The organism is Streptomyces sp. RKAG337 (assembly GCF_023701715.1).
Taxonomy (GTDB): Bacteria; Actinomycetota; Actinomycetes; order Streptomycetales; family Streptomycetaceae; genus Actinacidiphila.
Window position 1 is genome coordinate 3,614,524 of the sequence record NZ_JAJOZA010000001.1, and the last position, 54,784, is coordinate 3,669,307.

The 54,784-nt window shown below is 70.4% G+C and carries 67 protein-coding genes (1 of these 67 cut by a window edge); 52 read left to right on the forward strand and 15 right to left on the reverse strand.

Annotated features, from left to right (window positions below; translation table 11 throughout):
- Window positions 1–95: 95 nt before the first annotated feature.
- The 6 genes from LNW73_RS15935 to pknB all read left to right on the forward strand — a co-directional run bounded on the left by LNW73_RS15935 (window position 96) and on the right by pknB (window position 8,065).
- Window positions 96–956 (forward strand): FhaA domain-containing protein, encoded by an 861-nt coding sequence (locus tag LNW73_RS15935; protein ID WP_250976794.1) that lies wholly within the window; start codon window positions 96–98, stop codon window positions 954–956.
- Window positions 957–966: 10 nt separating this feature from the next.
- Window positions 967–1,482, forward strand: a complete 516-nt coding sequence (locus LNW73_RS15940) for an FHA domain-containing protein FhaB/FipA (protein ID WP_250976793.1) — start codon at window positions 967–969, stop codon at window positions 1,480–1,482.
- Between the two features lie 87 nt (window positions 1,483–1,569).
- Window positions 1,570–3,039 (forward strand): PP2C family protein-serine/threonine phosphatase, encoded by a 1,470-nt coding sequence (locus LNW73_RS15945; protein ID WP_250976792.1) that lies wholly within the window; start codon window positions 1,570–1,572, stop codon window positions 3,037–3,039.
- A 22-nt stretch (window positions 3,040–3,061) separates the two neighbouring features.
- A complete protein-coding gene (locus LNW73_RS15950) occupies window positions 3,062–4,444 on the forward strand; it encodes an FtsW/RodA/SpoVE family cell cycle protein (RefSeq protein ID WP_138351201.1) in 1,383 nt (460 codons plus the stop codon).
- Window positions 4,441–5,913: a peptidoglycan D,D-transpeptidase FtsI family protein gene (locus tag LNW73_RS15955; RefSeq protein WP_250976791.1), complete on the forward strand. Its 1,473-nt coding sequence runs from the start codon at window positions 4,441–4,443 to the stop codon at window positions 5,911–5,913. The genes LNW73_RS15950 and LNW73_RS15955 overlap by 4 nt, the downstream gene beginning before the upstream one ends.
- Before the next feature lie 178 nt (window positions 5,914–6,091).
- A complete protein-coding gene (gene pknB, locus LNW73_RS15960) occupies window positions 6,092–8,065 on the forward strand; it encodes a Stk1 family PASTA domain-containing Ser/Thr kinase (protein WP_250990351.1) in 1,974 nt (657 codons plus the stop codon).
- Window positions 8,066–8,244: 179 nt separating this feature from the next.
- On the opposite strand, the gene LNW73_RS15965 is transcribed toward pknB, so the two are convergent.
- The 7 genes from LNW73_RS15965 to LNW73_RS15995 form a co-directional block, all read right to left on the reverse strand.
- Window positions 8,245–9,201 (reverse strand): BRO-N domain-containing protein, encoded by a 957-nt coding sequence (locus LNW73_RS15965; protein WP_250990352.1) that lies wholly within the window; start codon window positions 9,199–9,201, stop codon window positions 8,245–8,247.
- 85 nt (window positions 9,202–9,286) lie between these two features.
- A complete protein-coding gene (locus tag LNW73_RS15970; RefSeq protein WP_250990353.1) occupies window positions 9,287–9,979 on the reverse strand; it encodes a class E sortase in 693 nt (230 codons plus the stop codon).
- Between the two features lie 44 nt (window positions 9,980–10,023).
- The gene (locus LNW73_RS15975) at window positions 10,024–11,556 is read right to left on the reverse strand and encodes a class E sortase (protein ID WP_250990354.1); all 1,533 of its coding nucleotides are present in this window, start codon (window positions 11,554–11,556) and stop codon (window positions 10,024–10,026) included.
- Window positions 11,553–12,191: an aminodeoxychorismate/anthranilate synthase component II gene (locus LNW73_RS15980; protein WP_250976787.1), complete on the reverse strand. Its 639-nt coding sequence runs from the start codon at window positions 12,189–12,191 to the stop codon at window positions 11,553–11,555. Before LNW73_RS15980 ends, LNW73_RS15975 begins: the two co-directional genes overlap by 4 nt.
- Entirely contained in the window at window positions 12,188–12,400 is a 213-nt protein-coding gene (locus tag LNW73_RS15985; protein ID WP_250976786.1) for a hypothetical protein, read from the reverse strand. Before LNW73_RS15985 ends, LNW73_RS15980 begins: the two co-directional genes overlap by 4 nt.
- A 61-nt stretch (window positions 12,401–12,461) precedes the next feature.
- Window positions 12,462–13,178, reverse strand: a complete 717-nt coding sequence (locus LNW73_RS15990) for a class E sortase (protein WP_250990355.1) — start codon at window positions 13,176–13,178, stop codon at window positions 12,462–12,464.
- A gap of 42 nt (window positions 13,179–13,220) precedes the next feature.
- Window positions 13,221–14,003, reverse strand: coding sequence for a DUF881 domain-containing protein (locus tag LNW73_RS15995; RefSeq protein ID WP_250976784.1), 783 nt, complete (start codon window positions 14,001–14,003; stop codon window positions 13,221–13,223).
- Window positions 14,004–14,143: 140 nt separating this feature from the next.
- On the opposite strand from LNW73_RS15995, the gene crgA reads away from it, so the two are divergent.
- Window positions 14,144–14,398, forward strand: coding sequence for a cell division protein CrgA (crgA, locus tag LNW73_RS16000; protein WP_250976783.1), 255 nt, complete (start codon window positions 14,144–14,146; stop codon window positions 14,396–14,398).
- Between the two features lie 265 nt (window positions 14,399–14,663).
- Here the strand turns inward: crgA and LNW73_RS16005 are convergent, their stop codons facing one another.
- Together LNW73_RS16005 and LNW73_RS16010 are read right to left on the reverse strand one after the other, a co-directional pair.
- Window positions 14,664–15,512, reverse strand: a complete 849-nt coding sequence (locus LNW73_RS16005; RefSeq protein WP_138351192.1) for a rhomboid family intramembrane serine protease — start codon at window positions 15,510–15,512, stop codon at window positions 14,664–14,666.
- Between the two features lie 84 nt (window positions 15,513–15,596).
- Window positions 15,597–16,130 carry a peptidylprolyl isomerase gene (locus LNW73_RS16010; protein WP_250990356.1) on the reverse strand — a complete coding sequence of 178 codons (534 nt, stop codon included), beginning with the start codon at window positions 16,128–16,130 and terminating at the stop codon, window positions 15,597–15,599.
- Between the two features lie 262 nt (window positions 16,131–16,392).
- On the opposite strand from LNW73_RS16010, the gene LNW73_RS16015 reads away from it, so the two are divergent.
- Window positions 16,393–17,127 (forward strand): DUF5324 family protein, encoded by a 735-nt coding sequence (locus LNW73_RS16015; RefSeq protein WP_250976780.1) that lies wholly within the window; start codon window positions 16,393–16,395, stop codon window positions 17,125–17,127.
- 130 nt (window positions 17,128–17,257) lie between these two features.
- On the opposite strand, the gene LNW73_RS16020 is transcribed toward LNW73_RS16015, so the two are convergent.
- The 4 genes from LNW73_RS16020 to LNW73_RS16035 all read right to left on the reverse strand — a co-directional run bounded on the left by LNW73_RS16020 (window position 17,258) and on the right by LNW73_RS16035 (window position 24,675).
- Window positions 17,258–18,874: an MFS transporter gene (locus LNW73_RS16020; RefSeq protein ID WP_250990357.1), complete on the reverse strand. Its 1,617-nt coding sequence runs from the start codon at window positions 18,872–18,874 to the stop codon at window positions 17,258–17,260.
- 46 nt (window positions 18,875–18,920) lie between these two features.
- Entirely contained in the window at window positions 18,921–22,307 is a 3,387-nt protein-coding gene (locus LNW73_RS16025; RefSeq protein WP_441349481.1) for a BTAD domain-containing putative transcriptional regulator, read from the reverse strand.
- A gap of 183 nt (window positions 22,308–22,490) precedes the next feature.
- Window positions 22,491–23,858 carry a tyrosine-type recombinase/integrase gene (locus tag LNW73_RS16030; RefSeq protein ID WP_250990359.1) on the reverse strand — a complete coding sequence of 456 codons (1,368 nt, stop codon included), beginning with the start codon at window positions 23,856–23,858 and terminating at the stop codon, window positions 22,491–22,493.
- 442 nt (window positions 23,859–24,300) lie between these two features.
- On the reverse strand, window positions 24,301–24,675 hold the full coding sequence (locus LNW73_RS16035) for an XRE family transcriptional regulator (RefSeq protein ID WP_250990360.1): 375 nt from the start codon (window positions 24,673–24,675) through the stop codon (window positions 24,301–24,303).
- Between the two features lie 269 nt (window positions 24,676–24,944).
- On the opposite strand from LNW73_RS16035, the gene LNW73_RS16040 reads away from it, so the two are divergent.
- The 23 genes from LNW73_RS16040 to LNW73_RS16145 all read left to right on the forward strand — a co-directional run bounded on the left by LNW73_RS16040 (window position 24,945) and on the right by LNW73_RS16145 (window position 35,807).
- Window positions 24,945–25,250, forward strand: a complete 306-nt coding sequence (locus tag LNW73_RS16040; protein WP_250990361.1) for an XRE family transcriptional regulator — start codon at window positions 24,945–24,947, stop codon at window positions 25,248–25,250.
- Complete coding sequence (locus LNW73_RS16045) at window positions 25,240–25,464, forward strand: terminase small subunit (RefSeq protein ID WP_250990362.1); 225 nt, start codon at window positions 25,240–25,242, stop codon at window positions 25,462–25,464. The genes LNW73_RS16040 and LNW73_RS16045 overlap by 11 nt, the downstream gene beginning before the upstream one ends.
- 92 nt (window positions 25,465–25,556) lie before the next feature.
- Entirely contained in the window at window positions 25,557–25,919 is a 363-nt protein-coding gene (locus LNW73_RS16050) for a hypothetical protein (RefSeq protein ID WP_250990363.1), read from the forward strand.
- Window positions 25,916–26,320, forward strand: coding sequence for a hypothetical protein (locus LNW73_RS16055; RefSeq protein WP_250990364.1), 405 nt, complete (start codon window positions 25,916–25,918; stop codon window positions 26,318–26,320). Before LNW73_RS16050 ends, LNW73_RS16055 begins: the two co-directional genes overlap by 4 nt.
- Entirely contained in the window at window positions 26,314–26,448 is a 135-nt protein-coding gene (locus tag LNW73_RS35990) for a hypothetical protein (protein ID WP_285391147.1), read from the forward strand. Before LNW73_RS16055 ends, LNW73_RS35990 begins: the two co-directional genes overlap by 7 nt.
- A complete protein-coding gene (locus tag LNW73_RS16060; RefSeq protein ID WP_250990365.1) occupies window positions 26,445–26,915 on the forward strand; it encodes a hypothetical protein in 471 nt (156 codons plus the stop codon). The genes LNW73_RS35990 and LNW73_RS16060 overlap by 4 nt, the downstream gene beginning before the upstream one ends.
- Entirely contained in the window at window positions 26,912–27,076 is a 165-nt protein-coding gene (locus LNW73_RS16065) for a hypothetical protein (RefSeq protein WP_250990366.1), read from the forward strand. Before LNW73_RS16060 ends, LNW73_RS16065 begins: the two co-directional genes overlap by 4 nt.
- Window positions 27,073–27,588, forward strand: a complete 516-nt coding sequence (locus LNW73_RS16070) for a hypothetical protein (RefSeq protein WP_250990367.1) — start codon at window positions 27,073–27,075, stop codon at window positions 27,586–27,588. Before LNW73_RS16065 ends, LNW73_RS16070 begins: the two co-directional genes overlap by 4 nt.
- Complete coding sequence (locus LNW73_RS16075) at window positions 27,588–27,818, forward strand: hypothetical protein (protein WP_250990368.1); 231 nt, start codon at window positions 27,588–27,590, stop codon at window positions 27,816–27,818. The genes LNW73_RS16070 and LNW73_RS16075 overlap by 1 nt, the downstream gene beginning before the upstream one ends.
- Entirely contained in the window at window positions 27,811–28,695 is an 885-nt protein-coding gene (locus tag LNW73_RS16080; protein WP_250990369.1) for a Rad52/Rad22 family DNA repair protein, read from the forward strand. The genes LNW73_RS16075 and LNW73_RS16080 overlap by 8 nt, the downstream gene beginning before the upstream one ends.
- Entirely contained in the window at window positions 28,692–29,237 is a 546-nt protein-coding gene (locus tag LNW73_RS16085; RefSeq protein WP_250990370.1) for a hypothetical protein, read from the forward strand. Before LNW73_RS16080 ends, LNW73_RS16085 begins: the two co-directional genes overlap by 4 nt.
- Window positions 29,234–29,506 carry a hypothetical protein gene (locus LNW73_RS16090; RefSeq protein WP_250990371.1) on the forward strand — a complete coding sequence of 91 codons (273 nt, stop codon included), beginning with the start codon at window positions 29,234–29,236 and terminating at the stop codon, window positions 29,504–29,506. Before LNW73_RS16085 ends, LNW73_RS16090 begins: the two co-directional genes overlap by 4 nt.
- Window positions 29,503–30,093, forward strand: coding sequence for a hypothetical protein (locus LNW73_RS16095; RefSeq protein WP_250990372.1), 591 nt, complete (start codon window positions 29,503–29,505; stop codon window positions 30,091–30,093). The genes LNW73_RS16090 and LNW73_RS16095 overlap by 4 nt, the downstream gene beginning before the upstream one ends.
- Complete coding sequence (locus LNW73_RS36375; RefSeq protein WP_250990373.1) at window positions 30,090–31,565, forward strand: DNA cytosine methyltransferase; 1,476 nt, start codon at window positions 30,090–30,092, stop codon at window positions 31,563–31,565. The genes LNW73_RS16095 and LNW73_RS36375 overlap by 4 nt, the downstream gene beginning before the upstream one ends.
- On the forward strand, window positions 31,562–31,777 hold the full coding sequence (locus LNW73_RS16105) for a hypothetical protein (RefSeq protein ID WP_250990374.1): 216 nt from the start codon (window positions 31,562–31,564) through the stop codon (window positions 31,775–31,777). The genes LNW73_RS36375 and LNW73_RS16105 overlap by 4 nt, the downstream gene beginning before the upstream one ends.
- Window positions 31,777–32,226, forward strand: coding sequence for a hypothetical protein (locus LNW73_RS16110; RefSeq protein ID WP_250990375.1), 450 nt, complete (start codon window positions 31,777–31,779; stop codon window positions 32,224–32,226). Before LNW73_RS16105 ends, LNW73_RS16110 begins: the two co-directional genes overlap by 1 nt.
- Window positions 32,227–32,298: 72 nt before the next feature.
- Window positions 32,299–33,150 (forward strand): hypothetical protein, encoded by an 852-nt coding sequence (locus tag LNW73_RS16115; RefSeq protein ID WP_250990376.1) that lies wholly within the window; start codon window positions 32,299–32,301, stop codon window positions 33,148–33,150.
- Window positions 33,147–33,473 (forward strand): hypothetical protein, encoded by a 327-nt coding sequence (locus tag LNW73_RS16120; RefSeq protein WP_250990377.1) that lies wholly within the window; start codon window positions 33,147–33,149, stop codon window positions 33,471–33,473. The genes LNW73_RS16115 and LNW73_RS16120 overlap by 4 nt, the downstream gene beginning before the upstream one ends.
- A gap of 53 nt (window positions 33,474–33,526) precedes the next feature.
- On the forward strand, window positions 33,527–34,111 hold the full coding sequence (locus tag LNW73_RS16125; protein ID WP_250990378.1) for a WhiB family transcriptional regulator: 585 nt from the start codon (window positions 33,527–33,529) through the stop codon (window positions 34,109–34,111).
- A 209-nt stretch (window positions 34,112–34,320) separates the two neighbouring features.
- Window positions 34,321–35,100: a hypothetical protein gene (locus tag LNW73_RS16130; RefSeq protein WP_250990379.1), complete on the forward strand. Its 780-nt coding sequence runs from the start codon at window positions 34,321–34,323 to the stop codon at window positions 35,098–35,100.
- Between the two features lie 2 nt (window positions 35,101–35,102).
- Window positions 35,103–35,246, forward strand: a complete 144-nt coding sequence (locus LNW73_RS16135) for a hypothetical protein (RefSeq protein ID WP_250990380.1) — start codon at window positions 35,103–35,105, stop codon at window positions 35,244–35,246.
- 103 nt (window positions 35,247–35,349) lie between these two features.
- On the forward strand, window positions 35,350–35,553 hold the full coding sequence (locus LNW73_RS16140) for a hypothetical protein (protein ID WP_250990381.1): 204 nt from the start codon (window positions 35,350–35,352) through the stop codon (window positions 35,551–35,553).
- 83 nt (window positions 35,554–35,636) lie between these two features.
- Window positions 35,637–35,807: a hypothetical protein gene (locus LNW73_RS16145; protein ID WP_250990382.1), complete on the forward strand. Its 171-nt coding sequence runs from the start codon at window positions 35,637–35,639 to the stop codon at window positions 35,805–35,807.
- A gap of 52 nt (window positions 35,808–35,859) precedes the next feature.
- Here the strand turns inward: LNW73_RS16145 and LNW73_RS16150 are convergent, their stop codons facing one another.
- Together LNW73_RS16150 and LNW73_RS16155 are read right to left on the reverse strand one after the other, a co-directional pair.
- On the reverse strand, window positions 35,860–36,072 hold the full coding sequence (locus LNW73_RS16150) for a hypothetical protein (protein ID WP_250990383.1): 213 nt from the start codon (window positions 36,070–36,072) through the stop codon (window positions 35,860–35,862).
- Window positions 36,073–36,119: 47 nt separating this feature from the next.
- Window positions 36,120–36,365, reverse strand: a complete 246-nt coding sequence (locus LNW73_RS16155) for a hypothetical protein (RefSeq protein WP_250990384.1) — start codon at window positions 36,363–36,365, stop codon at window positions 36,120–36,122.
- 187 nt (window positions 36,366–36,552) lie between these two features.
- Here LNW73_RS16155 and LNW73_RS16160 point away from each other — a divergent pair, with 187 nt between their 5' ends.
- The 21 genes from LNW73_RS16160 to LNW73_RS16260 form a co-directional block, all read left to right on the forward strand.
- Window positions 36,553–37,335: a DUF2637 domain-containing protein gene (locus tag LNW73_RS16160; RefSeq protein ID WP_250990385.1), complete on the forward strand. Its 783-nt coding sequence runs from the start codon at window positions 36,553–36,555 to the stop codon at window positions 37,333–37,335.
- 9 nt (window positions 37,336–37,344) lie between these two features.
- Window positions 37,345–37,500 (forward strand): hypothetical protein, encoded by a 156-nt coding sequence (locus LNW73_RS16165; protein WP_250990386.1) that lies wholly within the window; start codon window positions 37,345–37,347, stop codon window positions 37,498–37,500.
- 8 nt (window positions 37,501–37,508) lie between these two features.
- Window positions 37,509–37,997: a hypothetical protein gene (locus LNW73_RS16170; RefSeq protein WP_250990387.1), complete on the forward strand. Its 489-nt coding sequence runs from the start codon at window positions 37,509–37,511 to the stop codon at window positions 37,995–37,997.
- Window positions 37,994–38,692: a hypothetical protein gene (locus LNW73_RS16175; RefSeq protein ID WP_250990388.1), complete on the forward strand. Its 699-nt coding sequence runs from the start codon at window positions 37,994–37,996 to the stop codon at window positions 38,690–38,692. Before LNW73_RS16170 ends, LNW73_RS16175 begins: the two co-directional genes overlap by 4 nt.
- A gap of 236 nt (window positions 38,693–38,928) precedes the next feature.
- Window positions 38,929–39,342: a hypothetical protein gene (locus LNW73_RS16180; protein ID WP_250990389.1), complete on the forward strand. Its 414-nt coding sequence runs from the start codon at window positions 38,929–38,931 to the stop codon at window positions 39,340–39,342.
- Window positions 39,342–40,691: a phage terminase large subunit family protein gene (locus LNW73_RS16185; RefSeq protein WP_250990390.1), complete on the forward strand. Its 1,350-nt coding sequence runs from the start codon at window positions 39,342–39,344 to the stop codon at window positions 40,689–40,691. Before LNW73_RS16180 ends, LNW73_RS16185 begins: the two co-directional genes overlap by 1 nt.
- Window positions 40,692–40,703: 12 nt before the next feature.
- Complete coding sequence (locus LNW73_RS16190) at window positions 40,704–43,010, forward strand: phage portal protein (protein WP_250990391.1); 2,307 nt, start codon at window positions 40,704–40,706, stop codon at window positions 43,008–43,010.
- A 44-nt stretch (window positions 43,011–43,054) separates the two neighbouring features.
- Complete coding sequence (locus LNW73_RS16195) at window positions 43,055–43,411, forward strand: hypothetical protein (RefSeq protein ID WP_250990392.1); 357 nt, start codon at window positions 43,055–43,057, stop codon at window positions 43,409–43,411.
- A gap of 178 nt (window positions 43,412–43,589) precedes the next feature.
- Window positions 43,590–44,228 carry an HK97 family phage prohead protease gene (locus tag LNW73_RS16200; RefSeq protein ID WP_250990393.1) on the forward strand — a complete coding sequence of 213 codons (639 nt, stop codon included), beginning with the start codon at window positions 43,590–43,592 and terminating at the stop codon, window positions 44,226–44,228.
- Between the two features lie 166 nt (window positions 44,229–44,394).
- Window positions 44,395–45,705: a phage major capsid protein gene (locus LNW73_RS16205; RefSeq protein ID WP_250990394.1), complete on the forward strand. Its 1,311-nt coding sequence runs from the start codon at window positions 44,395–44,397 to the stop codon at window positions 45,703–45,705.
- Between the two features lie 8 nt (window positions 45,706–45,713).
- Entirely contained in the window at window positions 45,714–45,935 is a 222-nt protein-coding gene (locus LNW73_RS16210) for a hypothetical protein (protein WP_250990395.1), read from the forward strand.
- Window position 45,936: 1 nt separating this feature from the next.
- Window positions 45,937–46,209, forward strand: a complete 273-nt coding sequence (locus LNW73_RS16215) for a hypothetical protein (RefSeq protein WP_250990396.1) — start codon at window positions 45,937–45,939, stop codon at window positions 46,207–46,209.
- Between the two features lie 3 nt (window positions 46,210–46,212).
- Window positions 46,213–46,884 (forward strand): hypothetical protein, encoded by a 672-nt coding sequence (locus LNW73_RS16220; protein WP_250990397.1) that lies wholly within the window; start codon window positions 46,213–46,215, stop codon window positions 46,882–46,884.
- Window positions 46,884–47,345, forward strand: coding sequence for an HK97-gp10 family putative phage morphogenesis protein (locus LNW73_RS16225; RefSeq protein WP_250990398.1), 462 nt, complete (start codon window positions 46,884–46,886; stop codon window positions 47,343–47,345). Before LNW73_RS16220 ends, LNW73_RS16225 begins: the two co-directional genes overlap by 1 nt.
- On the forward strand, window positions 47,345–47,797 hold the full coding sequence (locus LNW73_RS16230; protein ID WP_250990399.1) for a hypothetical protein: 453 nt from the start codon (window positions 47,345–47,347) through the stop codon (window positions 47,795–47,797). Before LNW73_RS16225 ends, LNW73_RS16230 begins: the two co-directional genes overlap by 1 nt.
- Window positions 47,798–48,138: 341 nt before the next feature.
- Window positions 48,139–48,702, forward strand: a complete 564-nt coding sequence (locus LNW73_RS16235) for a phage tail protein (protein WP_250990400.1) — start codon at window positions 48,139–48,141, stop codon at window positions 48,700–48,702.
- 94 nt (window positions 48,703–48,796) lie between these two features.
- Window positions 48,797–49,315, forward strand: a complete 519-nt coding sequence (locus LNW73_RS16240) for a hypothetical protein (RefSeq protein WP_250990401.1) — start codon at window positions 48,797–48,799, stop codon at window positions 49,313–49,315.
- Window positions 49,312–49,455, forward strand: coding sequence for a hypothetical protein (locus LNW73_RS16245; protein ID WP_250990402.1), 144 nt, complete (start codon window positions 49,312–49,314; stop codon window positions 49,453–49,455). The genes LNW73_RS16240 and LNW73_RS16245 overlap by 4 nt, the downstream gene beginning before the upstream one ends.
- A 20-nt stretch (window positions 49,456–49,475) precedes the next feature.
- Window positions 49,476–52,901, forward strand: coding sequence for a hypothetical protein (locus LNW73_RS16250; protein ID WP_250990403.1), 3,426 nt, complete (start codon window positions 49,476–49,478; stop codon window positions 52,899–52,901).
- Window positions 52,902–52,904: 3 nt separating this feature from the next.
- Complete coding sequence (locus LNW73_RS16255) at window positions 52,905–53,759, forward strand: phage distal tail protein (RefSeq protein WP_250990404.1); 855 nt, start codon at window positions 52,905–52,907, stop codon at window positions 53,757–53,759.
- Window positions 53,760–53,773: 14 nt separating this feature from the next.
- Window positions 53,774–54,784: the 5' portion of a hypothetical protein gene (locus tag LNW73_RS16260; RefSeq protein WP_250990405.1), read on the forward strand. It continues 135 nt past the right edge of the window; 1,011 of the gene's 1,146 nt are visible here — the first part of the coding sequence; it begins with the start codon at window positions 53,774–53,776; its stop codon lies off the right edge, out of view.

Consider the following 54,784-nt stretch of genomic DNA (forward strand, 5'->3'; position numbering starts at 1 on the left):
GCCCCGTCCCACGGGATCGGGGAACCAGCCGTTTTCCCGGCGCGTGGATACGATCAGTAAGCAGTATCGGAAGAGCCCGAGGAGGGAGGTGCCCCATGGGAGTAATGAAGCGCTTCGAGCAGCGTCTCGAGGGCTTTGTGAACGGCACCTTCGCCAAGGTGTTCAAGAGCGAGGTCCAGCCGGTCGAGATCGCGGGCGCGCTCCAGCGTGAGTGCGACAACAACGCCACGATCTGGAACCGCGACCGCACTGTGGTGCCCAACGACTTCATCGTCGAGCTGAGCACGCCCGACTTCGAACGGCTCAGTCCGTACTCCGTGCAGCTCGGCGAGGAACTCGCCGGCATGGTGAAGGACTACGCCAAGCAGCAGCGCTACACCTTCATGGGCGGCATCAAGGTCCACCTGGAGAAGGCCGACGACCTCGACACCGGCCTGTACCGGGTGCGCAGCCGCACGCTCGCGTCCAGCGAGTCCCAGCAACCGCAGCCCCACCAGCAACAGCCGCCGCAGCCGATGCAGCGGCACGAGCCGCCGCGCGCCGCGGCGCCGTATCGTCCCTCGGGACCGCCCCCGATGCCGGCGGGACCGCCTCCGGGCGGACGTGCCGGCGGACCGGCGCCCGTGACGCGGCTGCCCGGCGCCGGATCGCCGCAGGGCGGTCCCGGCGGCGGCGCGGTGCGGCGCTGGATCGAGATCAACGGCAACCGGCACCAGATTTCCCGGCCGACGCTCGTTCTCGGCCGCAGCACCGAGGCGGATGTCAGGGTCGACGACCCCGGCGTCTCGCGCCGGCACTGCGAAATCAGGGTCGGATCGCCTTCCGTGGTCCAAGACCTCGGATCAACAAACGGCATTGTGGTGGACGGGCAGCACACCTTGCGCGCTACGCTCCGCGACGGCTCTCGCATCGTCGTCGGGAGCACCACCATCGTGTACCGGCAAGCCGAAGGGTGAAGCGGGGGCAATGTCAGAGCTGACCCTGACGGTCATGCGGTTGGGTTTCCTCGCCGTACTGTGGCTGTTCGTCATCGTCGCGGTACAGGTCATCAGAAGTGACCTGTTCGGGACCCGGGTGACCCAGCGCGCGGCACGGCGCGGGGCCGACCCGTCCCGCCCGCCGCAGCAGCGCCAACAACAGGCGCAGAACCAGCGGCAACAGCCGCAGAACAACCGACAGCGCCGTGGCGCCCCGACCAAGCTGGTCGTCGCCGAGGGCTCGCTGACGGGTACCACGGTCGCGTTGCAGGGCCAGACCATCACGCTCGGCCGGGCGCACGACTCAACAATCGTGCTCGACGACGACTACGCGTCCAGTCGGCATGCCAGGATCTACCCGGACCGGGACGGCCAGTGGATCGTCGAGGACCTCGGATCCACCAACGGCACTTATCTGGACCGGAATCGGCTGACCACGCCGACCCCGGTGCCGATCGGCGCGCCGATCCGCATCGGGAAGACCGTCATCGAGCTGCGGAAGTAGTCGCACAATGGGCGAGCGGAGCCAGCGAGCGCGAGCGAGAGGGTGGGCAGCGTGCGGATGTACCCGGAGCCGACGGGCGAGGTGCGCATGACTCTGAGCCTGCGTTTCGCCGCCGGTTCGCACAAGGGCATGATCCGGGAGGGCAACGAGGACTCCGGCTATGCCGGTCCGCGCCTGCTCGCGATCGCCGACGGCATGGGCGGCCAGGCGGCCGGTGAGGTCGCCTCGTCCGAGGTGATCTCCACCATCGTCACGCTCGACGACGACATTCCCGGTTCCGACATCCTGACGTCGCTCGGCACCGCCGTGCGGCGCGCCAACGACCAGCTGCGCGTCATGGTCGAGGAGGACCCGCAGCTGGAGGGCATGGGCACCACGCTCACCGCTCTGCTGTGGACCGGACAGCGGCTCGGTCTCGTCCACGTCGGCGACTCCCGCGCGTACCTGCTCCGCGACGGTCTGCTCACGCAGATCACGCAGGACCACACCTGGGTGCAGCGGCTCGTCGACGAGGGCCGGATCACCGAGGAGGAGGCCACCACCCACCCGCAGCGCTCCCTGCTGATGCGCGCGCTGGGCAGTGGCGAGCACGTGGAGCCGGACCTGTCGATCCGCGAGGTGCGGGTCGGCGACCGGTATCTGATCTGCTCCGACGGGCTGTCGGGCGTCGTCAGCCACCAGACCCTCGAGGACACCCTCGCGGGGTACCAGGCACCCAACGAGACCGTGCAGGAGCTGATCCAGCTCGCGCTGCGCGGTGGCGGCCCCGACAACATCACCTGCATCGTCGCCGACGTCCTGGACGTGGACGACAGCGACACGCTGGCCGGACAGCTGAACGACACCCCGGTGGTGGTGGGCGCCGTCGCCGACAGCCAGCTGCCGCTCTCCGACCCGCGGCACCTGCAGACCCCGGCCGGCCGCGCCTCGGAGCTGGGCCGGACGCCCCCGCCGCAGCAGACGGGCCCCGCGGGCTCCTTCGGCCCGCCCGGCAGCGGCGATCTGACGATGGCCGGCGCGGCCCCGATGGGCTCCTTCGGCGCGTTCGACGACGCGGAGCTCGACAAGCCGGTCAAGAAGCGCAAGTGGCTCAAGCGCTCGGTGATCCTGGTCGTCATCCTCGGCGTCCTCGGCGGCGGTCTGTACGCCGGCTACCGCTGGACGCAGACCCAGTACTACGTGGGCGCCAAGGACCAGCACGTCGCCGTCTACCAGGGCATCGACCAGAAGCTGGCGTGGATCAGCCTGTCGAAGGTCCATCAGGACCGCCCCGAGATCGAACTCAAGTACCTGCCGGCCTACCAGCGCGACCAGGTCGAGGCCACGATCGCGCTGAGCAGCCTCGGCCAGGCCACCGACAAGGCCGACGAGCTGGCCAAGCAGGCCGACGTCTGCAAGAAGGTCGAAGCGGGCAAGACCAACGCCGCGAAGGCCAAGGCCGCCGCGAAGGCGGCCCAGGACAAGCTGAACAAGCCGACCGGCGCGGTCCCGACCCCTGGCCCCACCCTCTCGCCCGACGAACAGAAGCTGGCTCCGCAGTGCGGCACCCAGCAGTAGTACGAGGAGGGGGCAGCTCTTCATGAGTGCCAGCAACACCAGCACCATCTCTTCCGTCGGCGCACCCAGCCGGCGCAACACCGAGCTCGCGCTGCTCGTCTTCGCCGTGCTGATCCCGGTCTTCGCGTACGCCAACGTCGGCCTGGCCAAGGACGGCTCGCTGCCCGCCGGCCTGCTCGCCTACGGCCTCGGCCTCGGCCTGCTCGCGGGCATCGCGCACCTCATCGTGCGGAAGTTCGCGCCGTACGCGGACCCGCTGATGCTGCCGATCGCGACGCTGCTCAACGGCATGGGCCTGGTGTTCATCTGGCGGCTTGACCTGGAGCCCTCGCTGGGCAAGGCGATGGCGCCGACCCAGCTGATGTGGTCCACGCTCGGCGTCGCGCTCTTCGTCGCCGTGCTGGTCGTGCTCAAGGACCACCGGATCCTGCAGCGCTACACCTACATCTCCATGGTGGTGGCGCTGGTCCTGCTGATCATGCCGGTGTTCTTCCCCGGCATCAACGGCGCCAAGATCTGGGTCACCATCCCGGGTGTGGGTTCGCTGCAGCCCGGCGAGTTCGCGAAGATCATCATCACCGTCTTCTTCGCCGGCTACCTGATGGTCAAGCGGGACGCGCTCGCGCTCGCCAGCCGCCGCTTCATGGGCCTGTACCTGCCGCGCGGCCGCGACCTCGGACCGATCCTGGTGCTGTGGGTGCTCAGCCTGCTGATCCTGGTCTTCGAGACCGACCTCGGCACCTCACTGCTCTTCTTCGGCCTGTTCGTGATCATGCTGTACGTCGCCACCGAGCGCACCAGTTGGATCGTCTTCGGCCTGGTGCTGTCGGCCGCCGGCGCGGTCTTCGTCTCCACCTTCGAGCACCACGTCAAGGACCGCGTCGACAACTGGCTGAACCCGCTCGCGCTGGTCAACGGCGGGGTCACCGAGACCGCCCAGACCATGTACGCGTTCGGCTCCGGCGGCATGTTCGGCTCCGGCCTGGGCCAGGGGTACTCCCGGCTCATCGGCGGCATCGCCCCGAAGAGCGACTACATCCTCGCCACCGTCGGCGAGGAGCTCGGCCTGGCCGGCCTGATGGGCGTCCTGCTGCTCTACGGGCTGCTCATCGAGCGCGGTGTCCGCACCGCCCTCGCGGCCCGCGACCCGTTCGGCAAGCTGCTCGCGATCGGCCTGTCGGGCGCCTTCGCGCTGCAGGTCTTCGTGGTCGCCGGCGGCGTCACCGGCCTCATCCCGCTCACCGGTATGACCATGCCGTTCCTCGCCCAGGGCGGTTCTTCCGTCATCGCGAACTGGGCGCTGGTCGCGATCCTGCTGCGCATCAGCGACACCGCGCGCCGCCCGGCACCCAGCCCCGCCCCGTCAACCGATGCCGAACCGACCCAGGTGGTGCGCACCCAGTGAACAAGCCCCTGCGACGGGTCGCGGTCTTCTGCGGCCTGCTCGTCCTCGCCCTGCTGATCCGCGTCAACTATGTGCAGTTCGTCACGGGTGACGAGCTGGCGAACGACAAGCACAACCGGCGGGTGAGCATCAACCAGTTCGCCCAGCCGCGGGGCGACATCATCGTCGACGGCAAGTCGCTCACCGGCAGCGTCGAGACGCCCGGCAGCGACTTCAAGTACAAGGCCACCTTCAAGGACGGCCCCATGTGGGCCCCCGTCACCGGCTACGCCTCGCAGGCGTACCAGACGACGTTCCTCGAAGGCGTCTACGACAAGTTCCTCACCGGCAACGACGACCGGCTCTTCTTCAACCGCACCATCGACATGCTGACCGGCAAGGAGAAGCAGGGCGGCAAGGTCATCACGACCCTGAACGCCAAGGCCCAGCTCGCCGCGTTCACCGGCCTCGGCAACAAGAAGGGCGCGGTCGCCGCGCTCGACCCCCGTACCGGCGCGATCCTGGCGCTGGCCAGCACGCCCTCGTACGACCCGTCGACCTTCGCCGGCTCCTCCACGAAGACCGACCAGAAGAACTGGCTCGCCCTGCAGAAGGCCAACAACCCCGACGACCCGATGCTCAACCGGGCGCTGCGCCAGGTCTACCCGCCCGGCTCGACGTTCAAGGTCGTCACGGCCGCCGCGGCGCTGGAGAACGGCGACATCAGCAAGATCACGGACATCGACGCGCCGACCGACTCGCCGCTGCCCTACAAGCTGCCGCAGAGCTCCAGGAACCTGGAGAACGAGGGCGACCTGCCCTGCAAGAACGCCTCGCTGCGGGTGGCTCTGAAGGTGTCCTGCAACACCGTCTTCGGTCACATCGGTGACGTGCTCAAGAAGGACAAGATGCGCGAGCAGGCCGAGAAGTTCGGCTTCAACCAGGAGATCATGACGCCGGTCCGCGCGGACGCCAGCGTCTACTCCAAGGAGATGGACGCGCCGTCCAACGTGCTCTCCGCGATCGGCCAGTACAACACCGCGGCCACCCCGCTGCAGATGGCCATGGTCGCCGCCGCCATCGCCAACGACGGCAAGCTCATGCAGCCGTACATGGTGGACAAGCTGCAGGCGCCGAACCTGAACGTGATCGAGCAGACGAAGCCCCACGAGTTCTCGCAGCCGGTGTCGGCCGCCAACGCCCAGAAGCTCCAGCAGATGATGGAGACCGTGGTCAAGGAGGGCACCGGCACGAACGCCCAGATCGACGGCGTCACCGTCGGCGGCAAGACCGGCACCGCGCAGAACGGTGTCGGCAACAGCAAGAACCCGTACGCCTGGTTCATCTCCTACGCCAAGACCGCCGACGGCTCCCCGGTCGCCGTCGCCGTCGTCGTGGAGGACTCCGACGCCTCCCGTGGCGACATCTCCGGTGGTGGCCTGGCCGCGCCGATCGCCAAGAAGGTCATGGAGGCCGTACTGAACAAGTGACACGGGACGCGTGACGCACGTCACCCACCGGGCAGTTTCCTCCCCATAACCACCCCATCGCCGCTCGTGGCGATACCGGTCGGATATCGGGACCCGGTCAGGTCCCGGATCCATCGAGCGTGCCGGGTACCGTATGCCCGAGCATCCACAGGGCACGGTTAAGGGAAGGGCAAGAGCTATGGAAGAGCCGCGTCGCCTCGGCGGCCGGTACGAGCTGGGTTCGGTGCTCGGCCGCGGTGGCATGGCCGAGGTGTACCTCGCCCACGACACCCGGCTCGGCCGCTCCGTCGCTGTGAAGACGCTCCGGGTGGATCTCGCCCGCGACCCGTCCTTCCAGGCCCGGTTCCGCCGTGAGGCCCAGTCGGCCGCCTCCCTGAACCATCCGTCGATCGTCGCCGTGTACGACACCGGCGAGGACTACGTCGACGGTATCTCCATCCCGTACATCGTCATGGAGTACGTCGACGGCTCCACCCTCCGCGAACTGCTGCACTCCGGTCGCAAGCTGCTGCCCGAGCGCTCGCTGGAGATGACCGTCGGCATCCTGCAGGCCCTGGAGTACTCGCACCGCGCCGGCATCGTGCACCGCGACATCAAGCCCGCGAACGTGATGCTCACGCGCAACGGCCAGGTCAAGGTCATGGACTTCGGCATCGCCCGTGCCATGGGCGACTCCGGCATGACGATGACGCAGACCTCCGCGGTCATCGGCACGGCCCAGTACCTCTCCCCCGAGCAGGCCAAGGGCGAGCAGGTCGACGCCCGCTCCGACCTGTACTCGGCCGGCTGCCTGCTGTACGAGCTGCTGACCGTGCGGCCGCCGTTCGTCGGCGACTCCCCGGTGGCCGTGGCGTACCAGCATGTGCGCGAGGAGCCGCAGCCCCCGTCGAACTTCGATCCCGAGATCACGCCCGAGATGGACGCCATCGTCCTCAAGGCGCTGGCCAAGGACCCGGACTACCGGTACCAGTCCGCCGACGAGATGCGCGCGGACATCGAGTCGTACCTCGACGGCCAGCCCGTGGGCGCGACCGCCGCCATGGGATCCGTCGGCTACGGCGGGTACGGCGGCGGCTACGGTGACGGCGCGGCGACCACGGCGCTGCCCCCGCAGAACCCCGCGACCTCCATGCTTCCCCCGGTCCGCGACGACGACGGGGGCTACGGCTACGACGACCGCCCCGACCGCCGCCGGCAGAAGAAGAACCACACCTCGACGGTGCTGCTGGTACTGGCCGGCATCCTCGTCCTGGTCGGCGCGATCTTCCTCGGCCGGGCGCTGTTCAGCGACAAGGGCGCGCCGGATTCCCTCACGGCCCCGAACCTCGTGGGGAAGTCCTTCGCCGACGCCCAGAACGCGGCCGCCAACGTCGACCCGTCCATCAAGGTCGTCAAGGGCGACACCAAGTTCTGCGAGGCGCAGCCGGCGAACGCGATCTGCGACCAGCTGCCGAAGGCCAACGACGCGCTCGCGGCCGACAAGACGATCACGGTCTCCATCTCCAAGGGCGTGGCCCCGATCCCCGTCCCGGACGTCGTCAACGACAAGTTCGAGGACGCCAAGAAGTCCCTTGAGGACAAGGGATTCCAGGTCAAGGAGGTGACCGAGACGTCGAACACCAAGGACGACGGCACGGTCACCAAGCAGGACCCCGCGGGCGGCACCCTCAAGCCGAAGGACACGGTCGTCACGCTGACCGTGGCCAAGAAGCCCGAGGAGATCACGGTCAAGGACGTCACGCAGATGCCCCTCGCCCAGGCGAAGCAGACGCTCATCGACCAGGGTCTGAAGGTACGGACCCAGGACGAGGAGTCGGCCGACAAGCCGGTGGGCTCCATCCTCCGGCAGGACCCGGCGGGCGGCAGCACGGCCCAACCGGACCAGACGGTCACCCTGTTCATCGCCAAGGCGCCGCAGCAGCAGAACCTCACCGTCCCCGGCGACCTGGTCGGCAAGACGCTGAAGGACGCCAAGGACCAGCTGGCGGGCATGGGCCTGAAGGTCCAGGTCCTCGGCCCGAAGAAGGACGACGCCGTCGTCGCCCAGTCCTTCCCGCAGCCGAACCAGCCCGTCCAGCAGGGCGGCACGGTCCAGCTCTTCACCACCGGCGGAACCGGCAACGACAACAACGGCGGCCTGTTCGGCAACTGACGGCCCGCCGGGTGGAACCGGAAGCACGAGCACGACGAAGGGGCCACGGACATCCCGTCCGTGGCCCCTTCGTGTGACACAGCGCCGGAATATCCGCGAACTGCCGATGAGGGTCGGTAGTCTGCCTGCCGGGGGCCGCCGCAACTTCGGTTTGCGACGGCCCCCACCTTCGTTCCCGGCTACTGCCGGTTCAGCGCATAGACCGGCGCCCCCTCGTGCGTCCCCCCGAGCGAGCGGATGCAGGCGTGCTTGCGCATGAACCGCAGACACTCGTTGACCCGATGGACCGTCAGACCGGTCCGCGCCGCGATGGTCTCCAGCGACTGCCGGATCTCCCCGTGCTCAGCCAGCACGGGAGCGATGGCGATGGCCACCGCCCAGACGTCCTCCGTCACGGACAGCCGCGACTTCCAGTCCGCCAGCACGGATTCCGCCGTGAGCCGGGGCGGCTCCGGCACCGAGGCCGGAGCCGGCTGCACCTGCCGGGCGAGCATGGCGTCCAGCGTGTCACCGATCCGGTCCATGGCACGGACCAACCGGTCCTGCGACCGCGCCATGTCCCGGCGCGTCTCCTGCGCCTCGCGCTGTGTGGTGAGCAGCGCCTCGTCCAGCCGGAGGTTGTGCTCCTCCAGCCGGACGATCGCGTCGGCGACGTCCCCCGGCATCGCATAGGCGGTCGGGGCGCCGGACGCGGACGGCTGGACCTCGGCCTTCTCCAGGGAGTAGGAACCGTCCCGCTGGACGGTGACGACGACCTCCGCCACCCACTGCTTGAACGGCTCGGACTCCGGCTTCGTGCAGGCGTTGACGAGCCGGACCAGACCCTGGAGATTCACCAACTTCATGTGACTCTTGAGCCCGTGAGCTGCGAACTTGCGTGAACCGTCTGCTCCAGAGACGGTTCGTGCAAGTTCCGCCACCGTGGTCGCGCATGTTGCGGGGACGTGCATGCCGAGCGCCTGCCGCGTATTGGTGTAGCCCAGATTCACCGCGACATCGACCGCCGGGAACCAGTGGGTTCCGTCCGGCATGGTCAGCCGGCGGACTCGCGACCCCGTCGCCGCGTAGACGAAGTCGTTGACATCGATGGCGTCCTGCTGAGCCGCCGTGGCCGGCAGCTTGATGTGTTCGCTCATACGAACCACCTCCTGGGCGGAACGTAGAACGGTGCAAATCGAAAATTCCAGCCTATTGTTGGATGTTCATTAATCCGGGTGACGATCAGCCCAGTTCGGCCGGCGGGGTGCGGTTCGCGTCGACCTTGTCGGTGCGGGCCAGTTCCGCCCAGACCACGTAGCGGTTCCGGGAGGTGTAGACGGGGGTGCAGGTGGTGAGGGTGATGTAGCGGCCCGGCTTCTTCTTGCCGGACTCCGTCGGGATCTGGTTGATGACGCCGACGTTGTACTTGGAGGTCTCGTCGAGGACCGAGTAGACCTTGTAGACGTACCAGGTGTCCTTGTCCTCGAAGACGACGGGATCGCCGTTCTTGAGCTTGTCGATGTTGTGGAACTTGGCGCCGTGGCCGTCGCGGTGGGCGGCGAGCGTGAAGTTGCCCTGCTTGTCCCACGGCATGGCCGACTTGACGGGCTGGTCGTAGTAGCCGGCGACGCCCTCGTTCAGGATGTCGGTGTCGGTGCCCTTCTTGACCAGGACCTCGAAGTTCCTGCCCATCGCGGGGACATGGAGGAAGCCGATGCCGTCCTTGGTGTCGAGGCCGCGGGGGCCGGGGGCGGACCAGTCCTGCCGGACCTTGTCGCCGTCCCGCTTCGCGTGGCGATCGGCTATCACGTTCGTCCACCACAGCGAGTAGACGACGAACAGGGCGAGCACCAGCCCCGTGGTGATCAGCACTTCACCGATCACACTGATGATGGCCGCGACCGGGCCCCGCCCGCCGCGATTGGTCGTCGTCACCGCTGTTCCGTTCTGTGGCAGTCCGTGGTCCGGCCCGGGGCCGGTCAGTCGGGCAGCGCGGCAGGTTTGCCCTGACTGCGCGGCCGTTCCTCGACCATCTTGCCCCAGACGATCATCCGGTAAGTGCTGGTGAACTCCGGGGTGCACGTGGTCAGGGTGATGTAGCGGCCCGGCTTGGTGAATCCGGAGCCCTGCGGGACCGGCTGGATGACCTTGACGTTCGAGGGAGACGTGCTCGGCAGCACGCTCGTCATCTCGTACGTGTAGTACGTGCTCTCGGTCTCGACCACGATCTTGTCGCCCGGCACCAGCTTGTTGATGTAGCGGAACGGTTCTCCATGGGTGTTGCGGTGGGCCGCGAGCGCGAAGTTGCCCTGCTTGTCCCACGGCATCGCCGTCTTCAGCGCACCCGTGTAGTGGCCGATCATGCCCTTGTCCAGGACGCTGTGCTTGGAGACGCCCTCGGCGATCGGCGCCTTCACATCCAGCTTGGGTATGTACATGATCGCGAAGCCCTGGCCGGGGGAGAAGGCGTCGGCCTTGCGGTCGTCGTTCTTCTTCGCGCTCGTGTCGTTGTTCCACTGGTTCTGCAGCGCGCTGGTCGCGCCGCTGGCCTGCTGATGGGCGCGGATGTTGGTCCACCAGAGCTGGTACGTCACGAAGAGCAGCATCAGCACACCGACCGAGATGAACACCTCGCCGATCACCCGGCTGAGGATCACCGCGGCGCTGTCCTTGGCCGCCCGCTCCGCGCGTCTGGCCTCCAGACGGGTCATGGGGACCGCCGGAGCCGCCGGAGCCGTCTGGGCGGGCTCGGAGGCCGTGGTGGCCCCGGCGACCGCCCGGCCCCTGGCACGGTGCCCAGCGCCCTGCTTGGCCGCTTTACGGCGCTCGGCACGGCCGCCGGGCGCCGGCGCACTCGTCGCGGGGGCGCCCGCCGCCGTGGCCGCGGTCTCGTCCGCGGCGCCGGTAGCGCCGGTCGCACCGGGCTCTTCCGTCCCGGCGGACTCGTCCGGCGTTCCGTCCGGGCGCACGGCCGGGAACTGCGCCGTCTCGCCGGGCACGCCCCTGCGCCGGACCCTGGGCGGCGTCGGCGTCGGCGTCGGCACGGGGGTGGGGGTGGACGTGGGTACCGGCGCGGGCGCGGACACGGCCGTCCCCGCGTCGTAACCGCTGTCGTACCCGCCCTCGTACGTCGTGCCGTATCCCTCGTCGTACGCGGCGGGCGCCGTGTCGTACGCGGGCGGCGGCGCGCTCGCCTGGTGCTCCGGCGCTACGGGCGTCTGCTGAGGCACCTGCTGGGACGCCGGCTGCGGCATCTCGTGCGGGCGGAACCAGGGGGAGCCGATGACCTCCTGGCCGGCGTCGGAGGCGCCGGAAACGTCGGCAGATGCCGGTGGTGCGGGTGTTGACGGTGATGCGGGTGTGGGAGGGGGTTCCGCCGCTTCGGGCGCCGGCCGAAGCGGCCCGCGACCCGGAAGGGGGTCGCTGAGCGGGTCCGCGAGCTGTCCGACCGCCACCGCGAACTGCCCCGTGTCCTCGTAGGACGGGGGCTCGTCCGGGCGGGTCCCGGTCACGCCCCGGCCCTGCCGACCACGGGCGCCAGTCCCGTCGAACGGTCGGGGGCGCCTTCGTCTCCGCACGCCACCAGCCAGTTGGCGAGCATCAGATGGCCCCATTCGGTGAGGACCGACTCGGGGTGGAACTGAACGCCCTCGACGGCCGCGTCCCGGTGCCGCAGCCCCATGATGATGCCGCTGTCCGTCCAGGCCGTGACCTCGAACTCCGGTGGCACGGTGTCCCGTTCGACCGCCAGCGAGTGGTAACGCGTCGCGGTGAAGGGCGACGGCAGCCCGGCGAACACCCCGGTGCCGGTGTGCGTCACGGCCGAGGTCTTGCCGTGCAGCAGCTCGGGCGCCCGGCCGACCACGCCGCCGTAGGCGACGGCCATGGACTGCAGGCCCAGGCAGACGCCGAAGACCGGCACCCCGGTCTCCGCGCAGTGCCGGACCATGTCGATACAGACCCCGGCCTGCTCCGGCGCGCCGGGCCCGGGGGAGAGCAGCACCCCGTCGAAGCCGTCCTGCGCGTGCGCGAGCTCGACCTCGTCGTTGCGCAGCACCTCGCACTCGGCGCCGAGCTGGTAGAGGTACTGGACCAGGTTGAAGACGAAGCTGTCGTAGTTGTCCACCACGAGGATGCGAGCGGTCATCGGACGGCGGCCATCCCGTTCGTCGCGTTCATACCGCTCGTCGCGTTCATACCGTTGTCCACGGTCACGTCGTTGAACGGCAGCAGCGGTTCGGCCCACGGGAAGACGTACTGGAACAGGACGTACACGACAGCCAGTGCGAGCACGAGCGAGATCAGCGCTCTGAGCCACACGTTGCCCGGCAGATGCCGCCAGATCCAGCCGTACATGCGGTGCCTTCCTTCCCGGTTCCCCGGAACAGAGTAAGGGGAGATCGGCGGGACCGGTGGCCTACCCGGACAAACCCTTCGGCTCGCCCTGCCCGGCCGGGCTCACCGTCTCCAGGTGCGCCCAGGCGATCAGCCGGTGGCTGTGGCCCCACTCGGGGTCGCAGGTCGTCAGCGTCAGATAGCGGCCCGGCGCGGTCCAGCCGGACTCCCTCGGCACCGGGTCGATGACGCCGACGTCGGTGGGGACGGTACGGAAGGGGTCGCGGTCCAGGACGTACGTGTACCAGGACGTGCCGTCGAAGAGGTAGACGCGGTCGCCCTTGCGCAGCTTGGGGAAGTCCTTGAAGGGGTCGCCGTAGGTGCGCCGGTGGCCGGCCACCGAGAAGTTGCCGGTCTCCCCGAGCCGCGCGGTGCCCGTGTAGTGCCCCAGCCCCTTCTTCAGCACGCCGGTGCCGGTGCCCTGCAGGACGGGCTTGTGCCAGCCGGAGCCGAGCCGTGGGATGTACATGACGGCGAACGACGTGCCGTTCCGGTACGGCGCCGGGGCGGGCGGGGCGGCGGACGGCGTGCCGCTGGTCGCGGTCGGGGCGGGGGTGGGTTCCGCGGGGGCCAGGGAGCCGGTGGCCCAGGTGTTCTGCAGCCGGTCGAGCTCGCCGTTCATCGCGCTGTCCGCGCGCACACCGGTCCAGAACAGGAGGTAGACGACGAAGAGCACGATCAACGCACCCGCGGTGACGCACAGTTCGCTCAGCGTCCGCACCACCAGCCGGATCGTCATCGGCGCCCCCGCCCCCTCGCCCGCCGCCGGTCGCGAATCCGGTCAGGAGACGGGCTTCGCGTAGTGGAGATCCACTGTGCCGGAGTAGCCGGGAAGAGTCACCCGGTTGTCCGCCTCCACTTTCCAGCCGAGCCCGTAGGCGTTGACGTACTGGAGGTAGTTCTGGATGGTCGCGTTCCGGTCGATGGCGGCGCGCAGCTTCTTCTGGTCACCCACAGCGGTGATTCTGTACGGCGGGGAGTAGACGCGGCCCTGCAGGATCAGGGTGTTGCCGACGCAGCGGACCGCGCTGGTGGAGATCAGCCGCTGGTCCATGACCCGGATGCCCTCGGCCCCGCCCTCCCACAGCGCGTTGACCACGGCCTGCAGGTCCTGCTGGTGGATGACCAGGTCGTTGGGCGCCGGGTCGGGCACGCCGGGGACGAGCGCGGTGGCGTTCGGCGGGGCGTCGTTGAGGGTGACGTTCAGCGCCGGTCCGGTCAGCGCCTTCGTGCCGGCTTCCTCTTCGAGCAGATCGAGCTGCTTGCGGTTCGCGTCGGTGGCGCCGACGCCCTGCCGGGTGAGGGTGTCGACATCGTTCCGGACCGCGGTGAGCTGCTTCTCCAGCTCCTGGTTCCGGCTGCTCTGCTTGCGCACGTTGTCCGAGAGCTTGGGCAGCGGGTCGTCGCTGCGGATGTTGACGCCCTTGGCCGTGTCGAAGCTCATCCAGAAGATCAGTCCGGCCAGCGCGAAGACTCCCGCACTGAGCGTCCGCAGTACTACGGTGCGGGTGGAAGGACGAGCGGGAGAAGGACGGGAGGGGGGCGCGTCGCCGGAATCGGTCACCGTACCCTTGTCTCCTTCACACCCGAGGAAGCACTACGCTAACGGACGCCCGTCCGCGGTGGTGCCCCCACCCGCCCGGCCAGCCTCACATCCCCGACATCCCCGCGCGGTTACGCAGCGCATCGACAGGAGAGTTCCTCGTGCCGAAGTCACGGATCCGCAAGAAGGCCGACTTCACTCCGCCGCCGGAGAAGACGCAGTCGATAAAGCTCAAGTCCGGCTTCAACTGGGTCGCGCCTCTGATGCTGGCGTTCTTCGTCATCGGTCTGGCCTGGATCGTCCTCTTCTACGTCACGCAGGGCAGCCTGCCGATCGACGCGCTGGGGAACTGGAACATCGTGGTGGGCTTCGGCTTCATCGCGGGCGGATTCGTGGTCTCCACGCAGTGGAAGTAGCCGGCTCCCGAGCTGGCCCGGACGGTTCTCCCCAGAGTTGTCCACACGGTTATCCACAGTGGGGAAAAGGTCGGAAGATCTGTGGATAACCTCTACGAGGTTGACGCCGGTGTGACCGGTGGCCGATGTGTCGGCCACCGGTCTTTCGTTGATCTTGCAGGGAAAACACGATGCGGTGGCCGCACGCACACACGTTCCCCACAGGGTGCACAGGATCGGGTACTCGTTGTGGATAACGTCTGATCAACGCCAGTGGTAACGCCCTTCAGGCGGTGATCTGAGCCACGGCGATCCAGCTGGCCACGAGGGTGGCCGCCAGCACCGCCGCACAGGTCCCCCACTGCACCAGATCGCGCCGCTCGCGTGGTGCGTACGCCATCCCGATCGCGATCACCGTGCCGGCCGCGAGGCCGCCGAGGTGGCCCTGCCAGCTGACGTTCGACCAGGTGAAACTGAAGAACAGGTTCAGCCCGAGCAGGATCAGGATCGGCCGCATGTCCATCCGGCTGCGCCGCATGAAGACGGCGGTGGCCCCGAAGAGGCCGAAGATCGCCCCGGAGGCCCCCAGCGCGCCCGGGTACGGGGCGAGCAGCAGCACCAGAGCACTGCCGCCGAGCCCCGAGATCAGATACAGCGCCAGATAGCGGGCCCGGCCGAGCGTGGCCTCCAGCGGTGCGCCGATCCACCACAGCGTCAGCATGTTGAAGCCGATGTGCCAGTACTCCTGGTGCGCGAAGACCGAGCTGATCAGCCGGTACCACTGGTCGGGGCCCTCGGAGACGCCGATGCAGTACTGCCGCACGACGGGGTCGCAGTACGCGTACAGCGACAGGTCGCCGGCGAGCCGGTCGCCGAGCGCCTGCACCAGCACGAAGACCGCCAGGTTCAGCCCGATGAGGATCTTCGTGACCAGGTGCGGGTCGGCGGCCACCGTGCCGCCCACGACCGTACGCGGCGCGGGCGTCGTCCGCCGGGCCTCGCCCAGGCACTCCGGGCACTGGAAGCCCACCGAGGCGCTGACCATGCATTCCGGGCAGATCGGCCGTTCGCAACGGGTGCAGCGGATGCCGGTCTCGCGATCGGGGTGCCGGTAGCAGCAGACCGCCTGGTCCATGAGGTCCTCTTCCTGGGGACGCGCGTCGCCCTGCCCCTCCATACGGACGGGCAGGGCGCAGTGTTCCCGAAGAGTACGGCGCGATCAGCCCTCGCGGGTCTCGATCGCGACCGACTCGATGACGACGTCCTGCACCGGGCGGTCGGTGCGCGGGTTGGTCGGGGTGGCGATGATCGCGTCCACGACCTTCTGGCTGGCCACATCGGTGACCTCGCCGAAGATGCTGTGCTTGCGGGTCAGCCACGTGGTCGGGGAGACGGTGATGAAGAACTGCGAGCCGTTGGTGCCCGGGCCCGCGTTGGCCATCGCCAGCAGGTAGGGCTTGTCGAACCCGAGGTCGGGGTGGAACTCGTCCGCGAACTCGTAGCCGGGACCGCCGGTGCCGTTGCCCAGCGGGTCGCCGCCCTGGATCATGAAGCCGGTGATCACACGGTGGAAGACCGTGCCGTCGTACAGCTTCGCGTTGGTCGGCTTGCCGGTCTTCGGGTCGGTCCACTCACGCGTGCCCTCGGCGAGCTCGACGAAGTTCTTCACGGTCTTCGGTGCGTGGTTCGGCAGGAGCCGGACCTCGATGTCCCCGTGGTTGGTCTTCAGGGTCGCATAGAGCTGCTCGGCCACGATCTACCTTCCATAGTCTTCGCTGACAGGGACAAATCCTTGCACGGACGAGGAGTGGCCGTCGGCTTCCCCGGCTCTGTCGCGTACCGGCGCGCATCTCTATCGCGTACCGGCGCGCATCGTGGCATCGTCGGTGGAAGCTCTCCGTGTGTCCCGCCTTGACCCATATGCCCGGTCGCACATGCCGGACCGGCCGTAAACAGGCATGATTTCAAATCGGGTGGATAGGCGAAAACCGTACGCCACCGAGGAGGAGGTTCCTGTGACCCGCATCGACAGCGTGCGCAACGCAGCCGGGCAGACCAAGGACAGCATGCAGCACGCCGCTGAGGTGGTCGCTCCATACGCCGTCACCGCCAAGGACAGCGCCGCGCACTACGCGGACGAGGCAAAGATCTGGCTGACGCCCCGAGTGGCGACCGCCGCGCAGAAGGCACATGCCGCACTACCGCCCAAGGTCGCTTCGGCCGTGGACACCGCGGCCGTCAAGGCCGCGCTGACCGCGCGCCAGGCCAACGAGTACGCGGCCCCCCGGGTCGGACACGCGGTGGAGGTCACCCGTGCCGCCGCGGGCCCCGCCCGTGACGAGGCCGTGGCACGTGGCGCGGCCGCCCTGGCCGCACTGCAGGGCAGGGTGTCCATCGCCGAGATCGACAAGCTGGGCCGGCAGCACCGGCGCCGGGCCAAGGCGGGCAAGGCGTTCAAGCGCCTTGTGGTGCTCGGCGTGATCAGCGGGGCCGGTTTCGCCGCGTGGAAGTGGTGGAGCAAGCAGACCAACCCGGACTGGCTGGTCGAGCCCGCTCCGCCGACCGAGGTCGCGGACCGTGCCACGCTCAACGGCAGCGGCCCGACCCTCGTCGGCATGGACCGTACGGACAAGGCCGACCCGCTCGACAAGGTCGACGGCTCGCCCGTCGAGCCCCTGGACCCCGAGGTGCAGGCGAAGCAGGCCGAGGCGGACCGGATCGAACGCCCGGACCACGGCGACGAATCCTGACCTTGCCCCACCCCTGATCCCGGGCCACCGGGGTCCTGGACCTCCTATCGATACAGCGCGTACGCACCTCATGGCGGAGGGCGGGAGACCGGTAGGGTCTCCCGCCCTCCGCCATGTGCGGGGATCCGGGTCAGCTGCCGACCAGTTCCCTGGCGCCGTCCGTCCCGTCGGCCGTCGCGCCGTCCTTCTCGTCGGCAGGTTCGTCGATCACCGCCGGGACGCCCCGCAGGGTGCAGAACGCGATGACGGCCGCGACGGCGATCAGGCCGGCGCCCGCCAGGGTCGTGACGTGCATGCTGTGGGTGAAGGCCTGGCTCGCCGTCTCGGCGACCTGCCGCCCCATCGGGCCGGACAGCTGCGCGCCGGGCCCGACCGCTCCGCCGACCGATTCCCTGGCGGCCTGGGCCGCACCGGCCGGAATGCCCGCCGGCAGGTCGAGACCGCCGCGGTAGACACCGGTCAGTACCGAGCCGAGGACCGCGATGCCCAGCGCCCCGCCGAGCTCCATCGCCGTCTCGGAGATCGCCGCCGCGGCGCCCGACCGCTCCTTCGGCACGCTCGCCATCGCCGTGTCGAAGGTGACGGTGAACGTCAGCGTGATGCCCGCACCGTTGACGATCAGGGCGGGCAGCAGCAGCCAGTAGCTGGAGTCCGGGGTGACCAGGCCGAGACCGACCATGCTGACCGACATCAGGACCAGGCCCAGCGCCACCACCTTGGCCCGGCCGATCCGCGGTACCAGGGCGGAGGACAGCGGCGCGGCGAAGGCGGCGGACAGCGGGCCGGGGAGCAGCGCCAGGCCCGCCATCAGCGGGGACCAGCCGCGGACGGCCTGGAAGTAGAGCGAGAAGGCCAGCGAGAGCGAGGCCGAGGCGAAGATCGCGACCAGGTTGGCGCTGACGGAGCCGGTGAAGGCCGGGTTGCGGAAGAGCCTGATGTCCAGCAGCGGTGAGGCGATACGGGTCTGACGCCGGAGGAAGACGATCAGGCAGCCGGCCCCGATCGCGGCGGCGATCCACACCGACGGCTCGTGCACACCGTCACGGGCGGCCGTCTTGATGGCGAAGATGACACCCAGCAGCCCGGCGATCGAGAGCGGGACGCTGATCCAGTCCAGCCGTCCCGGGTCGGGGTTGCGGGACTCGGGGAGCACGATCGCACCGGCGATCACGACCGCCAGCAGGACCGGGACGTTGATCAGGAAGACCGAACCCCACCAGAAGTGGTCCAGCAGCGCGCCGCCGACGACCGGGCCGAGCGCGAAGCTGCCCGCCCCGACGCCGCCGGAGATGCCCACGGCCGTGGTGCGCTCGCGGGGGTCGGTGAACACGTTGCGGACGATCGACAGCGTCGACGGCATGATCGTCGCGCCGGCCACCCCCAGCAGCGCACGGGCGCCGATGAGCATCTCCGGGCTGGTGGCGTACGCGGTGAGGACCGAGGCCACCCCGAAGGCGCCGGCGCCCAGCAGCAGCAGCTTCTTACGGCCTATCCGGTCACCGAGGTTCCCCATCACCACCAGCAGGCCGCCGAGGGCGAACCCGTAGATGTCCGCTATCCACAGGATCTCGGTGCCCGACGGCTTCAGGTCGGTGACGAGCGAGGGGATCGCGTAGTTGAGCACGCTGGTGTCGATACCGAGCAGCGCCGCGGCCACACAGCAGATCGCCAGTACCGCCCAACGCCGGGGGTCCGAGGGAGTCGTGGAGCTCTGCGCACGCTGCGCCGTCTGCTGATTCTTCGTCATGCCGGTGACTGTGTCAGAGCGTTCTGACCGGTCACTGACCGTTCGCTTACCGCGCAGCGTCGAAGTCGGTCAGCGCCTCGACCGTCTGTTCACGGGAGAGCGCGACACCGCGGGCGTGCGCCGCGGCGAAGGCCGTTTCGCCGAGCGCGGCGCGGGCGGCGGCGCCGGCCCGGGCGGTGTCCCGGTCGGGCGGTACCTCGGCGCCGCGCAGCGTCCGGGCGACGCCCAGCAGCAGCGCGGCCCGCTCCGGTCCGCCGTCCAGCAGCGCCAGGCCGGCCAGCGCCTCGGCGAAGCTCGCCGCGACCGGGCCGTTGCGGCTCACCAACTCGCCCACGGGGACCTGGCGGTAGTAGCCGCGGGCCCGTTCCGGGTCCTCCTCGGCCTCGGCGATCCTGGCCAGCCCGATCAGGATCAGCGAACGGTTCATGTCGAGACCGGCCCACCCGGTGCCGCTCTCGCCGAGGGCCAGCTCGCACAGCGCGCGGGCCTCGGCCAGCTCACCGCGCGCCCGGGCGACCTCGCCCAGGCCCAGGTGGGCCAGCGCCGTGCAGTCGGGCGCACCGGCCCGGCCGGACAGCTCGACCACCCGCTCGTAGTCGGCGCGGGCCGCCTCGGTGTCTCCGTCGCGGGCGCTGCGTTCGGCCCGCCGGCACAGCAGTTGCGCCATGTCCTCGATGGCTCCGAGCGGCTCGACATAGCCGAGCGCCTCGTCGGTCAGCGCCGCGGCGCGCTCGTGGTCGCCCTGCCAGTCGGCGAGCTGCGCCAGGACGTCCAGCGCGTTGGCCATCGCCCAGCGGTCGCCGAGTACCCGGAAGGCGGCCAGCCCGGCGGTGAACTCCCGCTCCGCGAGGGCGGTGTCGCCCCGCACCATCCAGTGCGCGTAGCCCTGCCCCAGATGCAGCAGCGCCACGGTCCAGGGGTCACGGCCCGGCTCGTCCAGGGTGAGCGCGATCAGCTCGGCGGCGTCGGCGGTGGGCGCGCCCATGGCCATCGCCCAGATGACGGTGAGGCTGGGGAAGCGCTGCGGAATGTAGTCGAGGGAGGCCATGACCGCGTCGGCGGCCGCCGTGTGCGCGCCCAGCTCACGGTTGTCGGAGACGCCGTTGGCCGCGGCGAGCACGCACAGCACGTACTCCTCGTCGAGCCCATCCGGCGCCTGCGGCCCGATGATGTCCAGCAGCTCGCGGGCGGGCCCGGCGCCCTCCAGCCGCACGCCGCGCAGCAGCCAGTACGTGGACAGCGGGGCCAGCAGCCGCAGCGCCGTCGCGGCGTCGCCGTCCTCCACCCGGCGGCGCAGCGCGGTGTGCAGGTTGTCCTGGTCGGCGGAGAGCCGCCGCAGCCAGTCGAGCTGTTCCGCGCGCCGCAGATGGGGCTCCGCCGCGGCGGCCACACCGAGGAAGTACCGGGCGTGGGCGCGGCGCAGGGCCACGGTCTCGCCGGCCTCCGCGAGCCGCTCGGCACCGTAGGCGCGGATCGTCTCCAGCATCCGGTAGCGGACCCCGTCGGCGCCCTCGGGACGGTGGGCGACGACCAGGGACTTGTCGACGAGCGAGTCGATCAGATCGAGCACGTCGAACGCGTCGACCCCGGCCTCCCGCGTCCCGCCGCCGTCCGCCGTGTCGTCCCCCGTCACGTCCTCGTCCGCGGCGCGGTCCGCACAGACGGCCTCGACCGCCTCCAGTGTCCAGCCGCCGGCGAAGACCGAGACCCGGCGCAGGACGGCCCGTTCGGCCTCCGTGAGCAGATCCCAGCTCCAGTCGACGACCCCGCGCAGTGTCTTCTGGCGGGGCTGGGCGGTCCGGCTGCCGCGCGACAGCAGACGGAACCGTTCGTCGGGCCGGATCCCGGGCCCGTACTCGCTCTGCTCCGGCGCCGCGGAGAGCACGCCGAGCCGGGAGGCGATCTCGGACGCGGACATCGAACGCAGCCGGGCGGCGGCCAGCTCGATGGCCAGCGGCAGTCCGTCGAGCGCCGTGCACACCCGCAGGACGGCATCGAGATCGGCGGCCAGCTCGAACTCGGGCTGCACGGCGACGGCCCGTTCGGTGAACAGCCGCACCGCGGGGAACGCCAGCGCACCGACATGATCCGTGCCGGGCGGCGGCAGCCGCAGCGGGGGGATCGGGCAGAGCGTCTCGCCGGGGATCCCCAGCGGTTCACGGGTGGTGGCCAGCACCCGCAGCTGTCCGCAGTCCCCGAGCAGCCGGCCGACGATCTTGGCGATCTCGCCGACGACGTGCTCGCAGTTGTCCAGCACGAGCAGCAGCGGGCGGTCGGCCAGAGCCGCGGTGACCCGGTCGACCGGATCGGGCGCCGGACCGGCACCGGGCATCACCCCGGCCTCGCGCAGTCCGAGCGCGCCCTGGATCGCGTGCGGTACCTCGGCGGCATCGGTGAGGCCGGCGAGCTCGACGAAACAGGCTTCGCCGCCGTACCGGCCGGCCGCCTCGATCGCGATCCGGGTCTTGCCCGCACCGCCCGGGCCGATGAGGGTGACGAGCCGCCCTTCGGACAGCTGGGCCCCGATCCGGTCCAGCTCCTCGTCGCGGCCGACGAAGCTGGTGAGCTGCGTGGGCAGCACGAACCGCGGTCGGGCCGGCGCGGAGGCCGTCGCCGAGGCGGCCGGCATGGTCGTCGCGTTCTTCGTGGGCGTCGTGGGCGATGTTCCACGTGGAACATGCGCGTGCGCTACGGGCGTCAGCCCCGGATCCCCGCGCAGCACCGCCAGGTGAACGGCGGCCAGTTCCGGTCCCGGGTCCGCCCCCAGCGTGTCGGCGAGCTCGCCGCGAGCCGCCTCGTACGCCTCCAGCGCCTCGCTCTGCCGTCCACTGCCGTACAGCGCCCGCATCAGCTGTCCGCGCAGCCGCTCACGCAACGGATGCGCGTCGACGAGCTCCCGCAGCCCGGCGACCAGCTCCCGGTGCCCGCCGAGCGCGAGTTCGGCCTCCATCCGGTCCTCGGCGGCCGAGACCCGCAGCTCCTCCAGCCGTGTCACCTGCACCTGCGCGAACGGAGCGCCGTCCACATCGGCCAGCGCCGGCCCGCGCCACAGCTCCAGCGCCTCCCGCAGCAGGACGGCGGCACGCGCGGGGTCGCCCGCTGCCAGCGCGTCACGGCCCTCCGCGCTGAGCCGCTGGAAACGGTGCGAGTCGACGTCGTCGGGGTCGATCGCGAGCCGGTAGCCCGCCGGATGGAACTCGATCTTCTGCGGCAGCACCTGGCGCAGCCGGGACACCTGCGACTGGAGGGCGTTCGCGACCCCGGCCGGCGGATCCTCCCCGTACAGGCCGTCGATCAGCCGTTCGGGCGTCACCACCCGGCCCGCGTCGAGCAACAGCAGCGCCAGCAGCGCCCGGCGCCGCGGCCCACCCAGCGCGACCGCGCTGCCGTCCGCGTTCCAGACCTGCGTCGCGCCAAGGATGCCGAACATCACGCCGCCGATTGTGCAGCACCGGATGGTGATCCGATACGCAAATCAGCGCGGGACCGCTGACGGTCCCGCGCTGATCAACACTGTGGAGCCTAGGAGATTCGAACTCCTGACATCTGCCTTGCAAAGTCACGTATGCACACACCCTAGATCACCCGAGACTTTCCGAGTCCCTCCGAGCGCTGGTCACACGGCAGTTGCCTCGTCCGGGCCGGAATCTCCGAGAGCCTCCGAGAGCCTCCGTGGGGGGATTGTGGATCCTTTGTGGACTCCGGCCCCCGTCGTGTCACCAGAGGGCACGACACGCAGCTTGACGCCCGGCGTGAGGGCGTTCCGCGCGGTGCCCAACGCCTCGTCGCTGCCGTGCGTGTAGAGCCACGTCGTACGCCCGCCGCGCTCCTGACCGAGGAACAGCTGAACATCCACTTCCGGGATGCCGGCCGCGTGCAGGCGAGACGCGACGCCGTGCCGGTAGTCGTGCACCCGTGGCCACCACTCGTTGCGGCCCGTCTCCGGATTCTTGACCAGCCGTGCAACCCCGGCCGCCTTGATCGCGGGGATCCAGACGCGCCGGAAGTTGTTCCGGTTCAGCACCCCGCCGAGTGGGCCGCGGAGCACCAGCTCCTCGGGAACCATGTCGGTTCCGTCGCCGATCTCGGTCACAGTCGCCTTCGGTGCCCACCGGTCGAGCATCGCCTTGAGCGCGTCGAGCGCCTTCGGCGTGAGCGGCACCGTCCGCAGGCCGGCCGCTGACTTCGGGATGGCCTGGCGCCGCAGTTTGCCGTGATCGTCGATGACCACTTCCCTTACATAGACAAGGCCCGCGTCGAGGTCGACATTGCACATGCGCAGCGCGGTGTACTCACCCCACCGCATGCCCGTGTCTTGGGCGAAGTCAGCGATGACTCGGTAGTACACCGGCAGCTCGCGACGGATCGCCTCGTACTGCTCCAGCGTGGGCGGCTTGAGGTCATCGGGGTGCTTCGGCACCACCGTTGCAGTGACCTCGACGTCGGCGGCCGGGTTGCCCTGGAGCCGGCCGTCGCGCACCGCGTCGCGGAGGAAGTGCCGCATCAGCTCCAGCACCTTCGTCTGTGTCGCGTGCCCCTTGACCTCGTTCGTCAGCCAGTTCTGGAGCGCGAGGTACTGGATGCCGTTGAGAGGCGTGGTCCCCCACCGCTTGTTGATGTGCGCGTTCCACGATGAGAGCTTGCGGTTCCGGGTGGTCGTCTTGCCCTTCTTCTCCTGCGTCGGCCACCACTCCTCCCACCACGCCGAGACGAGGATCTCCCCGCGCTTCGGATCGTGGTACTTGCGCTGCCGTACGGCGGTGCGGACCTCATCGAGGAACGCGTCCGCGTCCCCCTTCTTGTCAAAGTTGCGGGACTTCTGCTCGCCCGCCGGGTTCCGGTACCGGGCCTGCCAGGAACCGAGGCAGTCGCGCCGTGCCTTGCGCGCGCCGTGCTGCTCGGGTGGGTACTCGACCTTGCACAGCGGGCAGCCGCACGTCTTGCTGCGGATCTGCCGCGGATTGTTGGACGCTCTACGCGCCACTAGTGATCACCTCACTCTGTCGCTGAGCGGGGATCCGGCCGCGCCAGATGTGCACGGCCTCCCCGCACCAGCAGACTGCACCGCTCTCGCCCTGCTGCGCGCCGAGTTCGTCGAGGACGGCCCGAACGGCAACGAGGGTGCGGTCAGGCGAGAGGCCGACTGGTACTACGACGACGCGCCGCGAAGCGTCGTACGGAACCGTGATCGAGTCGGCGAACTTGACGCGGACGCACATGCGCAACACTCCCCGTGGGCAGGCAGCTGGAGTTCATACCAGCCGCGGGGGAGGGCGTCGGCCGTGTCACCGACCGTACCCCCGTATGACTGATTCTGCGACCATAGTTGCGCGTGTTGTTGAACCGTCATGCACGGAGTGTGACCAGGGCCTTTTAACTGAGACTCGCGTGAACCGGGAATGGTTGCACTGCGGCAACGGACATTCTCAGGTGGCGCGGTTCGCCTCATTGAGGGCGCGCAACTGCGTCTCGGTGAACTCCTGTTGCTCGGCGGTAAGGCCGGCGAACAGGTCGAGCAGTCGCTTCGTGGCGTCCGCGTCGAGGGGGCCCGGCGCCTTGCGCTTGGCCGCAGCGGAGATCTCTTCGAGGGTGAACCGAGGGAACGTCTCATGGATCTTGAGGAGCGTCGCCGTGGCGGGGCCGCGTGCTGTGCCGCGCTTCCGCTGGACCCACATGTTGACCGTGGAATGGTGGACGCCAAGTCTGCGCGCGACCTCGCTCTCGTTCACCTCGTAGGTGTCCATGATGCGAGTGATCAGCTGCGCGAAGTCCTCGCCTGCGGGCTCCTGCTGGTTATCCACATGCGTAAGACTGCCGATGTCTTCTACTTTTCGCAAGCGAAAGTAGAAGCGTGGCGAGTTCTCGTACCCGCGCGTAGCGCTCCGGTCGCACCCCGGCTCACGCCGTTGCTCGCACCATCATAGAACGCGCGTTCGAAATACGAGGCGACTCGAAGAAACCCGGAAACTCTCGGAGCGTTTACCTTGACGCTGTTGCGACTGTGACTGTAGAAATGTCGCAACGGCGCTAATCGAGGCCGCCACACCAACAACGGCACCGAGGTCTCCACATGACCAACCTGTTCCGCAAGGGCGACGGCGAGCCAATCCGCAAAGCGATGCGAGCGGCGAAGCTCTCCGGACCCCGACTGGCCGCAGCAACCCGAGTGGTCGATCCCGAAGGCAAGGGGCTCAGCGCCGCAGCCATCGGGCGCATCACCGGGAAGGGCCAGACAGCACAGGAGGGATGCCGGCTCCGGAGCGCGTGGCTGGTAGCCGACGCACTCGACGAGCCGCTCCAACACCTCTTCAGCCGTACACCCATGACCTCAGGTTCGACTTCGACAGTAGAAAGGTCAAGGACCGATGCCGACTAAGGCCGAGCGAGTAACCCCCCTGCCCCCCGGTCTCCTGCCCCTCGTCAGCCAGCCGCAGCTGGAGACCTACTACGGCGTGTCCGACTGGACCGTCCTCAAGTGGATCAAAGACGGGATGCCCGTCGAGCCGTACGTCGGCGGCGGGCGGCGCTTCGACCTCGCCCTCGTCAAGGAATGGCACGCCGAGCGCACGCAGCTCGCGGCAACCGCCTGATCCACCGAAACGGGGCCGCCCGGACCGGGCCTGGTCCGACAGCAGCCCCTCGGCACAGCAGCACCACCACTCCACGAAGTGAGGCACCAACCGTGAACAGTCATCCTAGCCAGCGCGAGCGCCTGATGGCCGCTCTGTCCGCTGCCGAGAACCTCGTCGCACAGTCGCCCGCTGAGCCGTACACGGTCGACATCACCCACCACTCCGCGTTTCCCGCTGACGCCGTCGGCGTACAGATCTTCTTCCGGCAGGACCCGGGCGGTGTGCGCGAGTTCGCCGCCGTGATGGGCGTCGAGCCGGTCGAGATGGCGTCCGAGTTCGGCGGTCGCCCGCTCGTCGACACGGTCGCGAGTGGTGACCTGGACGGCGTCCCGTACCTGGCCTGGACCCGCGCATACAAGGCTGCTGAGGTCCCCGCCCTGGACACCGCCCCCGCATCGGGCGTGGCCGCATGACCGACGTGCGGGCGTTGAGCGCCCTCGCCGATGTCATCTGCCGGGCGCAGGAGCAGGGCCGTGTCACGCCGATGGGTATCGCCTTCGCGATCGACGCCGCTGGCCTGCTGATGTCGCCGGACACCTCCGCCGAGCTGGACGAGTACCGGCGCCAGTTCCCGAAGCTGACGGCCGGGCGGCCCGCCCTTCCCCGCCGTGTCGACTCGGAGCGCTACTACTCCACGCCGTCGGGCTGCTTCCACTGCGGGATCGGCCACCGCGAGCACGCGCAGCAGTGGACCCCGGCCGGCGGGTGGCACCAGTGGACGCCGCCCACCGACGAGCAGGTCAAGGCCCGCATGCTGGCCCGCCGTTCCGCGCGCCGCCAGTACGCCCGTGCTGCGGGTGGTGCGTCGTGCTGAAAGACGACACCTGGCTCCTGTGGCTGCTCCTCGCCTGCCCCTCCATCTGGGGCCTCTTCGCCCTCGTCAACGTCCTGATCGACCGCGCGACGGTCGTCCGCCCGCGCGAGACCGGAGGCCACCGATGACCGACCACGCCGCCGAGGCTGAACGCCTCATGTCCGCCGTCGCGGAGACCCGCCCCGGGCACGCTGCGCAACAGCTCATGATCCAGCGGGCACGTGTGCACGCGCTCCTCGCCCTGCGCGAGCAGCGTGAGACCGGGGCCGCCGAGATCACCGGGCCGAACCGGGTGTACGTCAAGGCCATCCCGGCCGGGGCGACGCTCGACCTCTCCTCGTTCGTTCACTCGCTGCTCGTCAGCGTGGCGACGGACCCGGAGTTGCTCGACCTGTTCACGGACGTCATCGACTCCCTCAATGACCCGGACGACGTGCACGACCCGCACGCCCCCGAGTCGCTGCGGCTGGAGGAGCTGACCGAGCGGCTCGACCCTCGCGTGTTCGTGTACGGGCGGCAGGTCGCCCGGCTCGCGGACTCGCTGCACACCATCGCCCGGCCCAAGGGTCTGCCCGGTCAGCGAGGTGTGGCGTGATCGGCTGGATCATCCTCGGCCTCGTCGTCGTGGCGTTCGCCCTTGCGATCTGCGCGGCGCACGTTCCCGGGCTGCGGGAGCTGACCGGCGCCGCACCCCTCGACCGCGAGCCCACCCCGCCCACCGGGCTGCCGACGCAGCAGGACCGGGGGACGTCATGAACGCCCCCGACCTCGCCACCGTGCGAGCCGCCGCGGGTGAGTGGCTGCGGGGCATGACGGGCGACGCCCGCCCCGCCTGGCGTGTCGTGTCCATCGACGGCGCGGACCCGGCGACGGGCATCGGTCCGGCGTGCCTCGACGAGGACCACGAGGCGACCGACAGCAGCCCGTACGAGTGCTGCCCGGAACCGTTGATCGAGACGGAGTCCGCGCCGTTGGCCGAGTACCTCGTCGCGCTCCTCAACGCCGACGCAGGGAAGGCCACCCGCACGCCTGGGGCGAAGGTCACCCTGCCCCCCGCGCCGGCGCGGCTCGCCGGGTACGCCGCGGCCCTCCGCGCGGTCGACACCTATGCGCAGCTCGACGACCCGAGGGACCGCGAACGGTTCGCCATCGCCGCGATCAACCACGCGGACACCGAACTCGACCCGGTCTACAAGTCCGGCTACGACACCGGGCGCATGCACGGCGGAGCACGGCCGACGATCGCCGCCGAACGAGGCGACGCCTGATGGCCGACACGACCACGACCGGGGCGGTCACCGCCCCGGCCCCGCACCAGCCGCAGCACCGCGACGCCGTCGAGCAGTGGCTCATGGGCCACCGCGACACCTACCTCAGCGCCGCGTACGGCGGCGAGGTGTCCGCGTATGACGCGCTCGACGCCGCCATCGACGAGTACCGCCAGCACTCCGACGAGGGCACCACCCTCCCCGAACCGGCAGGTGACGACCATGAATGACCTCGTCAGCAAACTGACCGACACCCAAATCCGCGTCCTCTTCGGAGAGCTGAACCAAGGGCGTGTCGGCTTCAACCAAAAGGGCTTCGCTCACGTCCAGCAGTGGGACGTCCGCCGCTTCCTGATCCGCGTATTCGGGTTCGGCGGCTACGACACCGAACTCCTCGACGTCCGGTGCGTCCGCGAAATCGAGCACAAGCCGAACAACCCCGACGGCAAGAGCCGTTGGACTGTCGTCTACCTCGTGCACCAGCGCCTCACGATCAAGGCCGTGAACGGCGATGTCATCGGCCGCTACGAGGGCGTGGCCACAGGCGACGCGCAGAACCAACCGAGCCTCGGCGACGCCCACGACGGCGCGGTGAAGGAAGCAGACAGCCAGTCGCTCAAGCGGGCCGCGGTGAACCTCGGCGACTCGTTCGGCCTGTCCCTCTACAACGGCGGCGCTACCACCCCGGTCGTCATCTGGTCGGCAGCTCATCCGCCGAAGGCCACGAGCGAGAGCGGACCGGCTGCGGTTCCGACCGCACCGGAGGACCCGCCCGTTCTGCCCGACCCGGAGGAGGCCACCCGCGACGAGGCTCCGGCGGACGAGCCGCAAGGCCCCGCCGACCCGCTGGCCCCGGCACCGTCGGTTCGGCGGGCGTCCACGTCGGCCCCGGCCGCCCGGCAGGCGGCACCCGCCGCAACCGGCGAGGACCCCGCCGACCGCGAGGCCGCGCTCTCCGAGATGCTCGACGCCGCCCGCGAGATCGGGTTCTCCGAAGGCGTGACCAGCGAGTTCAAGAAGACGTTCGGGCACCCGATCGGGCAGGGCACGGCCGCCGAGTACCGGCAGGCCCGTGACCTCATGCTCGGAAACTCGGTGGCCGCATGAGCCTCAAGGAAGCAGCGACCGAGGAGGCCGTCCTCAAGGCGCTCCTCGACCAAGTCGACGTGGCATACAAGGCGAAGCGCATCGAGGTACAGAAGCTGCTCGACGAGGCAGCGAAGGACCACGGGCAGCGCAACGTGACGATCGAGGTAGCAGGCGCGCAGGTCGCGACCGTCAACCTCAAGTCGGGCAGCGCCGAGGCCGCCGTCACCGATTCGGCGGCGCTCCTCGCATGGGTGATGGCCGAGGCGCCCGGCGAGATCGAGCGGCAGTTCGTGACCACCGTGCGGCCGGCGTTCCTCAAGAAGCTCCTCGCCGAGCTGACCGCAGCGAACGGCACGGAGTGGGCGGACCCCTCGACGGGCGTCATCCATGACGTGCCGGGCGTGGCCATCGTCGCGAACCGTGGGCGGACGCACGAGGTGCGGTTCACCGGAGGGAAAGCGGGCCCCGGCCGCGACGCCATCGCCGCGGCCTGGCACTCCGGTGCGTTGGAGCTGCCGGGCGTGGCCGTCCCCCTCGCGGTCGAGGGCGGTGCGTCATGAGCGGCACCGCCCTCGGCGTCAGCGCCGCCGTGCTCGGGTTCGGCGGCGGCGTGGTCGCGATCGTCTCCCGCTACCTGCCGCACCGTCGGCCGGCTCCGGCCAGCACTCCCGCCTTCGCCACCTTCACCGAGACCCTCCCGCCCGAGGCCGAGGCCGGCGAGTACCGGCACTGCCCCGCCTGCGATCGGGACCGGTACAGCGCCGTGCACGCCGACGGGTCCGCGCACTGCTGGACGTGCAAGACCGAGATCCCGGCGCCTGCGCTGTGACCGCCGAGACGCTGTTCGACACAGCACCCGCCATCCCCGCCCCGGCTCCGGCCGGGGCGGGCCCCCGGCCCCTGGTCATCGGGCTCGACCTCTCGCTCACCTGCACGGGTGTCGCTGGAGCCGAGTGGACCGAGCACATCAAGACCACGGCGAAGGGTCACCTCCGCCTCGCCTACATCCTCGAACAGATCGCCACGTACATCCGCGCCGCCGACCTCGTCGTCATCGAGGGCCCGTCGTTCGGCGGCGGCGTGAAGCACCGGCACGAAGACCTCGCCGGGCTGCGCGTCATGACCCGGCACCTGTGCTGGACCAAGGGCATCGACTACGCCGTGATGCCCCCGTCGTGCCGGGCCCTGTACGCCGCTGGCAAGGGCAACGCCAGCAAAGGCGAGGTCCGTACGGCCATCACCGAGCGATACGGCATGCAGCTCGAAGGCCGCGCCCGCTACGACGAGGCCGACGCCTACGCCCTGTGCGCCGCCGGCCTGGACTGGCTCGGCTACCCCCTCGCCCCCGTCCCGGAGAAGAACGCCACGGCCCTCACCGGTAGCCAGTGGCCCGACCGCAAGGCGGTAGCGCTGTGACCATCACCTTCACCGACATCTTCTGTGGGGCAGGCGGCTCGTCCAACGGCCTCGTCGCCGCTGGCATGGAGCTGACACTCGCCGCGAACCACTGGCAACGCGCCATCGAGACCCACGCCGCGAACCACGTCAACGCCGACCACCTGTGCGCGGACGTCAACAACTACGACATGCGGCGCCTGCCCAAGACGCGGGTGCTGTGGGCGTCGCCCATCTGCACCGAGCTGAGCCCGGCAGGCGGACGCAAGCGGACCAGCAAGACGACGAGCAAGGGACAGATCGCCCTCGAAGAGTTCGGCCACGTCCCGAAGGCCGCCTTCGACCGCACCCGCGCGACCGCGTACGACGTCATCCGGGCGACCGAAGTCCACCGCTACGACATCGTGCTCATCGAGAACGTCATCGAGTTCGCCGTCGACTGGGAGCTGTTCGACTGGTGGCGCAAGGGCATGGAGCTGCTCGGCTACCGCAGCCAGTTCGTGTCCGTGTCCTCCGCGCACATCGGCGACGCGGGCAACGCGCCCGCCCCGCAGTGGCGTGACCGCATCTACGGGTGGTTCAGCCGCGAGGGCATCCCGATGCCCGACCTGCGGCCCCGGCCACGGGCGATGTGCACCGAGTGCGGGGAGACCGTGGCCGCCGTGCAGTCGTGGCGCAACCCGCGCGGCCCGAAGCTCGGCAAGTACCGGCAGCAGTACGACTACCGGTGCCCGAACAGTCGGTGCCGTAACGCCATCGTCGAACCGTACGTGCGGCCCGCCGCCGACATCATCGACTGGTCCAACCGGGGCGTACGCATCGCGGACCGTGCAGAGCACGGCCTCCGCCCGCTCGCGGCCAGCACCGTCAAGCGCATCCGCGCCGGCCTCGACCAGCTCGGCGAACAGCGCATGGTCGTGACCGTCAACCACGGCGGGCACGACGGCCGAGCCTTCCCCGCCGACGAGGGGCCGCTCCCGTCCCGCACGGTGAAGATCGGCGAGGCCATCGTCACGCCGTGCGGCGGCACATGGAACACCGTCCCCTACCTCGCGGCCGCGCAGCCGTTCCGGACCCGGACCACGACGGAGAGCGAAGCCGTGTGCTTCCCGCCCGCCGAGGACGCGTTCGTCGTCGAGTACCGCAACCACTCGACCGCCTCACCGGTCACGGACCCGGTCGCCACCGTCACCGCGCAGGGCAACCATCACGCCCTGGTGATCCCGTACCGCAACGCCGCCACGAAGACGACCGACGACCCGCTTCACACCCTCGCGACGCGGGACTCCGCCGGGCTGGCCCGCCCTGCACCGACGGTCGAGGACTGCCAGTACCGGATGTTGCAGCCTCGCGAGCAGCTCCTCGCGCAGCGCTTCCCCAAGGGCTACATCGTCCATGGCAACCGCGGCGAGCAGACCATGCAGGCGGGCAACGCCGTCTCCTCGAACGTCGCGCAGTGGCTCGGCGAGCACGTGGTGCGAGCGCTCGCATGACCGCCCGGCAGCAGCCCCGCCGGCCGCCCCGGCTCCTCGACTGGCGGTCGCCCGCGCACTGGTCCTGGACCGACCTGCCGTGCCGGTACTGCGGCCTCGACACACCCCTCCGCGACTCGAAGCGCTCACCGGCTCACAAGGTCTGCGCGGAGAGAGCCCTCGATCAACAGGCCGCAGAAGCGGCCGCCGCCTATGGAAAGGACACCCTCTGATGCCCAAGCTGCCCGAGCACAGCAGCCCGGAGGTCAAGCTCGACGCTGGCGCCGCCTTCGTCGAGACCGCCCTCACCCGCGAGCAGCGCCGCGGCCTGTTCGAGGCCCCCGGCATGGTCGTCGTCGCCATCGTCGAACTGTCGTCGACCTCGTACACGGGCCACGCCGAGGGCGAGGAGAAGAAGCCGAGCGTGAAGCTGCGCGTCACCGGCTGCGAGGTCGCCCGCACCGACGAGGAAGCCGCCGCGCTCCTCGAAGCCAAGCGCGCCATGTGGAGGGGCCGCCGCATCGAGGGAACCCTCGACGAGATCGGCAACGGCCCGCGGCATGCGGAGCACGTCCTCGAAGAGCGGTTCGCCACCTACCCCACCGAGGCCGAGTACCAGCAGCAGGAGCAGGCCAAGGAGGACCGGGCGGCCGAGCGCCGCCGCGTCCAGCACGCCAACTGACCGACCGGGCCGGGGCGTCCGCACGCCCCGGCCCGCAGCTCCACCCCTCCGCACCGTACGAGATGAGCACACGTGAGCACTGACGATCAGGCGGGCCGCGCCAGCGGGGGCGTCCCGCACGCCTTCCGTAACGCGATCTTCTGGCGGTGGGCGCCCGACATGCCCCGCGGCCTGCCCGCTGCATTCGTCACCACGCTCTACGCCCTCGGTGCCGCCGCCAACACGGACGGGAAGTTGCGGTTCCGCGACGGGAAGCCGATCACCATCAAGGCCATCGCCGCCGGCTGCAAGACGGATGAGAAGGACGCCCGGCGGTACGTGGACGCCGCGATTCGCGCCGGCGTCGTCCACATGGAGGGCGAGCGCAAGCGCGGCAAGGAGGCGCTCTACTCCCTCGTGCTGCACCCGTTGCCGAACTGGACGGCGGCCGCCGCGCACATCGAGGCGACGAAGCGCAAGCGCCCGGAACGGACTCCTCCGCCGTGGCAGCCCGACCCGGAGAACGGGGGACCGCCCCCCGATCTGTGGGAGGGCGAGAACGGGGGACCGCCCCCCGATCTGGACGGCCTCGACGAAGAGGGAGAACGGGGGACCGCCCCCGGTACGGGTTCGGGGGACCGCCCCCCGTTCGGTTCGGGGGACCGCCCCCCGTACATCCCAGGTAGTCCCAAGGAAGTACCCCACGAGATGGCTGCGGTTGATCTTCAACCACAGGTAGAGGGCGGTCCGGTTGGCGAACCGATCACCTCGCCAGACCAAGACCACCCCACCGCCAGCCCCGTCGGCACCGCCGCCGAGTTCGTCCGCTGCACCCGATGCCGCTCGCCGATGCTCCCCCGCCCCGGCCGCGAGACCACCCATGCGCACTGCGCCGCCAGCACTGCCAGCACCGCCACGCCCGAGCCGAAGGGAAGCGCCGCATGACCCGCAACCCGTGCCGCATCACCGGATGCCACGGCACCGCCATCAACCGCCGCATCTGCCAGAAGCACCGCGTCCGCGCCCGCCTCTACGGCGACCCCCACGCCACGCCCTGGGCCACCGTCGAGCCCCTCGACGTCGAGGCCGTCGTCGCCCGCCAAGCGAAGCCAGACGGGCTCGGCGCCGCTAGCCGCCACGAAGTCGCCCGCCGCCTCACCGCCCTCCAGCTCAGCGCCGACGAGATCGCCCGGATCCTCAGCGTCTCGCCCCGCACCATCCACCGCTGGCGCGCACAGGACCGCACCACCACCACGGCCGCCGAGTAGACCCCGCCGAGACCAACGACCACACCGCCAACCGCAGCGGAGGAGCGCCGACCATGCTCGACCTCAACGTCCTCATCCCCCCGTATCTCCTCGGCCTGGCCGGGCCCACCCCGTGCGCCGGGCTCGACGAGATCTTTGTCGGCGACGAGGCCCAAGCCCGGCTGGCCAAGCCGCTATGCGCTCGCTGCCCCGTGATGGAGGCGTGCGGTCAGTGGGCCATCGAGCACAACGAGCGCGGCGGAATCTGGGGCGGGATGACGCCGAAGGAGCGCCGCGACAGCACGCGTACGCCGGCCGCCGCCGAGGACTGCGGGTCTGAGACGGCGTACCGGCGGCACTGCGCGCTCGGCGAGGAGTGCGAACCCTGCTGGAGCGCGCAGGCCGTCCGCATCCGGGAGGACCGCGAGCGCCGGTTGGCCCTGGAGCACGCCGGCCCCGGCGGCGGATCGAGGTCCGGGTACTACCTGGAGCGCGTCCTCGGCCTGCCGTACTGCCCGAACTGCCGTACCGCCATCAAGGATGCGTCGGCGCAGCACAAGACGAAGCGCCGCTCTCAGCGCCTCGCAGCCGTGCCGGACACCCCGGAGCCCGCCGAGGAGCCGATCGACGCTCACGCGCCCGCGCAGGCCGCCGCATGACCGCCGTATGGATCATCGTCGGCTGGACCGTGAGCGGCCCACTGCTCGCCGCCGCGCTGCTCGTCGCGTGCTGGCTCCGCGGCTGGCACCGCCCGTGACCCTGCTCGGGCTGCTCCAACTCCTCGCGCTCGTCGCCGTCATCGGCGCCGCGACCTCGACCCTCGTCACCCCGTACGACCGCCACCGTCACACCGGAAGGACCAAGACCCATGACACCCGCCGACCTCTCCCGCGTCTCCCGCGAGCTGGCCGAGGCGCTCGACGCCATCACACGCACGGCCGTCGAGCAGTTGACGCGCGTCGTCGCTGACTTCGCCGCCGCCGCAGTCGGCCCACTGACGGGCGACGACGCTCCGACGACGGGCGCCGACGAGCCGGTCGGCCCGCGCTGCGACCACACCGAGCCCGACACCCCGTGCGACTGGGACCGGTGCACGCAGCCCGAGCGCCTTGCCCGCGGTGACCGCGGCGGGCTGCCGCCGACGCCCGTCCTCGACAGCCTGCGCGCTGGCCAATGGATCACGGCCGACAACGGATCGTTGCCCCTCCTCGTCGCAGGCTGTGATGCCTCCATGCTCGGCGTCAACGGCAAGCCGATCGGTCCGTGCGTCCTGCGCCATGACCACGCCGGGCCCGTTCATCGTGCTGCGGACGGAACAACGTGGTGGCCGACGCCCGACGACGGGTCGACGACGGCCACCACCGAGCAGCCGACGGCCGACGACGTGGCCGTCGCCGCCGAGCTGCGGTCGATCGCCGACGCCGTCGTCGCCGACGCGGCGACGTACCCGGGCGCAGGAGCCAACTGGCACAACGGCATCGACCACGCCGTCCGAGCCATGCAAGCCCGAGCCGACTGGATGGACCACCGCACCGACGGGCTGACCCCGCCGGCCGCCGGGCTCCCTCCCGCCAAGCCGTGCACGAAGCACACCGGCGCCGACCGGCAGCGCTACGGCTGTACCGGACCCGACCCGCAGGAGAGCTGACCATGCACCTCGCCCTCAACCTCGCGCGGGACCTGTTCAACCTCGCCTGCCTCGCCGCTCTGTTCCACGTCGGCCGCCTCGTCGAGCGCGAGCGCTGGACCGAGACCCGCGAGCAGCCCGGCGCCACCGACCACCCGAAGGACTGATCATGAACGGCTACAGCCTCGCCGCCGTCATCGCCGTGTGCGTGACCGTGCTGCTCTGCTTCGCCCTCTGGGCCTCGACCAAGACCACCCGGAAGGGCTGACCATGGCCGACGAGACCAGCACCACCGGCCCCGGGCTCACGTACACCTCGGCGGCGTCCGCCGGCACGTGGACGACGACGCCCGTCGATCACCAGGCCGTCAGCAACCCGCGCGACCGGGCGATCTGCCGGGCCCTGCTCAAGCACGCGCTCACCCTGCTCGACGACGCCGAGGCCGAGACCAAGAAGCACCCCGTCGGATTCTGACTACCCGAACGGGTGAACGGCGGGAACTACTCGGGGGCCCCGCGCGTCGACAAGGGCAACCCCCCGTCAAGCCAAGGAGAAAGATGCCTTCGGATCTCGGTCGCGAAGTGAAGGAAGCCCTGCTCACAACGATCAAGGAGCATGGCGAGAAGTGGCAGAACGAACCGGCGTCCATTGGCGCTGCCGCCGCTCTCAGGGACCTCGCCGAGGCGTACGCCTGGCTTGAGCGGCCTGCCCGCGTCTCCAGCAACTAAGCACCGCTTGGCAGCGCTGACGCCCCGTCGCCCCCGCGGTGACGGGGCGTCGTCATGCCGTCGGCCAGTCGTCCGGGCCACCACCCCGCCACTCGAACACGTCGGGGTCCGCGAGGTCAGCGTCCTCGACCTCAAGGCCGGCCCGGCGTAGGAACTCGATGACGTCCCCGGCGTGCGTCGCGAGGCCGAAGTCCTGCCCGCGTATCGTCACGCGGCGCGCGCCGCCGCTCGGCGCGTGGATGATGACCGGCCGCTGTCCGTCCATGATCCAAGCGTGCGCCCGACGCCCCGACGACGCACCTCGACGGGCGTCTACTTGCCTCGGCTGATCTGCGAGGCCCGGTACCCGGTCGTGCCGATCTGAGCGCCGATCTCGTCGAAGGTCATGTCCTGCTCGTGCAGCGTGATCACGGCTTGCTGCCTCACCTCGCGCACCTCGCGGTGCAGCGTCGGCCACTCCCGCAGCAGCTCAGACGTAGCCGCGGCTCGCTCGGCAGCGTCCGGCATTGCCTCCAGAGCGCGGAGCGCAGCGCGCACCGCCTCTACCTCTCCCGCCATCTCGGCACCTCCGCCCGGAGAGTAAGGCTGCAAATGACCCCGCGAGAGGGGTACCCTGCTCAGGAGAGGGGTACCCCTCTAGAGCGTCACGACGGGCCGACGACGGCCCCGACGCCCCACAACTGAACGGCCCCCGTCGGTGCGCTAACACCGGATCGGGGGCCTCACCGTAGGAGATGAGACCTCCATGGCTGATCAGCAGCCTACCCACGCCCCGCCGTTCTGGCTCGCCATCGGCGCAGCGGCCATCATCACCGGCATCACCGGCATCGCGTTCTGGCTCTCGTACTACCACCTGCACGACGTCGCCACCCGGTACGGCCTCGGCATCGACCCGTCCCGCGCGTGGGCCTGGCCCGCCGTCCTCGACCTGTTCTACCTCGCAGGCGAGCTGCTCATCCTCCGCGCCTCATACCTGCGCAGCGTCGACCCGTGGGCCATCGCCCTCGCCTCGCTCGGCGCCGGCGGCAGCATCGCCCTCAACGTCGCAGGCGTCGGCCCCGGGCAAGCCGTCCTGGTCTACGTCGTGGCCGCGGTCCCGCCCGTTGCCGCGCTGCTCGCGTTCGGTGCGCTCATGCAGCAGGTACACCGGTACCTCGCCGTCCGCGTCGAGGCTGCGCCGACGGTCGTCGTCGAGCGCGTCGTCGCCCCGCCGGTCCCCGTCGCGCCGCCCGTCCGGCCGGCCGTCGAGCAGGCCCCGCCCGTCGAGGAGCAGCCGACGCCCGTCGTCGAGCAGCCGGTCGAGCCCGAGCCGCTCTACGCCGACGCCCGGTCTCACGCTGTACGGCCGCTGTACGACGCCGGGTACCGCCCCGGCACGGTCACCATGCGGAACGCCATCGTCGCCGCCGGGTTCCCGAAGCCGTCCGACTCCGTGATCCGCGGCACGATCCGCGCCGAGGTCGAGCGCGAGGAGCCCCGTCTCCGCGACCTGCCGCCCGAGGCCACGCCGCTCCACCGCGCCGGATAGGCCCCGGCCATGGAGACCGCGCTCTCAGTGCTGTTCCCCGTCGCGATGCTCATCGCCGTCCTGTGGCTGCTCCGAGTCGACCGGCGTGCCCTGCCGCCCGTCCTCGCGACCGCCGCCCTCGCCGTCACCGCGGGCGCCCTCGTCGCCCTGCGCTTCATCCTCTGAGGAACCCCATGAACATCGTCTCTCTCGGCGGCGTGACCGTCGGCGTCGGCATCGTCCTACTCGTCGCCCTCCACTGGTGGCACCGCGGCAAGCGCAAGCCGGCCGCCCTCGCCCCGTTCGTCCTGTCCACCGCATACGGCATGCTGCTCATCCTGTCCGCCGGGGGCCTGCTCGGCGCCCTCGCTGGCTACACCCTGTGGAGCGGCAACGGCCTCGGGAACATGGCCCTCGTCTACGGCGTGGGCGGCGGCACACCGGACGTCACCCGAGCCCATCAGATGGCGCTGACCGACGGCGGGCACGCGGTCGTCATCCTCGTCTCGCTCGCCCTGTTCGGCCTGTGGAAGTGGGCGGGCAAGATCCGCAACGGGCAGATCGCCGCTGGCATCATCGCGGGTATCTGCCTCGGCCTGTCCGGCACCGTCGCAGGAGCAGCCGCCGTCCCGCTCGCCAGCGGCGTCAACGCCCTCGGCCTCGGCCTCACGAGGCTCATGTGAACGGCGCTCAGATCGTCCCCGACATCTGCACCGGCTCGGCCCTCATGTGCCGACGCTTCGGCGCGTGGCTGCTCCCCGGCACGCTCAAGGGCGCAGCAGCGCGGCTCAGCGCTGCTGCCTTGGGTACCGCGTTCTTCGTGCCCCTGCTGTTCAGCGCCCGCCCGCTCGCGGCCGTGGCGTTCGCCCTGTGGTGCGGCGGGGCGTGGCTGACGCAGCGAGCCGGGCACCGCCGGGCCGCCGCCGAGGACGCGTTCGTTCGGCTCCTCCATGAGGCCATCGGGGACGCGAACGGCACGCTCCTCGCCGACGTGCTCGTCACGATCCAGCGCGCCGGGCACCTCCGCGAGTGGGCTGTCAACGACGTCCGCAAGCTGTGCGAGCGGCTCGGTATCCGGGTGACGGACGCGATCAAGGTGAGTGGCCGGACGTCGGTCGGTGTGCATCGCGACGACCTCAACGCCGCGTGGCCCGCCGTGCGGGTGGCCCCCTCCCCGGCCCCTCTCGCCAGCCCCTCCCCTCCCGGTAGTTCCGCAGGTCAGAGCGGAACTACCTTCGAGGCGTCCCACCCCACAGAAGGGGTTACGTGCATCACGCAGGTACCGGCCCGGTCGGATGACGCCGGCGTCGAGGACGCCATCAGCGACGCCCTCGACCTGTTCCGCGAGCCCACCCCGCAAGCCCGGAGACGAGCATGACGCGCCGCCTCGTGACCGCCCTCGGCGTCCTGCGCGGCACCGACTTCCGGACGTACTACTGCGCGAGCTGCGGCGGGTACTACCCGATCAAGCACTTCGGCCACTGACCGACCGCACCGACCGAGGCCCCTGCCGAGCGACCAGCGGCAGGGGCTCCGTCGTGCTCGCGACTTGCAGCAGCCAAGATCCCCCCTGGCCAGTTCTCCGTACCCTCCGAACCAGGGAGGAGACGGGCTATGGCGACGAAGACGAACGCGGACATCGCGCTCCAGCGGGAGGACGAAGTCCTCATCCTGCGTACCCGCGACCGCCTCCAGTTCCGGGAGATCGCCGAGCGCCTCGGCTGCGACGTGAAGAACGCGCACGAGGCATGGGTCCGCGGTCGCGCCAAGCAAGCCGCAGCAGCAGCCGCGCAGTACGGGGCGTACGTCGGGGAGCAGCTCGCCATCATTCAGGAGATCATCACCGGCCTCATGCCGAAGGTCCGCAAGGGCGACGTGCGCGCAGTCGAGGGCATGTGCCGGGCCCTGGACCACGAGGCGAAGCTCCTCGGGCTGTACGCCCCAGTCAAGGCCAGCGTCACCGTGACGGACGAGATGACCGAGCGGGTCAAGGCGCTCGCCGAGGAACTCGCCGGGCTGGCCGACTGATGACCGTCCTCGACGACCTCGACGAGCGGCTCGCTGGGCTGTCCCCCGCTGAACTGGATCTGCTGGAGCAGGCGCTCGCGGCCAAGGTCCGGGAGAAGCGGTGGGGGAAGTGGAAGCCGTACCCGTGGCAGGTCCCGCCCGACGACATCGAGACCCTCGGATGGTGGCTCCAGCTCGGCGGCCGAGGCACGGGCAAGACGGACGGCTGCGCCCGGTACATGGTCGCGCACGTCAACGGCCCACCCTGCGACCCGAGACTCCGCGGCGGGCACCGCATGGCCATCATCGCTCCGACGCAGGGCGACGCCGTCGAGGCGTGCGTCAACGGACCGAGCGGGCTCAAGGCCCACGACCCGCGCGTCGTGCTGCGCACCACCGCAGGCGGCACGTTCGCCAAGTGGCCGACCGGGGCCGAGGCCAAGCTCTTCGGAGCCCACACCCCGGACGACGTTGAGCGCCTGCGAGCCGGCGGTAACCGGTGCCTCGTGTGGATGGAAGAGGTCGCCGCGATGCGCCGGCTCGGCGCCGCGATCACCCATTCCGAGATGGGCCTCCGCATCGGCCCGAGGCCGCACTACATCGGCAGCACCACGCCGAAGCCGCGGACGGAGTTGATCGAGCTGACGAAGCGGTCCGACGTCGTCGTCACGCACGGCCGGACCCGCGACGCTCACCACCTGCCCGAGGAGCAGCGCCGCAAGCTGCTACAGCGGCACCTCGGCACCCGCACCGAGAAGCAGGAACTCGACGGCGAACTGATCAAGGAGATCGAGGGCGCTCTGTGGTCCGCGAAGCTCCTCGACCGCACCCGCGTCGGCGCCGCCCCGCCCCTGGTCCGCATCGTCATCGCCGTCGACCCGGCCGCCTCGGACGGCGAGGACTCCGACGAGATGGGCATCATCGTCGCCGGGATCAGCCGCGCCTACATCCCCGACAAGAACGGGTTCGCCCGCCGGCACGGCTACATCCTCGACGACCTCTCGGGCCGCATGTCCCCCACCGAGTGCATGCGCAAGGCCGCCGAGGCGTACCACGCATGGAAGGCATCCGCGGTCGTCGCCGAGGTCAACAACGGCGGCAAGTGGATCCGCACGACCATGCACCAGGTCGACCCGACCGTGACCTTCCGCGAGGTGCACGCCAGCGTCAACAAGCAGACCCGCGCCGAGCCCGTCAGCGCCGTGTTCGAGCAGCTCGCCGCGCACATCGTCGTCAGCCTGCCCGAGCTGGAGAACCAGCTCAGCACGTGGGTACCGGGCGAGGACAGCCCCGACCGGCTCGACGCCATGGTGTGGGCCCTCACCGATCTCATGCTCGCGCCCGCGGGCAACTTCGCCGCGGTCGCCTGAGGAGGCAGCACAGTGGGACGTATCAAAGACGCGCTCGACGTGGCATTCGGTCGCCGGGCCATGGGCGGGCTCGGCACCATCCGCGACCGCCGGCCGCTCACCGTGGCCATGGGCGGGCAGATGTCCGTCACCCTCGACCTCGACGCCGAGGCCCGCGGCTACGCACACAGCGCGGTCGCCTACCGGTGCGTAGCGGCCATCGCCGACAACGGCAGCAGCGTGCCCCTGGTCGTACGCGGGCCGTCCGGCGACGCCATCGAAGGCCACCCCATCGCGCACCTGTTCAACAAGCGGCCGAACCCCCAGATGTCCGCCCGCGTGCTCAAGTCGATCGTGCTGCAACAGGGCGAGCTTGCCGGGCAGGCGTTCGTCTGGCTCGACCGAGGGGAGACGGGCGTCGGCCCCGTCGCCGAGGCGCATCCCGTCTTCGACGACGTCACGGTCGTCGTCGACAAGCCCGTCGCGGAACGGCCGACGACGGCCAACCTCTCGGGCTTCATCATCAACCGGGCCGACGGGCAACGCGTGTTCGTCCTGCCCGAGGAGATGCTGTGGCTCCGCTATCCGCACCCCTTCGACCCGCTCGGGTGCCTTGCCCCTTGGAAGGCCGCGAGGCATGCAGTCGACATGGACGCGTACGCGCGGGAGTGGCAGCGCTCCAGCTACAAGAACGGGGCAACGCCAACGGGCGTGATCTACCTCGGCGAGATGGAGGCGACCGACTTCGCATCGGCGAAGGCGTCGTGGCGCAGCAGCATGCAGGGGCCCGCCAACGCCGGGAAGAACCTGCTCGTAGCCAGCCCTCCCGGGAGCGGGAGCCGGGCCGCCTCGTACGTCCGCGTGGGCCTGACAGCCGAGGAGATGGACTACCTCGAATCCCGCATGGCCAACTCCGCTGAGGTCATGCTCGCCTTCGGCGTGCCGCACGACTACCTGTCGGGCGGGACCACCTTCGAGAACCGCAGCGCCGCCAAGGCCACGCTGTGGAGCGACACCATCAAGCCGAAGCTTGAGATCATCGGCAGCGAGATCGACCGCGTGCTCCTGCCCTCGGACGCCGAGGAAGCCGAGTTCGACCTGTCGAGCGTCGAGGCGCTCCAGGACTCGCAAGACGCCGTAGCCAACCGCACCAGGGCGAGCGTCTACTCCGACACCCTCACCATCGACGAGGCCCGCGGCACCCTCGGGTACGAGCCGCTCCCCGGCGGGCTCGGGAAGCACACCCTCACCCCGTACCGCAGCCAGTTCGCCCCCGTCCAGGGAGCGCCGGCCGCCGACGCCGCCCGGTCGTGGGATGCCGACTTCTCCCGCCTGCTCGGCGTGCCAGCCGACGACGACGTCGAGCGGGCCGTCGAGCGCGTCCTGTCGCGGGTCGCCGGGATCCCGACGCCCGCCGACATCCTGCCGACGCCCCGTCGTCTGGAGCTGACGCGGGCCGACGACGCCCCGTCGTCGCCCTCCCTCGCCGACATCAACGCCGCGTATGACGCGCTGGAGGCGACCGGCCGGGCCGCCGTCCGCGCGCTGGCCAAGGAGCAGCGCGAGCGCGTCCTCCGCGACTTCGACCGGCTGATGAAGAAGCCCGAGCGCGGCGCGGCGTGGCTCGTCGAGCTGCGCACCGAGGCGTGCGCCCTCGCCGTCGAGGACACGATCCGCCTCACCCCGCCCGACCTCGACGCGGTCACCGCGGACCGGGCGACCGCCCTCGACCTCGCCGCCGGCCCGGACGGGTGGGAGGAGCGCATCAAGGCCCGCGACGTCTTCGACCCCCGGTACTGGAAGCGCCGCACCGCGGAGAAGCTCAGGCCCTTCCTGGAGTCCGCGTGGCGCCGTGGCGGTACGAGCATCACCGAAGACTTCGACCTCGACGAGCCGACCGTCGCCGACGAACTCGACGCCCGCCTCACCGCGCTCGCCGGGCAGGTCACCGCCACAACCGAGGCCGTCCTCCGGTCACAGCTCCTCGCGCACGGTGTGGCCGAGGGCGAGTCCATCCCCGCCCTACGTGCCCGCTTGCAGGCGGTGTTCACGGACCTCTCCGACTACCGGGCGACGATGATCGCGCGGACGGAGACGGTCGGTGCGTACAACGCCGCGGCGCAGTCGGCCGCCATCGACGCAGGCGCGACCCGCAAGACGTGGCTGTCGACCGACGACAAGCGGACCCGAGCCACGCACCGCGCGGCCGGCGGGAAGTCGGTGCCGCTGAACAAGCGCTTCGAGCTGACGCAGTCCCGTTGGCCCGGCGACCCGGTCGCACCCGCGAACCAGTCGATCAACTGCCGCTGCACCCTTACGTTCCAATACGAGGAGGATTGACCCGTGTTTTCTTACGAAAACTTGCCGATCGGTGGTGGCTGCTGATGGTCATGGTCCTTCGCGGCGAGGTGCCCGTCATCCTCCAACCCGCCGCCCATGCGCAGTACAAGGGCGCGTACTGCCCTGCTGGCGTGCCGTTCGCGGAGGTGCGGCGCGGCCCGCTCGACGGCCACACCGAATACGCCGTGCGGCCGGATGCCGACGGCGGGGTGCCCCCTGTCATGAGCTTCGACGGCGGGCGCTTCGCCTACGAGTACGACGGCCATGACGCCCGCGGGCGTGCCGTGTACCGGTACGCGCCCCGCCTCTCCCCGGCGCACCAGGGGATCATGGATGGCGTCGCCGAGGTGTACGCCGAGCACGCCCTCAAGCAGCTCAAGGCGCAGGAGGGCGGCCGATGATGGGCGCCGGATACGTGCAGGTCAGATGCCCTTCGTGCAACGTCGATCAACCCGCGAAGCTCGCGATCCTCCCTGAGCCATGCGACGACTTCACCCGCCCCACCCTGGCCGCGACGCTGCGCGTCGACATGCGGTCAGTCAACGCGCACGTCGAGGCGTGCAGGAAGGCCAGGACCCCATGAGCGAGGTCGAGTTCCGCACCCTGGAAGACGTCGAGTGGCGCGTCGACTCCGGCGAGGAAGGGACGTTCGAAGGGTGGGCATGCCGGTACAACAAGGTCGACAGCTACGGCACGACGTTCCACCCGGGCGTTTTCAAGAAGGGGGTCGACAAGGGCAACTACGCGATGTTGTTCATGCACTCGCCCTTCCAGCCCGTGGGGACTTTCAGCGCCGAGGAGCGCGCTGATCACCTGTGGATCAGCGGCCGGTACGACGACACCGCGGCGGGCACCGACGCCCGGATCATGGCCAAGAGCGGCAGCGCCCGTGAGCTGTCCGTCGGCTTCATCCGGACCGACCTGCCCGACTGGTCAAAGCTCGCCGAGATGGACGAGCAGACGTACCGGGACACCCTCGACAACATCAAGTCCGCGCGGCTCGTCGAGGTCAGCCAGATCACGGCACGCATGGCGGCCGTCCCCGGAAGCAAGCTCAAGACGGTCCGGTCCGCGCTCGGCGCCCTGTACGACGAGGTCGAGGCCCCGTCCATCGACGAGCAGGTGACCGCCGAGCGGAAGCGCCTCGCCACAGTCAAGGCGCAGCGTGACGCCCGCCTGCGCGCGGCAGCCCGCATGCGACTTGCAGCAGCCAAGTAGCCGACCTGCGCGATTGATCTACCCTCGCACTCATCCGGGCAGCTCACACCGGACGTAAAAGCCGTGAGCATGCCGGGCGCGATCCACCGGCCGTGAAAGACGGACCGCAGACCCCCAGACATCTGGGCGGCTGCGAGCCGTCCACGGACCGAGAGGACCCGGCCACATGAGCGCACGCCGAGCACTCGGATACCGCAAGGGCCGCGCCGCCGTCGGCGAGGACCCGCGCAAGCGGTACCCGATCTTCCCCATCAAGGGCGGGGCACCGACCCTCGCCGAGCAGCGTGACGAGGTCATGCGGCTGCTCGCTGACGAGAGCTACGACGGCGACGTCGCCGAGCTGCTCCAGCGGGCCGACACCATCACGGGCGAGATCGAGCAGGCGGAGAACCGGCAGTCACGCCTTCGCGCGCTGCGCGCTGCCTCGGTCCCTGCTGGCGACCCGCAGCCGCAGCCGGGCAACCGTCAGCAGCCGGGCATGCAGCCCGACGCGCAGGGCAACGAGCACCCGCTCACTGTCGCCGAGGCGTTCGTCCGCTCCGCCGCGCTGGAGACCTTCCGGGCTGGCGGCGCGCGCGGCAAGTTCGCCTTCGACCACCGCGCGGCCCCGGCCGGCACGGTCACCACGGGCACGCAGCCGCGGCCGAACACCAGGGTTCCGGGGATCATCCCGCAGAACCCCGACTTCCCGCTCCTCGTCGCGAACCTGCTCGACCGCCAGACGTCGGACGGCACCACCCTCGAATACATGCGGGACACGTCCGGCCCGCAGTCGACGTGGAACGCCGCGGCTGTCGTCGCGGAGGGTGGCGACAAGCCGAAGACTGGCCCGTTCACCTTCGACCTGATCACCACCACCCTCAAGACCGTCGCGCACTGGGTGCCGATCACCCGCCAGGCCGCGGACGACGACTCGCAGCTCATGGGGTACATCAACGGCAGGCTCGTCTACGGGCTGGAGTACAAGCTCGACCGGGAGATCCTCACCGGCAACGGGTCGACGCAGATGCAGGGCATCCTCACGACCTCGGGCATCGGCACGTACCAGCCTGCGAGCGGCAACACGGACGCGAAGCTGATCACCGTCCGCAAGGCCAAGACCCAAGGCGAGCTGGCGATGTACGCGCCGGACGCGATCGTCATGAACCCGCTCGACTGGCAGGACATCGAGCTCGACACGGACGCCAACGGGCAGTTCCGTGTGATCACGACCGTCACCGACTCCGGCGCACCGATGCGCATTTGGGGCCTGACCGTCGTGACGTCCGTCGCGATGACCGCCGGCACCGCGCTCCTCGGCGGCTTCCGCATGGGGGCAACCCTGTGGGAGCGGCAGGGCATCACGATCCTGATGACCGACTCGCACGCGGACTACTTCACCGCGAACACGCTGGTCATCCTCGCCGAGCGGCGCGCGAACGTCGCCGTCCACACCCCGGCCGCGTTCGTCAAGATCACCTTCGCGGCGCTGCCGTAATGGCCGGCGTGACGAAGCAGGTGACCGTCGTCAAGGGCGGCACCCGCGTAGCGAACCAGGAGACCGAGGTTCTGCGCGTCGTCGACTCGGCGCCGGCCCTCATGGACGGCAGCACGAAGCCCGTCATCAACAACCAGAGCGGCAACTTCGCCGACCTCGCGGCCGTCACGACCGCGTACAACGCCCTGCTCGCAGCGCTGCGCACCCGCGGCGTCATCGGAGGTAGCTGACATGGCAGCCCGCAAGGAAACCGCCGACCCGGCCGCCACGGTCCGACCGCAGCAGTACGCGGCCGGTACCGGGTGGGACGTCGGGCAGACCGCACCGTCCGACGCGTTCCGGGCGCTGGACTCGGCCGGCTCCGGCGAGCCGACCGGCCCCGTCGTCCACACGCACCCGGGCGGCTACGCCCGGCAGATCGTCGCGAAGGGCGGCCTCGTCACCGAGGGCGTTCACCGCGAACTGGCCGCGGCCCCGGCCGCCGACGAGAGCGACGAGGACTGAGCGATGTACTGCACCGTGCAGCAGGCCCGCGAAGCCGGGACCACCGGGACTGACTCGGAGGTCGCCGCGTGGATCGCTGCTGCTACGGAACGGATCACCGCCTACACCCTGCAACTGTTCGAGCCAACTGTCCTGGCGGTGGTGGCGGACGTGGCGCCGGATGGACTGGTCATCCTTCCGCGCCGCGTCCGCACGGTCACCGCTGTGACGCCCGTCGGTGTCGACGACGCCCCGTCGCTCCCGTCGTCGGCGTACCGCGTCTCGTCGTCGTCGGTCCTCGGCGCGATCGACTCGGTACGTCTGGCGTGGGGCGGCTATGACGATCTCGTCGTCGGCGCCGAGAGCTGGAACGGCGGGTGGCGCGGCCTGTTCGAGCAGTACTGGACGGCACAGGTCCAGGTCACCGGCAGCTTCGGCTACGACACGGTGCCCGCGCTCGTCGAGCAGGCGTGCGCGCTGCTCGCCGCTCACGTCCAGGCCGACGCCCGTCCGTCGGACGCCGACGCCGCGCAGGACGACAGCCTCGACGTAGACGACGAGGGCAACAACGTCCGCATCACCGACGACGCCCCGACGACGGCCGTCACCCCCCGGTCGTCGACCGGCTCGACGCAGGCCGACGCCCTGCTCGCTACCTACCTCAACGCTGGCCCGATGCTGATCGGCGGCGTCTGATGGGCGGCCGCCTGTTCAACGCCAGCGCGACGACCCGCATCGACACGCGGGCGTACGAGCGCGGGCTCCGCCGGATCCTCGGCGGCATGTCCGACGACGTGAAGACGGCCGTCGTCCGGACGGGCTCCGACATCCAGAACAAGGCGCGTGAGCTGTGCCCGGTCGACACCGGCCGCCTGCGCTCCTCGATCGTGGCCAGGACCGAGACGCACGGCCGGAGCGTCGGCGTGGTCATCGGTACGAACGTGTCCTACGCGGCCGATGTGGAGTACGGCACGAAGCCGCACGTCATCCTCCCGAAGAACGGCAAAGCGTTGTTCTGGCCCGGCGCGAGGCACCCGGTCGCGAAGGTCAACCACCCGGGGACCAGGGCGCAGCCGTTCATGCGGCCGGCAGTCGCCATGGCGGAGCAGCTCCTCCGCCAGAACATCGCGCGCATCCGCGTCGGACGGGGGCGCTGATGGCCGCGACCACGAGCGGCGCCATCAAGGCGTACCTCGAAGCCCTCGCCCTCGGCGTGCCCGTCTTCCGCGACGGGCCCCGCCCCGGCCAGGACTACCCGTACATCGTCGTCACCGAGGCCGTGTCGATCGGCCCGGACGGTACGGCTGCCGGGGACTTCGGCGACCCGGCCGCCGAGGTGAACATCATCGAGGTCGCGACCGTCGACCTCGTGCAGCGGGGCCGCGCCAAGACCGGCGCGAGCACCACGAAGAACGTCGAGCGGTACGGCCTCGCCGAGGCCATCGCCCGCCGCCTGCACGGCTGCTCGCTGCCCGCCCACCCCGCGAAGGTGCACGGCGTCAAGGCCACCGACATCGACCGCATCCCCCTCGCCGACAACATCGTCCGCCACTCGATCACCGTGACCCTGCACCGCGAGCTACTGCTCTCGGAGGTGATCCCCGCATGACGGTCTTCACGCCCCTCGACCGCGAGCAGGTCATCGCCTACCTCGGCGACGCGTGGCCCGTCCCCGACGGCTCGACACTGCTGCGCCTGCCCGCCGACGGCATGACCGACGGCGCCGTGTCGGTGTACCCCGCCCCGGCCAACCCGGTACCGCGTGGTGGGCCGTCGACTCCGTCATCCCCCCGCAGGCCGCCGGCACCCCAGACGAGGCGCTCGCCGCGCTCATCCCCGGCTCGGTCCTCACCGTCATCGCGGACCCCGGTCCGCCGCCCGAGCCACCCCCGACGTAGCTCTCCTCCGCCCGATGAGCCGGACCCCGGCACCACAGGAAGGACACCACTCATGGCCGCCATGTCACATGTCACCAAGGTCTTCGCAGTTCAGGACTGCAAGATCTCCCCGCTCACCGCCGACCCGACCGGGGGCACCGCCACGTACGGCACCGCCATCGACGTGCCCGGCATCAAGACTCTGGAGATCAGCGGCGACATGGAGACCAAGGAGCTGCGCGGGGATAACACCCTGCTCGACTCCATCAGCAAGCTGACCAACGTCAAGGTCAAGGTCACGAACGCGAAGCTGTCGCTCGACGTCCTCGCCGCCCTGTTCGGGGGGGCGGTGGTCGACGTCACCAGCGGCACCATCTCCGCCGAGTGGGACCTCACGAGCACCAGCACCCCGGCCCCGTTCAAGATCGAGGGCGCGAGCCCCTCGAATGGCGCCGACTCCATCGGCGGTGACGTCCACTTCACCCTGCACAAGTGCTCGGCGTCCGGGTTCCCTGACCTCGGCTTCGCCGAAGAGGACTACCGCGTCACCGGGTTCGAGGCCGCCGCCGTGCCGCTCCTCGCCAACGGCAAGTGGCTGACGGCGCACCTCAACGCGGTCGCCGCAGTCATCGTCTAGCGCCGTCCCCGAGCCGTGCCACGCGCCGGCCGGGGACGCGCACCACCTCCCGCACATCCGCAGGCCGAACCCCGGCACTGACAGGAGTCACACCATGACCGCTACTGGCCTTGACCTGCTCGGACTCGGCAAGCCGATCATCCTCACCGACGGCACCGAGGTACAGCTCCGCTACTCGTTCCGGGCGCTGGCGCTCCTCGAAGCCCGCTTCGGATCCGTCGCCGCAGTTCAGGCGTCGATCGACTCGACCGGCGAAGGCGCCGCCTTCGGGCCGCTGCTCCAGATGATCGGCGCCGGGTGCGTCGGCCCCGGCGGCTTCGAGCCCCACCTTCGCGAGCACGTCGCCGCCGACGGCACCCGCACCGTCAGCCACATCGTGTACCGGCGCCGCACCGACCTCGCCGACCTCGCAGACCTGCTGCACCCCGGCCGCCTCGGCGAGTACGCCAGCGCCTTCGGTGCCGCTCTGAGCGCCGCCCTTGAGAGCCCGGGAAACGGCGCAGCGGGGCCGATCACGATCGAGGAAGTGAGGATCCCGGATTCCCCTGGGACGACCTCTACTACCTCGCCGTCGGTGCCCTCCACATTTCTCCCCTCACCTTCTGGGACATGACGCTGCCGCAGCTCATGACGCTCATCGACCGGCACCGCATCGCGACCGGGAGCAGCAGCAGCGAGGAACCGTCCGCGTCGGCCCCGGCCGCCGCAGGCGCCGAGGGATGGCTGTCCCTCGCCGCATTGCCCCACGACTGATCTGGAGGAGGTGACCCCGCATGGCCGATGACATCAACCTGCCGAACCTGCTCACGCATCTACAGGTGAACCTCGGGGACACCTCCGGTGTCGTGGCCGACGCCACCCGGCAGGGCTCCAGCGTCGGCGCCGCGCTCGGCGAGTCCCTGCAACGCCGGGTACAGGCGGCCGTCAACGACATCCCGCCCGTCGTCATCACCGACGACAGCAGCCAGTTCGACCGGGACCTCGACCGGGTCCGCCGTGACCTCCAGCGCCTCGGCGACCAGCGCATCGGCGTCGACATCAGCATCGAGGACGCGCTCCGCCAGATGGACCGGCTCCAGCCCCATCTGGACCGGCTCGCGCACACGCACCCCGACATCGACATCCGCGCCTCGGTCGGCGAGGCGCTCGCGAACCTCGCGGACCTGCGGGCCGCAGCGACCCGGGTTGACGACGAGCCCGTCGTGATCCGGCCCGAGGTGCGTGCCGCCCCGGCCATCGCGGAACTCTCGCTGCTGCGGCGGGCGCTGAACAACGCGGGGAGCGGAGCCCGCGGCCTGGCCGGCAGCATGGCGCCGGCACTCGCAACGTTCGGGCTGGCCGCCGCGAAGCTCGGCGCCGTCATCAACGTGGTCGGCGGTGTGGTCGCCGCCCTACAGAACATCGTGCCCGCAGCCTCGATCGGCGCGACCGCCCTCCTCGCAGTCGCGCAGGCGGGCGCCGTCATCAAGTTGGGCACGAGCGGTATCGGCGACGCGATCACGGCCGCGTTCGCTCCGGCAACCGGCGCGGCGGGCGGAGCAGCCGCAGCGTCGAACGGCTTCGCCGATGCACAGCGCGGCGTGGCGAAGGCGGTCGAGGCCGCAGCGCTCGCGAACACCAGGGCCGCGCGCGCGGTCAAGGACGCCGAGCGGGACGTCACGGACGCGCAGAAGGCGGCGCTCGACGCGCAGAAGGCGTTGACGCAGGCGCGCGAGGACGCGACCCGCGAACTCCAGGACATGAACGACTCGCTCGCGGAAGCCCGGATCAGCGAGCGGCAAGCCGTCCGCGACGTAGAGAAGGCGGAGGAGGCCCTCCTCAAGGTCCGCAGCACGGGCGCGGCCGACGACTCCGACGCGATGCGGGACGCGATCCTCGACCGCGACAAGGCCGTCCTGCGCCTCAAGGAGCAGCGCACCGAAACGGCCCGGCTGGCCGCCGACACCACGGCCGCGAACAAGGCCGGGGTCGAGGGCAGCAAGACCTACACCGACGCGCAGAAGGGCGTCAGCGACGCGCAACGGGAGGTCTCCGACCGGTCCCGTGATCTGGCCGACGCGCAGGCCGACGTCACCCGCACCGCGAAGGAGGGCGCCGAGCAGATCCGGCAGGCGAAGGAGGCGCTCGACGGCGCGGGCGCGGCGGCCGGCGGGGCGGCCGGCGGGGCCGACGCGTTCGCCGAGGCCATGGCCAAGCTCTCGCCCTCGGCGCGCGCGTTCGTCCGGGAGATCATCGCCCTCAAGCCCGCGTTCGACGACCTCAAGCTCGACGTCCAGGAGAAGCTGTTCAAGGGCCTCGACGAGGAACTGAAGACCACCGCGGCGGCTGTCCTGCCTGCGGTCCGCAAGGGGTTCCTCGACACGGCTGGCTCGCTGAACGAGATGGCGAAGGGCGTCGGGTCCGCGGCCCGCGACCTGGCGAAGAGCGGGACGCTCGGGCAGGCACTGGACTCCGCGGCGGCCGGACTGCACAACCTCGTGCGGATCCCCGGCCAGATCGTCACCGCGATCGGTCAGCTCGGCGCGGCCGGCGGCAGCCAGTTCGACCGGCTGACGGGGAAGGCGGGCGAGGCCGCCGACCGGATCAGCGCCAAGCTCTCGGCAGCGTTCGCCGACGGCCGTCTGAACAAGGCGATCGACGTCGCGATCGACGTCATCGGGCAGATCGTCGGCGTCGTCGGCAACGTCGGCGTGATCCTCGGCAACATCTTCGCGCCGGCCGTCTCGTCGGGCGGCAACCTGATCGGGGTCCTCCAAGACATCACGGGCTCGATCGCCGACGTCACCGGCACGAAGCCCGTGCAGGACGCGTTCAAGGCCCTGTTCGACCTGATGGGCAAGATCGGAAAAACCGTAGGGCCGCTGCTCTCCAAGGCCCTAACGGCACTGGCACCCATTTTCACTAAGCTCGGACCTCCAGCCGAACACCTGGTCGAGGTCTTGGGTGACGCCCTCGGCCCCATCATCGATGCCCTGGCGCCCGTCCTCGAAGATGCCGCGGGCTCGGTCGGGTTGCTGGTCGAGGCCGCGATCCCACTGATCCCCGTGATCGGCGATCTCGCGGTCAAGCTGCTGCCCGCCCTACTCCCGCTGATCGACGGCTGCTCGACCGTTTTCGAGGCTTTGGCACCCGTTGTCCAAGATGTCGCAGATGTACTAGGGACAACCCTCGGTCCTATCCTCGACGACCTGCCGACGCTGATCGGCCCGCTCGCCGAACTGCTGGCCCGAAACCTCGTGTTCGCCCTCCAGACCTGCGGCGATCTCCTCGTTGCCGTCGCCCCATCCCTGGCTGACCTGGGCGTTTCCCTCGGCGAACTCCTCGTCGCCGTCGCGCCGTTGATCATCGCCTTCATCGACTTCTCGGACAAGGGGCTCGCCAAGGCGACGCCGCTCCTCGTCCCGCTCATTGACCTGGTCGCGAAGCTCGCGGCGTATCTGGCCGACGTCCTCGGCGACGCCGTGACGAACGTGATCACCCCCGCCCTCCAGTTCCTCGCCGACCTGCTGCACGGCCGCTTCTCCGACGCGTGGGGCGCCTTCAAGACCGCAGCCTCGAACGCCGTGCGGCTCGTCCTCGAAAACTTCGGGGGCCTGCCCGGCAAGGCGGTCGCGGCACTCGCCGGGCTGGCCGGTCGCCTGGCCGGGGTCGCCGTCGACGCCGGCAACAAGTTCCTCGCGCCCGTGCAAAAGAAGATCGATGACGCCGTGACGTACATCGGCGACCTGCCGAACCGGGCGGGCCGTGCGCTCGGCGACCTCGGCGACCTGCTCTACCGGCAGGGCGGCGCACTGATCGAGGGCTTCCTCCGCGGGATCCGCGACAACATCCCGGGCGTCAAGAGCCTTCTCAGCTCGGTCACCGACTCCCTGCCCGACTGGAAGGGCCCGGCCGAGCGAGACGCACGGATCCTCACCCCGGCCGGCCGCCTGCTCATCGACGGCTTCATGCGCGGTATCGATCTGCAAGTCCCGTCGCTACAGGCGCAGCTACAGGGGCTGACGGCGCAGCTCGCGGGCATGGCTGGACTCGGCCCGTCCCTCGCGGGCGTGCCGACGGCGGGCGCCCTCGCCGCGTCGTACGCGGGCAGCGCGGCCCCGGCCGCTGGCCCCACCACCATCCACCTGCACGGCACCGAGGCGACACCCGAGGGCGTGTCGGCCGCGCTGTCCTGGCGCTCCAAAGTCGGGAGGCGATGACCCGTGATTCAGCAGCGACTCGGGCGCGTGCAGTGGGGCGACCTACAGTTCGGCCCCGGCAACGCGTACTCGGTGGCCTCGATCGAGGGCATCGACGACTTGCCCGGCATCCGGAGCCAGGATCTCGACAAGTCGGACCAGCACGGCGACTACACGGGCCCCGACTACACCGCGGCCCGCACGGTGCAGATCACCCTCAACCTGCTCGCTGCCTCGCCCGATGAGCTGCGGGCGCTGACGCTCGCGCTGCGCCGGGCAACACAGCCGCAGCGCCAACCGGCCGAGCTCCAGCTCCTCGACTGGGACATCGCCGTCCGCGGCAAGGTTCGCAAGAGGGCGCTGCCTTACGACGCCGGCAACCTGTGGCGGGCGGGATCGGCTGCGATCGAGTGGTACTGCGCGGACCCCTACCTCTACGGCCTCGCCGAGCAGTCGGCCGCGACGACGGCGTACTCCCCGGCCGCCGGCCGCACGTACCCGAGGACGTACCCGATGACGTACGGCGACTCGGGCGCGGCCGGGAAGCTCACCGCCAATAACGGCGGCGACTCGCCCGCCTACCCCCTGTTCCGCATCGACGGGCCCGTCGCGTCCCCCTCGATCGAGCAGACGAATGTCGGCGGGCAACTCGTCTTCGACACCACGCTCCAGCCCGGCGAGTTCCTCACCGTCGACACCCGCAGCCGCGCCGTCCTGTTCATGGGCACCACGCCCCGCCGGTCCTGGCTACGCGGCGGCGCCGTCTGGCCCCTGTTCCTGCCCGGCGACAACGAGGTCACCTACCGCGGCGCGGCGCTCCCCGGCGCCCCCGGTCAAACGTCCCTGCTGACCGCCACATGGCGTGACACCAGCCTGTAGAGAGGAGCCCACCCGTGACCGAGATCAATCCCCCAGCCTGGCTACAGGCCGGTAGCTACCCCGCCCGTACGGACCGCCTGTCCGCCGTGACGTCGCTGCTCAGCTACGCCGGCTTCTCGGTCGACGAGGCGACGCCGCTCCGGCCCCGGCAGGGCATGCGCCCGTCGTACCAGAACTACCAGCTCAAGGGCCGCGCTGCCGCCACCCCGAACATGACCGTCATCGTCAGCGGCGGCATGTGCTTCGTCGACAACCACGACGCCGCCGGGTACGGCACGTACGTCCTGGTCAACGACGGCGACAAGACGCTCACGATCGCGGCGGCTGGCGGCGCCGGGCAGTTCCGCAAAGACACGATCGTCGCGAGCGTGTACGACGCGGAGACCGCGGGCGCCCTGAATCAGTGGCAACTGGAGGTGATCCAGGGACCGTACGCCGCATCTGCTGGTGCGACCGTGCGCGGCACCCTGCCCTCGAACTGCGTCGTCGTCTGCGACGTCGCGCTCGCCCCGTCGCAGACGTCCGTCACTTCGGGCAACATCACCGATGGCCGAGCTTTCACGGTCGCACTCGGCGGCATCGCCCCGTTCTTCTCCAACGGCTTTCCGGACCACCCGCACCCCGGGCAGGTCATGTACCAGATGGACACTGACCTGTTCGTCTACGGCAAGGCCGACGGCAGCAAGGCGAACCTGCTCTCGGGCCTCGGCGGCCCTATCGCGTACGTGCGCAAGCCGTCCGACGAGTCGCTCGCCAGCTCGACCACGCTCCAGAACGACGACCATCTGACCCTGGCACTCGCCGCGGGCGCGACGTACGCCATCGAGGGGTACGTCAAGTACAGCCAGGCCCTCGGCGGCTCGGCGTCCACCGGCATCCGCGCAGGCTGGACAACCCCGGGCGGCTCGACGATGTCATGGGCGGCCCGCGGTACGAGCAGCCCCGTCGACCCGACCGGCTACGAGACCACCGCGAGCGCGGGCACCGCTACCCGCGACATGGCCTCGAACAGCGCCGTCGTCATG

Bases quoted from the DNA above. Each gene is read 5' to 3' on its own strand.
- LNW73_RS16120 (WP_250990377.1), top strand. From the start codon at position 33,147: ATGACCCGCAACCCGTGCCGCATCACCGGATGCCACGGCACCGCCATC.
- LNW73_RS16140 (WP_250990381.1), top strand. From the start codon at position 35,350: ATGGCCGACGAGACCAGCACCACCGGCCCCGGGCTCACGTACACCTCG.
- LNW73_RS16135 (WP_250990380.1), top strand. From the start codon at position 35,103: ATGCACCTCGCCCTCAACCTCGCGCGGGACCTGTTCAACCTCGCCTGC.
- LNW73_RS15985 (WP_250976786.1), bottom strand. From the start codon at position 12,400: ATGTACGGCTGGATCTGGCGGCATCTGCCGGGCAACGTGTGGCTCAGA.
- LNW73_RS16225 (WP_250990398.1), top strand. From the start codon at position 46,884: ATGGGCGGCCGCCTGTTCAACGCCAGCGCGACGACCCGCATCGACACG.
- LNW73_RS15950 (WP_138351201.1), top strand. From the start codon at position 3,062: ATGAGTGCCAGCAACACCAGCACCATCTCTTCCGTCGGCGCACCCAGC.
- LNW73_RS16070 (WP_250990367.1), top strand. From the start codon at position 27,073: ATGAACGCCCCCGACCTCGCCACCGTGCGAGCCGCCGCGGGTGAGTGG.
- LNW73_RS16215 (WP_250990396.1), top strand. From the start codon at position 45,937: ATGGCAGCCCGCAAGGAAACCGCCGACCCGGCCGCCACGGTCCGACCG.
- LNW73_RS15935 (WP_250976794.1), top strand. From the start codon at position 96: ATGGGAGTAATGAAGCGCTTCGAGCAGCGTCTCGAGGGCTTTGTGAAC.
- LNW73_RS16105 (WP_250990374.1), top strand. From the start codon at position 31,562: ATGACCGCCCGGCAGCAGCCCCGCCGGCCGCCCCGGCTCCTCGACTGG.
- LNW73_RS16170 (WP_250990387.1), top strand. From the start codon at position 37,509: ATGAACATCGTCTCTCTCGGCGGCGTGACCGTCGGCGTCGGCATCGTC.
- LNW73_RS16110 (WP_250990375.1), top strand. From the start codon at position 31,777: ATGCCCAAGCTGCCCGAGCACAGCAGCCCGGAGGTCAAGCTCGACGCT.
- LNW73_RS16060 (WP_250990365.1), top strand. From the start codon at position 26,445: ATGACCGACCACGCCGCCGAGGCTGAACGCCTCATGTCCGCCGTCGCG.
- LNW73_RS16180 (WP_250990389.1), top strand. From the start codon at position 38,929: ATGGCGACGAAGACGAACGCGGACATCGCGCTCCAGCGGGAGGACGAA.
- LNW73_RS16195 (WP_250990392.1), top strand. From the start codon at position 43,055: ATGGTCATGGTCCTTCGCGGCGAGGTGCCCGTCATCCTCCAACCCGCC.
- LNW73_RS16235 (WP_250990400.1), top strand. From the start codon at position 48,139: ATGGCCGCCATGTCACATGTCACCAAGGTCTTCGCAGTTCAGGACTGC.
- LNW73_RS16080 (WP_250990369.1), top strand. From the start codon at position 27,811: ATGAATGACCTCGTCAGCAAACTGACCGACACCCAAATCCGCGTCCTC.
- LNW73_RS16240 (WP_250990401.1), top strand. From the start codon at position 48,797: ATGACCGCTACTGGCCTTGACCTGCTCGGACTCGGCAAGCCGATCATC.
- LNW73_RS16205 (WP_250990394.1), top strand. From the start codon at position 44,395: ATGAGCGCACGCCGAGCACTCGGATACCGCAAGGGCCGCGCCGCCGTC.
- LNW73_RS16145 (WP_250990382.1), top strand. From the start codon at position 35,637: ATGCCTTCGGATCTCGGTCGCGAAGTGAAGGAAGCCCTGCTCACAACG.
- LNW73_RS15980 (WP_250976787.1), bottom strand. From the start codon at position 12,191: ATGACCGCTCGCATCCTCGTGGTGGACAACTACGACAGCTTCGTCTTC.
- LNW73_RS15965 (WP_250990352.1), bottom strand. From the start codon at position 9,201: ATGAGCGAACACATCAAGCTGCCGGCCACGGCGGCTCAGCAGGACGCC.
- LNW73_RS16020 (WP_250990357.1), bottom strand. From the start codon at position 18,874: ATGACGAAGAATCAGCAGACGGCGCAGCGTGCGCAGAGCTCCACGACT.
- LNW73_RS16075 (WP_250990368.1), top strand. From the start codon at position 27,588: ATGGCCGACACGACCACGACCGGGGCGGTCACCGCCCCGGCCCCGCAC.
- LNW73_RS16165 (WP_250990386.1), top strand. From the start codon at position 37,345: ATGGAGACCGCGCTCTCAGTGCTGTTCCCCGTCGCGATGCTCATCGCC.
- LNW73_RS16045 (WP_250990362.1), top strand. From the start codon at position 25,240: ATGCCGACTAAGGCCGAGCGAGTAACCCCCCTGCCCCCCGGTCTCCTG.
- LNW73_RS16090 (WP_250990371.1), top strand. From the start codon at position 29,234: ATGAGCGGCACCGCCCTCGGCGTCAGCGCCGCCGTGCTCGGGTTCGGC.
- LNW73_RS15990 (WP_250990355.1), bottom strand. From the start codon at position 13,178: ATGACGATCCGGCTGGTGGTGCGGACGCTGAGCGAACTGTGCGTCACC.
- LNW73_RS16200 (WP_250990393.1), top strand. From the start codon at position 43,590: ATGAGCGAGGTCGAGTTCCGCACCCTGGAAGACGTCGAGTGGCGCGTC.
- LNW73_RS16250 (WP_250990403.1), top strand. From the start codon at position 49,476: ATGGCCGATGACATCAACCTGCCGAACCTGCTCACGCATCTACAGGTG.
- LNW73_RS16185 (WP_250990390.1), top strand. From the start codon at position 39,342: ATGACCGTCCTCGACGACCTCGACGAGCGGCTCGCTGGGCTGTCCCCC.
- LNW73_RS16125 (WP_250990378.1), top strand. From the start codon at position 33,527: ATGCTCGACCTCAACGTCCTCATCCCCCCGTATCTCCTCGGCCTGGCC.
- LNW73_RS16130 (WP_250990379.1), top strand. From the start codon at position 34,321: ATGACACCCGCCGACCTCTCCCGCGTCTCCCGCGAGCTGGCCGAGGCG.
- LNW73_RS15945 (WP_250976792.1), top strand. From the start codon at position 1,570: ATGACTCTGAGCCTGCGTTTCGCCGCCGGTTCGCACAAGGGCATGATC.
- LNW73_RS16230 (WP_250990399.1), top strand. From the start codon at position 47,345: ATGGCCGCGACCACGAGCGGCGCCATCAAGGCGTACCTCGAAGCCCTC.
- LNW73_RS16245 (WP_250990402.1), top strand. From the start codon at position 49,312: ATGACGCTGCCGCAGCTCATGACGCTCATCGACCGGCACCGCATCGCG.
- LNW73_RS15940 (WP_250976793.1), top strand. From the start codon at position 967: ATGTCAGAGCTGACCCTGACGGTCATGCGGTTGGGTTTCCTCGCCGTA.
- LNW73_RS16055 (WP_250990364.1), top strand. From the start codon at position 25,916: ATGACCGACGTGCGGGCGTTGAGCGCCCTCGCCGATGTCATCTGCCGG.
- pknB (WP_250990351.1), top strand. From the start codon at position 6,092: ATGGAAGAGCCGCGTCGCCTCGGCGGCCGGTACGAGCTGGGTTCGGTG.
- LNW73_RS16155 (WP_250990384.1), bottom strand. From the start codon at position 36,365: ATGGCGGGAGAGGTAGAGGCGGTGCGCGCTGCGCTCCGCGCTCTGGAG.
- LNW73_RS16005 (WP_138351192.1), bottom strand. From the start codon at position 15,512: ATGGACCAGGCGGTCTGCTGCTACCGGCACCCCGATCGCGAGACCGGC.
- LNW73_RS16085 (WP_250990370.1), top strand. From the start codon at position 28,692: ATGAGCCTCAAGGAAGCAGCGACCGAGGAGGCCGTCCTCAAGGCGCTC.
- LNW73_RS16220 (WP_250990397.1), top strand. From the start codon at position 46,213: ATGTACTGCACCGTGCAGCAGGCCCGCGAAGCCGGGACCACCGGGACT.
- LNW73_RS16150 (WP_250990383.1), bottom strand. From the start codon at position 36,072: ATGGACGGACAGCGGCCGGTCATCATCCACGCGCCGAGCGGCGGCGCG.
- LNW73_RS16040 (WP_250990361.1), top strand. From the start codon at position 24,945: ATGACCAACCTGTTCCGCAAGGGCGACGGCGAGCCAATCCGCAAAGCG.
- LNW73_RS16160 (WP_250990385.1), top strand. From the start codon at position 36,553: ATGGCTGATCAGCAGCCTACCCACGCCCCGCCGTTCTGGCTCGCCATC.